Here is a 55,399-nt window from a genome sequence, read left to right on the forward strand (position 1 = left end):
GGGCAGGGCATCGGGCACGCGAGCGCGCTCGCATTGGCCGCCGAGGGCGCGCAGGTCTGGGCGACCGACATCAACGAGGCGCTGCTGTCCCGCTTCGCGGGCGTGGCCAACATCACCGCCGCAAAGCTCGACGTGCTCGACAAGGCCGCGATCGACGGCTTCGTGAAGACGCTCCCCGCGCTCGACATCCTCTTCAACTGCGCCGGCGTGGTGCACAACGGCGCCGCGCTGCAGGCCACGGACGAGGACCTGGACTTCGCCTTCCGCCTCAACGTGCGGGCCCAGCTGTGGACCATCCAGGCCGTGCTGCCGGGCATGCTGGCCGCTGGACGCGGCAGCATCATCAACATGGCCAGCGTGTGCTCCAGCATCAAGGGACTGCCGAACCGCTGCGTCTACGGCACCACCAAGGCGGCGGTGCTGGGGCTGACCAAGAGCGTCGCGGCCGACTACGTGGGCCAGGGCATCCGTTGCAACGCGGTGTGCCCGGGCACGGTAGACACCCCTTCGCTGGCCGACCGCATCAACGCCAACGCCGACCCGGTGGAGGCGCGCAAGGCCTTCATCGCGCGCCAGCCCATGGGCCGGCTGGCGCAGGCCGAGGAGATCGCGCCGCTGGTGGTGTTCCTCGCCAGCGACGAGTCGCAGTTCGTCACCGGCCAGGCTTATGCGGCCGACGGCGGCATCACCATATGAACCAGCTCGACTTCCGGGACCGGCATGCGGTCGTGACCGGTGGCGCCACCGGGCTGGGGCGCGGCATCGCGCGGCGGCTGATCGACTCGGGCGGCAGCGTCACGCTGTGGGACCGCGATGCCGAGGCGGCCGAGAAGACGGCCTGGACGCTGGGGCCGAAGGCCTTCGCGCTGAAGGTCGATGTCGCGCAGCAGACCTCGGTGGCCGAGGCGGTGGCGGCCACGCTCACGCAGGCGGGACGCATCGACGCGCTGGTCAACAGCGCCGGCATCACCGGGCCCAACGTCAAGCTGTGGGACTACCCGGTGGATGCCTGGCGCGAGGTGATGGAGGTCAACCTCAATGGCCTCTTCATCTGCTGCCGCGAAGTGGTGCCGCAGATGCGCAGGCAGGGCTACGGCCGCATCGTCAACATCGCCTCGGTCGCGGGCAAGGAAGGCAACCCCAACGCCAGTGCCTACAGCGCGAGCAAGGCGGCGGTGATCGCGCTCACCAAGTCGCTCGGCAAGGAACTGGCCGACACCGGCGTGCGCGTCAACTGCGTGACACCGGCCGCGGTGAAGACGGCCATCTTCGACCAGATGACGCCGGAGCACATCGCCTTCATGCTCTCGAAGATCCCGATGGGCCGCTTCGGCACGGTGGAGGAGGTCGCCGCGATGGTGGCCTGGCTTTGCACCGAAGATTGCTCCTTTTCCACCGGCGCCGTGTTCGACCTGTCCGGCGGCCGCTCCACCTACTAGTTTTCCCAGAAGAAAGGACCTCATGAAACTCGTTCGCTATGGCAACCCCGGCAAGGAGAAGCCCGGGCTGGTCGACGACAACGGGCAGCTGCGCGACCTGAGCGCGGTCGTCAAGGACATCGGCCCCGAGCAGCTCGGCGATGCCACGCTGGCCAAGCTGCGCAAGATCAAGCTCGACAAGCTGCCGCTGGTCAGGGGCAAGCCGCGCTTCGGCTGCCCGGTGGCGCAGGTTGGCAAGTTCATCGCGATCGGGCTCAACTACGCCGATCACGCAGCCGAGTCGGGCCTGCCGATCCCGGCCGAGCCCGTGGTCTTCATGAAGGCCAACAGTTGTGTGCAGGGCCCGAACGATCCCGTCATGCTGCCCAAGAATTCGGTCAAGAGCGACTGGGAGGTGGAGCTGGGCGTGGTGATCGGCGCGACCGCACGCTATGTTTCGCAGAAGAGCGCGCTGGAGTGCGTGGCCGGCTACTGCGTGATCAACGACGTGAGCGAGCGCGAGTACCAGATCGAGCGCGGCGGAACCTGGGACAAGGGCAAGGGCTGCGACACCTTCGGCCCCATCGGCCCCTGGCTGGTGACGCGCGACGAGGTGCCCAACCCGCAGAAGCTGTCGATGTGGCTGGACCTCAACGGCAAGCGCATGCAGACCGGCAACACCAGGACCATGATCTTCAACGTCGCCAAGATCGTGAGCTACGTGAGCCAGTTCATGACGCTGGTGCCCGGCGACGTGATCACCACAGGCACGCCGCCCGGCGTGGGGCTGGGCATGAAGCCGCCGCTCTACCTGAAGAAGGGCGACGTGATGACGCTGGGGATCGAGGGGCTGGGCGAGCAGCGGCAGGAAGTGATCGGCTTCAAGGCCTGATTTCCGAGTTCCCTCTCGCCTTTTGGGAGAGGGAGCAATAGCTGCCTACTTCGCCGTCGGCATCACGAACTCGGCGCCCTTGGGCGTGCTTTCCGGCCAGCGCTGCATGATCGATTTCTGCCGCGTGTAGAAGCGCACGCCTTCCTCGCCGTAGGCGTGCATGTCGCCGAACAGCGAGCGCTTCCAGCCGCCGAAGCCGTGCCAGGCCATGGGCACGGGGATCGGCACGTTGATGCCCACCATGCCCACCTCGATGCGCCGCGAGAACTCGCGTGCCACGTTGCCGTCGCGGGTGAAGCAGGCCACGCCGTTGCCGAACTCGTGGGCGTTGACGAGGTCCACCGCCTCCTTGAGGTCGTGCACGCGCACGCACGAGAGGACCGGGCCGAAGATCTCTTCCTTGTAGATGCGCATCTCGGGCGTGACATGGTCGAAGAGGGTGCCGCCCATCCAGAAGCCGTTGCCGCACCCTTCGCCAGCCTTCTTGCCGTCGAACTCGCGGCCGTCGTAAACCAGCTTGGCGCCTTCCTTCTCGCCCAGCGCGATGTAGCCGGTGATGCGCTCGTGCGCGGCACGCGTCACGATCGGGCCCATCTCGGCTTCGAGGTTCGAGCCGTCGAGCACCTTCAGGGTGCGGGCGCGCTCGGCCAGCATCGGCACCAGCTTGTCGGCCACGTCGCCCACCAGCACGGCGACGCTGATCGCCATGCAGCGTTCGCCGGCCGAGCCGTAGCCCGCGCCGATCAGCGCGTCCACCGCCTGCTCCAGGTCGGCATCGGGCATCACCACCATGTGGTTCTTGGCGCCGCCCAGCGCCTGTACGCGCTTGCCGAGGCGTGCGCCGGTCTCGTAGATGTAATTGGCGATCGGGGTGGAGCCGACGAAGCTGATCGCCTTCACGTCCGGGTGCTCCAGCAGCCCGTCGACTGCTTCCTTGTCGCCTTGCACCACGTTGAACACGCCATCGGGCAGGCCCGCCTCCTTCAGCAGCTCGGCGATGCGCAGCGACGGGCTGGGGTCAATCGGGCTGGGCTTGAGGATGAAGCTGTTGCCCGCCGCGATCGCGACCGGGAACATCCACATCGGCACCATCACCGGGAAGTTGAACGGCGTGATGCCCGCGACTACGCCCAGCGGCTGGCGCGTCGTCCAGTTGTCGATGCCGGTGGAGACCTGGTCGGTGTAGTCGCCCTTCAGCAGCTGCGGGATGCCGCAGGCGAATTCGACGATGTCGATGCCGCGCGCCACCTCGCCCTGCGCGTCGGTGAAGACCTTGCCGTGCTCGGCGGTGATCAGCCGGGCCAGCTCGTCGCGGTGCTTGTTGAGCAGTTCCAGGAACTTGAACATGACCCGTGCGCGCCGGATCGGCGGCGTGTCGGCCCAGGCCGGGAAGGCGGCGCGGGCAGCGGCGACGGCCGTATCCACGTCGGCGCGGCCGGCGAGCGAGACGCGGCCGGTCACGGCGCCGGTGGCGGGGTTGAAGACGTCCTGCGCACGCTCGGAGGCGCCGCCGGCGCGCTGGCCGCCGATGAAGTGCGCGATGGGCGTGGGGGTCGAAGGCTGCTTGGTCATGGCGGGTCTCCTGCGGTTGCTGCCGCGGTGCTGGGGTCTGGCGAGTCTAGGAAGCGCGATGCGCCCTGCCAAGGCGCCTGGACTGAATTGATTGTTCGCCATGGTGAACAATCCAACCATGAATGACAAAAATATCGAGCTGCTCTGGACCCATCTCCACTGGCTGACCGTGCTGGAGCAACAGGGCAGCTTCACGGCCGCCGCCGCCCGCCTGGGCGTGAGCAAGGCGGCGATGAGCCAGCGCATCGCCGAACTGGAGCGCGCGGCCGGCGTGGCGCTGGTACGCCGCACCACCCGCAGCGTGCGCCTGACCGAGGCCGGCCAGCGGCTGGTGGACGACACGCGCGCGCCCTTCGAGCAGATCGCCCACAGCTTCGCCGGCGTGCGCGACCTGGCGGGCGTGCCCCGCGGCCTCCTGCGGGTGACCGCGCCGGTGGCCTTCGCGCGCCAGCAACTGGTGCCGCGGGTGGCTGATTTCCTGCGCGCGAATACCGAGGTGCGGCTGGCGCTGGACCTGTCGGACCGGCTCAGCGCGCTGGCGGTGGAAGGCTTCGACCTCGCGATACGGCATGCGGCCTCGGTGCCCGATACGCACGTCGCCTGGCGGCTGTGCGCCACGCGCTCGGTGCTGGTCGCGAGCCGGGCGTACCTGCGCCGCCGCCCCGCGCCACAGACGCCACAGGCGCTGTCGCAACACGACTGCCTGCACTACCCGCGCGCGCAGGACCAGCCGGCGTGGACGCTGGAGTCATCGAGCGGCCACCGCGCGGTCGAACGCGTCACGATCCCGGTCGCCGGCCCCTTCGCCGCCAACAACAGCGAGGCCCTGCGCGATGCGGCGCTGGCCGGGCTGGGCATCGCGCTGGTGCCGGACTTCAGCGCCCAGGGCGCGCTGCAGGCCGGCAAGCTGGTGCAGGTGTTGCCGCAGTGGACGCCGGTGGGTGCTTTTGCCGAGCAGCTCTATGCGGTGCGGCCCTATGCGAGCCATGTGCCGCGGGCGGTGACGGTGTTCGTGGCGTGGTTGAGGGAGTCGTTGAAGGACGGGTTCGCTGCCTGAACTCGAAGGCGGGCATGAATCCGGCTCCGCGCAGTTCATCGGATGCTTCGCTGCGCCATGTCGTGACAGCGGCCCCGAGGGCGTTCAGAATGGTGGTCGCCCCTACACAAGGAGGAGCCGGCCCTACCGCCGGCGCCGCGCGACGCGCTGCGGCTTACATGCCGCGACGCGCTGGAGTCGCTCATGACGGAACCTAAAGTTGAGGAAACGCTGCCGCGCCCGCCGTCGCAGCCTTTCGAGCGGCAGGCGGAGACCTTGCTGCGCGAGCATTCCAACCTGCTGGATCTGACCAATGACGCCATGTTCGTGCGCGACATGGGGGCATCGATCACTTACTGGAATCGCGGCGCCGAGAAGATGTACGGATGGACGGCCGAAGAGGCGCTCGGGCGGTCCGCGCCCGAGCTGCTGAAGACCTCCTCCGCCGTGCCGCTGGAGCAGATCGAATCGCGGGTGCTGCGCACCGGGCGATGGGAAGGCGAGCTGGTGCATCACAGGCGCGACGGAACGCCGGTGGTCGTCGAGAGCCGCCTGGCACTTCAGCGAGACGCGCGGGGCGAGCCGGTGGCGGTCCTGGCGACCAATACCGACATCACGCAGCACAAGCGGGCCGAGGAGGCACGGCAGGACCTGGAGGAGCAATGGAGAGCTGCCTTCGAAGCCAATCCCACGATGTACTTCATCATCGATGCGGGCGGCGCGATCCTGTCGGTGAATCCCGTAGGCGCGGAGCAGCTGGGTTGGCGCGTGAGCCAGCTGATCGGCCAGCCGGTGATCGACCTGTTCCACGAAGCCGATCGGGACTTCGTCCAGGGAAACGCCGACGAGGCGTTCCGACAGCCCGGCCGCGTCATGCGCTGGAAGGCGCGCAAGGTCCGCAAGGACGGCACGGTGCTCTGGGTCCGGGAGTCTGCGAACGCAGTCCTGCTGCGCGGCGGCCCGGTGCTGCTCGCGGCCTGCGAGGACATCACCGAGCGCAAGCATGCCGAGGACGCGTTGCGCGAGAGCGAGGAGCGCTTTCGCACGCTGGTGATGTTCTCCTTCGACGTGTACTGGGAGAGCGACGCCCAGCATCGCTTCGCCCGCCAGGAGTATTCGGCCAGGTTCGACCGCGCGCCGGCGGCGGGCTCGGAGATCGGCAAGACGCGATGGGAGGTGCCCTATCTGGAGCCGGACGAGGAGGCCTGGCGCCAGCACCGCGCCGCGCTCGATGCCCATGTTCCATTCCGCGACTTCGAGCTCGCCCGGGCGACGTCCGACGGCGGCGTACGCCATGTGTCGGTATCGGGGCTGCCGATGTTCGACGACGCGGGGGGCTTCACGGGCTATCGGGGCGTCGGGCGGGACGTCACCGAGCGCAAGCGTGCCGAAGACACGCTGCGCGAGCACCTGGGTTTCCTGGAAAGCATGAACCGCGTCAACTGCGCGATGCAGGGGACCAACGACCTCGAGAAGATGATGAGCGATGTGCTCGATGCCGTCCTCGACATCTTTGCCTGCGACCGGGCGTGGCTCACCTATCCCTGCGATCCGGGAGCCGACTCCTGGCACGCGGTGATGGAGCAGACGCGGCCCGAGTTCCCCGGCGCTTTCAGCCTCGGCGCCGAGCTGCCCCTCGATGCGGATGTCGCAACGGTGTTCCGGACCGCGCGCAACGCGAGCGGCGCCGTTCCCTTCGGCGAAGGTTGCGAGCTCCAGGTGCCGGCACGGCTCGCGGAAAGTTTCAGCATCCGATCCGTGCTCGCCATGGCGCTGTACCCCAAGGGCGACCAGCCCTACCTCTTCGGGCTGCACCAGTGCTCGCGCCCGCGCACCTGGACGGCGCAGGAGAGGCGGCTGTTCGAGGAGATCGGCCATCGCCTTTCCGACGCGCTCACCAGTCTTCTCATGTTCCGCAGCCTGCGCGAAAGCGAGTACTTGACGCGGCAGGTTTTCGAGTGCGCCTCCGATGGCGTGGCCGTGATCGGCCGGGATTGCCGCTACCAACGGGTCAACGAGGTCTACGGCCGCAATTGGAAGATGCCGGCCGACGCCATCGTCGGCATGCATGTCGCCGATCTGCTCGGGACCGACCTCTTCGAGCGTGCCGTGAAGCCGAGCCTCGACCGCTGCTTTGCCGGCGAGCAGTTCACGTTCGCGGAATGGTGCACTACCGAACTGGGGCGCGTCTACCTGTCGGTGTCCTACTCGCCGCTGCAGCTCGGCTCGGAGGGCTTGGCGTCTGCGCTCGTGATCATGCGCGATCTCACGCATCACGTCCTGGCATCGGAAGCCCTGCGAGAGGCTCAGGCAGCGCTTGCGCGGGTCAACCGTGTCACCACGCTCGGCGTGCTCGCGGCTTCGATCGCCCACGAGGTCAACCAGCCGCTGGGAGCCATGGTCGCGAGCGCCGGGTCCTGCGCGCGCTGGCTCGCGGCCCGGCCACCCGAGCTCGAAAAGGCGCAGCGCTCGCTCGAACGCATCGCCCGGGACGGAAAGCGCGCGGGCGAGGTCATCGACCGCATCCGAGCGCTGGTCATGCGCCAGCCGCCGCGACGGGACCGCGTCGACCTCAACCAAGTCGTCCTCGACGTGATCGCATTCACGCGCGACCAGATGCGCCGCAATGACATCGCGATCCAGAGCACGCTTGCCGAGGGCCTGCCGCCCGTGTGGGGCGACAGGGTGCAGATCCAGCAAGTGGTGCTGAACCTGATCGTCAACGCCATCGAGGCCATGACCGCTCCCGGCGATCGCTCGCGACAGCTGGCCATCGGCGCGAGCGCAGCGGAGGGTGGGGTGTGCGTCGAGGTGCGCGACTCGGGCCCGGGCATCGCGCCTGACATTTCCGACAAGCTCTTCGAGCCCTTCCACACGTCCAAGGCGCAGGGCATCGGCATGGGGCTTTCGATCAGCCGGTCGATCATCGAGGCCCATGGCGGCCGGCTCTGGACCGAGCCGAACCTGCCGCGCGGCGCCGTGTTCCGGTTTTCGCTGCCGACGGGGCAACGGGAGCCGTAGTGGCCACCGAGCAGCCCGTCGTCTTCGTCGTCGATGACGACGTGGCGATGCGCGAGGCGCTGCAGGATCTCCTCGCCTCCGTCGGCATGGACGTGCGCGTTTTCGCCTCGACGCAGGAATTCATGCAGTCGCAGCGGCCGGACGCACCCGGCTGCCTGGTGCTCGACGTGCGGCTGCCCGGTGCGAGCGGCTTGACCTTCCAGGAAGAGCTCCCGCGAGCAGGCGTCGATCTGCCGGTGATCTTCATCACCGGCCACGGGGACATACCGATGACGGTGCGCGCCATGAAGGCGGGCGCCGTCGAGTTCCTGGGCAAGCCCTTCCGCGACCAGGAGCTGCTCGATGCGATCGACGCCGCGATCGAGCGGAACCGGGCGCAGCGCGGCGAGAGGGCGCTCGTCGCTCAGCTGCGGCAACGCTTCGCCACGCTCACCCAGCGGGAGCGCGAGATCATGGCGCTGGTGAGTGCCGGGCACGTGAACAAGCAGATCGCGGCCGACCTGGGCATCAGCGAAGCAACCGTGAAGGTCCACCGCGGGCAGATCATGCGCAAGATGCAGACGAGATCCCTGGCGCAGCTCGTGCGCATCGCCGACATGCTCGGCCTTGCCGATCCGAGACCCCAGTTAGGCCCCACTAGAGCCGGCGGCGGCGCCTAAACCAAAGTCGTAGAGCGCGCGACGCATGTGCAATGGTCTTGCGCGTGCGATCGGCCTAGTCTTGCGCCAATGCCCAACACCGAACAAGAAACCCGGGTACGCGACAAGCCGACCGTAGCGATCGTGGACGACGATGCGTCGGTTCGCGACACCACGAAGGACCTGCTCGACTCCGCCGGCGTGTCCTGCGCCACCTTCGACTCGGCCGAGAGTTTCCTGCAATCGAAGGGCACATGCGCCGTCCGTTGCCTGGTTGCCGACATGCGCATGCCGGGCATGTCGGGGCTCGACCTGTACCGCCACCTGGCCTCCTGCGGCGCCCGGATTCCCACGGTCCTGGTCACGGCCTACGCCGACGAACAGGCGTGCGTGCAGGCCCTGGAGACCGGCGTGACCTGCTTCCTCACAAAGCCCTTCCGTCCGGAAGACCTCCTCGCCTGCATCGAAACCGCCCTGCGCGAAAGCAATCCCGCGTGAGGTGCAGGACTTTCTCCTGGAGCCGCTTCACAGCCATGACCCACGACGACGCCGCCATGCACGCTGCCCCTGATTCCGGCGATGCCCAGTCCGCCTTCGAGCTGCGTTTTCCCTCCCTCAGCGGCACGGGCCGCGCCCTGTCCTTTCCCTGCGATTCCAGCGGCACGGTGCACATGGACAGCTTGAGCGCACGCGCGCTCAACAACTATCTTCTTGCGCGCGCACTGACGGGCCGCGACTACGGGTGGCCCAGCGTGCAGGCCTTGTGCCAGGCGCAAGGCTGAAGCGAAGGAGCAAGGCAATGAGCGATCGGCGTGCCGAAAACCCCCGCCGCAGAGTGTCGTCCCAGGGTCCGGCTCTCGCCGCGCCGCTCGCGGGCCAGGAATGCGCGGCGGAGGCCCGCAGCGCAGTGGCGGTCGTAGTCGGCGTCGCCTCGCCCGCGCTGGCGTGCAGCCTCGAATCGCTGGTGGACGGCACCGAAGGCCTGGTTTTCAGGGGCTCGGCGCCCACCACGGACCGCCTGCTCGCCTGCTGCATGGAGGCCGGGGACTGCATCGCGCTGGTGGATCCGGCGCTCGGTCCGCAGGGGCTGCGCGCATTCATGCAGTTGCTGCGCATGATGGCGGCCGGGGTGCGCGTCGTGGTCATCAGCGACATGCATTCGCCGCACATGCTGCGGGAGGCGATCCGCTGGGGCGCCAGCGGTTTCGTCGAAAGGGAGGCCCCGCCCGCCGAGATCCGCGCCGCACTGGTCGCGGCTGCCCGGTCGCAACGCTACCTTTCGCCGCGGATGGCGGAGGACCTGGCCGATTCTTTCGTACTGCGGGAGCTGACGCCCCGCGAGAGCAGGGCGCTGGCAGTCCTCACGCACGGCGACTGCAACAAGCTCATCAGTTCACTGCACCCGAACTGGCGCTGACGCCGGCGCACCGGCGACCGCATCCCGCCGCTGCGTCACGCGCCTGCGGGAGATCGACCGTTAACTATTTCATTCATTCGAGTCGGAGAGCATCTAACGCTTAGCCTACAAATACGCCTGGGGCACGATACTTGCGGTAATCAAAAAGACTGCAAGTTTCAGATGACCTTCGCCACGTTTTCGCTCATCTTCACGGGCGTGCTGCTGAATTCGGCAGCGCAATTGATGCTCAAGGCAGGTGCGCGGGCCCTGGGCCCCGTGGCGATCGGCAGCGGCAGCTCCTTGTTCGCGGCCGGCTGGAATGCCGCCACCCAGCCCTGGATCCTGGTGGGCCTGTGCTGCTACTTTGTCAGTGCGGGGCTCTGGGTCCTGGCCCTGACGCGGGTGGACGTGACCGTCGCCTACCCGATGCTCTCGATGGGCTACGTGATCGCGGCGCTCCTGGCCTGGCACTTCTTCGGCGAGGCGCTGACCGCCTCGCGGATCCTGGGCATCGCCATCATCCTGGTGGGTGTCGTGGTTCTGGGGCGTGGCTGAGATGACCGCGCCGCTGCCGCTCTATGTCGATCTCGATGGCACGCTGATCGCCACCGACTCCCTGCACGAGTCGCTGCTCAAGCTGGTACGGGTCTCTCCGCGCGCGCTGTTGTCGCTGCCGCTGTGGCTGCTGCGCGGGCGGGCCGCGCTCAAGCGCGAGGTGGCTCGGCGCACGCGCCTGGACGTCCGCACCCTGCCGTACCGGCCGGAGGTGCTCGATTTCGTACGCCGCGCCCGAGAATCGGGCCGGCGCACCATCCTGGCCACGGCCAGCGACGCGCGCATGGCGCGGCGTGTCGCCGACCACCTGGGCCTGTTCGACGCGGTGCTGGCCTCGGACGGCGAGCGCAACGTCAAGGGTGCGAACAAGCTGGCGGCCATTCTGCGCGACACGCGCGGCATGGGCTTCAGCTATGCCGGCGACCACGCCGCGGACCTGGAAGTCTGGCGCGGCTCGAAAGCCGCCGTGGTGGTCAGCCGCTCCGGCGCCCTGGCGCGGCGCGCGGCCGGACTCACGGAAGTGGAGGCGGTGATCAAGCCGCGCCGCGCGGGGCTTGGCCGCTATTTCCAGGGCCTGCGCCCTCACCAGTGGTTGAAGAACGTGCTGATCTTCCTGCCGCTGATGCCGGTGCTGCACGACCTCACGCAGGCGCTGATGGTCGACGCCGTGCTCGCCTTCCTCGCCTTCAGCCTGATGGCCTCGGGCATCTACGTGCTCAACGATCTGCTGGACCTGGAGTCGGACCGGCGCCACCACCGCAAGCGACGGCGGCCCTTCGCAGCCGGCGACATCTCGTCGGCCACCGGGCTCGCGATGTCGATCGGACTGGGCGTCGCGTCGCTGGCCTTGTCCGCGGCGCTGCTGCCCCCGTCCTTCGTGGCCGTGCTGCTGCTCTACGCGGCGCTGACCACCGCCTATTCGGTGTTCCTCAAGCGGCGCGCGGTGGTGGACGTGTTCTCGCTGGCCGCCCTCTACACGATCCGCGTGGCGGCCGGCACGCAGGCGACGGGCCAGCCGCTCTCCTTCTGGATTCTTTCCTTCTCGCTCTTCATCTTCCTCAGCCTCGCGCTGGCCAAGCGCTACGTGGAGCTCACCTCCGCCGCCGGCGATGCCGTCCAGCTCAAGCGCGACCGCGGCTACCAGCCGGGCGATGCGACCTTCGTGCTGTGTACCGGCGTCGCGGCCGGGCAGATGTCCGCCGTGCTGCTGAGCCTCTATCTGCAGGACCAGCAGCTGCTGGCGCGCTACCAGGAGCCGACCTGGCTGTGGATCCTCATCCCCGTGTTCCTGTTCTGGACCGTGCGCATCTGGCTCAAGGCGATCCGCGGCGCGCTGCACGAGGACCCGGTGGTCTTCGCGGCGCGCGACTGGGTCAGCCGCCTGGCGGTCGGCATCGGCGCGGCCGCGCTGTGGATGGCGCACTAGCGCCGGGCATCCGCTTCACCTTCTTCCCTGCATCGACATGAAGATCCTGATCGTGGTCGCGGCTGCGACCCTGCTTTCCTGCCTGCTGCTGATCGCGCTGTGGCGCCTGCAGCCGGGCATTCCGGGCCTGCCGCGCTCGGCCCAGTCCCAGCGCCTCGCGGGGGTGTGGCGGGCGTGGCTGATGTTGCTGTTGAGCGGGCTCGTCGTGAGCGCGCTGGTCACGCTCTCGGTCGGGGAGCCGCGGGAGAGCTCGCTCGGCTACCTGCGCTTCGTGCTGTCCTTCCACAACGGCGACGACTCGTGGATGCCGATGCTGCGCGCCTCGGCCTTCCTGCGCGAGCATCCGGACCAGCTGCTCTACCAGTCGGTCTTCTTCGGCCAGCACGTGAAGTTCCAGTATCCGCTGACCGCGCTGGTGCCTCTGGACCTGCCGCAGCGCCTGCTGGGCCTGGAGCCCGAGACGGTGGTGGTCATCTTCAAGATCCTGTCGCGGCTGAGCCTGATCGCGATCGCGGCGGTCTTCCTCCGGCTCTTCATGGGCGCAGTGCAGTGGCCGTCCAGGCCGGGCGAGCCGCCGGCGCTGCCGGCCATCTCGCGCGGCACGCTGGCGGCCCTGAGCCTCCTGAGCGTCGTGCTCTTCTACCCCCTCCTGCGCTCCGAATACCACGGCCAGATCCAGACCGCGATGACGCTCGCCGCCGGCCTGTCCCTGCTCGCCTGGCAGCGCGGGCAGCCGCACCTGTCCGGGCTGATGATGGCCCTGTGCTGCATCATCAAGCCGCAATGGATCATCGTGGTGCTGTGGGCGGCATTGCGGCGGCAGTGGAGCTTCGCGTGGACCGCGACCTGGATCACCGGCGCCTTCGGCCTGGTGGCGATCGCCTTCTACGGGCTGCCCAACGTGCTCGACTACATCCCGGTGGTGTCCTTCCTCGGCCAGCACGGCGAGAGCTATTTCATCAACCAGTCGGTCAACGGCCTGGTGAACCGGCTGCTGTTCAACGGCGTGAACCTGGAGGGCGCGGGGCGGATCTGGTCCGGCACGGACTTCCCGCCGTTCCATCCGACCGTGTACCTCGCAACCACGCTCTCCTCGGCGCTGATCCTCGGCCTGGCGCTGTTCTGGCGGGTGCGCAAGCAACCGACCGCTGTGGACCTGTCGCTTGTCATGCTCAGCCTGACGGTGGCCTCGCCGATCGCATGGGACCACCACTACGGCGTGCTGCTGCACATCTTCGCGGTGCTGTTCCCCGTCGCGCTGCGGCGCCAGCCCTTCGGCGCAGCGACGCCGGCGCTGCTGTGGCTGGCCTTCCTGCTGTCGAGCGAATCCTTCGTCGGCGTCACCAACCTGCTGGCCGGCACGACGTGGAACGTGCTGCAGTCCTACCAGTTCTTCGGGGCGATGCTGGTGCTGGGGCTGCTGTACCGGCTGTCCTGGCAGGAACAGCAATCGCGCGCCGGCATGGGCTTCGGGGTACTGGCCGGCCTGGGCCGGACGGCCTGACCCCCTGCGCCTCGCAAAGGCGCCGATAACCTTCCGCTTCTGTCGGGCTTTCATCGAGCCGGCGGCGAAAGGCCTGCAAAATAGCACGATCGTTCGTTTTATTGCCAGGCCCCTCATGCCCGCCCCCGGCTCCTCCAAACTTTCCCGCGCGCCCCAAAAAGGGCAGCAGACCAAGGCTGTCATCGTCGACGCGGCGTTGAACCTTGCCGCGCAGATCGGGCTCGAGGGCCTGTCCATCGGCGCGCTGGCCGAAGTCACCGGCATGAGCAAGTCGGGCGTGTTCGCCCATTTCGGCTCCCGCGAGGAACTGCAGATCTCGGTGGTGCGCGAGTACCACGCGCGCTTCGAGCAGGAGGTGTTCTATCCGGCCATGCAGGCCCCGCGCGGGCTGCCGCGGCTGCGCGCCCTGTTCGCCAACTGGATGAAACGCACCTCGGCCGAAATCGACTCCGGCTGCATCTACATCAGCGGCGCCGTCGAATTCGACGACCGGCCGGGGCCGGTGCGCGACGCGCTGGCCGAGTCGGTGAACACCTGGCTGGCCGCCATGCTGCGTGCCGTGCTGCAGGCGCAGGAGGAAGGCCAGCTGCAGGCCGATGCCGACGCCAAGCAGATCTCCTTCGAGATCCACGCGCTGATCCTGGCGCTGCACTACGAGGCGCGTTTCCTGCGCTCGCCCGAATCGCTGGCGCGTGCCAACGCGGGCTTCGACAACATCCTCGCGCGCTGCGCAACGCCCGAAGCGCTGGCCGCCTCCGCCTCGGCCTCTGAGTCGTCGCGCAGGCTCAAGCCCGTGCGCTGAGCGCGCGGCACCCGATCACATTTTTTTGAACGCTCTTCCTCTTTTTTTCCGGAGACTTTTCCATGCCCGCCTACACCCCGCCCCTTCGCGACATGCAGTTCGTGATGCACGAAGTGCTCAAGGTCACCGATGAATTCAAGGCGCTGCCCAAGCATGCGGAGGTCGACGCCGACACCATCAACGCGGTGCTGGAAGAGGGCGGCAAGTTCGCCGCCGAGGTGACTTTCCCGCTCAACATCACGGGCGACGAGGAGGGTTGCGTGCTCGACAAGACCACGCACGAGGTGAAGACGCCCAGGGGCTTCAAGGAGGCCTATGCCAAGTACGTCGAGGGCGGCTGGGCCGCGCTGTCGTGCGACCCGCAGTACGGTGGCCAGGGCCTGCCTTTCGTGGTCAACCAGTGCTTCTACGAAATGCTCAACTCGGCCAACCAGGCCTGGACCATGTACCCGGGTCTGTCGCATGGCGCATATGAGGCGCTGGTCGCACACGGCACGCAGGAGCAGAAGAAGACCTACCTGCCCAAGCTCACCAGCGGCGAATGGACCGGCACCATGTGCCTGACCGAGCCGCACTGCGGCACCGACCTCGGCCTGCTGCGCACCAAGGCCGAGCCGCAGCCCGACGGCACCTACAAGCTGACCGGCAACAAGATCTTCATCTCGGCCGGCGAGCACGACATGGCCGAGAACATCATCCACCTGGTGCTGGCCCGCCTGCCGGACGCGCCCAGGGGCAGCAAGGGCATCAGCCTGTTCGTGGTGCCCAAGTTCAACGTCAAGCCCGACGGCTCGCTCGGCAGCCGCAATGGCATCTACTGCGGCGGCCTGGAGCACAAGATGGGCATCCACGGCAACGCAACGGCGCAGATCGTGCTCGAAGGCGCCAGCGGCACGCTGGTGGGCGAGCCCAACAAGGGCCTGGCCGCGATGTTCGTGATGATGAACGCGGCGCGCCTGGGCGTGGGCAACCAGTCGCTGGGCCTGACCGAGGTGGCTTTCCAGAACGCGCTCGCCTATGCCAAGGACCGCATCCAGATGCGCTCGCTGTCGGGCGTGAAGGCGAAGGACAAGGAGGCCGACCCGATCATCGTGCACCCCGACGTGCGCAAGATGCTGATGACCGCCAAGGCCTATGCCGAGGGCGGCCGCGCGCTGGCCATCTTCTGCACGCTGCTGCTCGACAAGGAGCACCACCACCCCGACGAGAAGGTGCGCAAGGATGCGGGCGAGCTGGTCGCGCTGCTCACGCCGATCGTCAAGGCCTTCATCACCGACAACGGCCACATCTCGACCAATGCCTGCATGCAGGTCTTCGGCGGACATGGCTTCATCAAGGAATGGGGCATGGAGCAGTTCGTGCGGGACAACCGCATCAACATGATCTACGAGGGCACCAACACCATCCAGTCACTCGACCTGCTGGGTCGCAAGGTGCTGGGCAACAACGGAGCCACGCTCAAGAAGTTCGGCAAGCTGGTCGCGAAGCTGGTCGAGGAGGAGGGCGTGAACGAGAAGATGAGCGAGTTCATCACGCCTATCGCGGTGCTGGGGGAGCAACTCACCAAGTTCACCACCGAGTTGGGATTCCGCGGTTTCCAGAACCCCGACGAGGTGGGCGCCGCGGCGGTGGACTACCTGCGCGTCGCGGGCCACTTCGTGTTCGGCTACATGTTCGCGCTGCAGGCGCGCGTGGCGCTCGCCGCGATCGCGGCCGGCAACACCGACACGTTCTACCAGGCCAAGCTGCAGACCGCGCGCTTCTACTTCGCCAAGCTCTTCCCCGAGACCGCGACGCTCATGCGCACCGCGCGCGCCGGCGCCGCGCCGCTCATGAACACCGACGCCGCCCTGGCTTGATCGCGATGAGAAGCCTTCTTCTTGCAGCCATCGCCTTCGCGTCGGCCGGCGCGGCTTTCGCGCAGATGACGCCGGTCGGCGTCTGGCAGAGCATCGACGACAAAACCGGGGAGGCCAAGTCGCAGATCCGCATCGCCGAATCCGGCAGTGTGCTCAACGGCCGCATCGAGAAGCTGCTGCGCAAGGAAGCGAAGCAGGATGCCGTGTGCGACGAATGCACAGACGACCGCAAGGGCAAGCCGCTTGTGGGCCTCGAAATCATTCGCGGCGCGAAGAAGGCCGAGGGCAAGGAGGTCTGGGAAGACGGAAAGATCCTCGACCCCGAGAACGGCAGGAGCTACACGCTGCGGCTCACGCCCATCGAAGGCGGCAAGAAGCTCGAAGTGCGCGGCTCGGTGCTCGGCATCGGCCGCACGCAGACCTGGGTTCGCGTCCAGTAAGACATCTATTTGTTGGAAATTCCATGTCCAAGTTTCAAGTGAAGAAGGTCGCCGTGCTCGGCGCCGGCGTGATGGGCGCGCAGATTGCGGCGCATCTTGTCAATATGCGTGTGCCGGTGGTGCTGTTCGATTTGCCTGCCAAGGAAGGTCCCAAGAACGGGATCGTGAGTCGCGCAATCGACAACCTGAAGAAGCTCAAGCCTGCGCCGCTGGGCGACGCGTCCGACGCCGAGCTGATCGAGCAGGCCAACTACGAGGACGATCTCGCGAAACTCGGCGAATGTGACCTGGTGATCGAGGCCATCGCCGAGCGCATGGACTGGAAGCTCGATCTGTACAGGAAGATCGCGCCGCATGTGGCCAAGCATGCGATCCTGGCCTCGAACACCTCGGGCCTGTCGATCACCAAGCTGAGCGAAGCGCTGCCCGAGGCGCTCAAGCCGCGTTTCTGCGGCATCCACTTCTTCAATCCGCCGCGCTACATGTTCCTGGTCGAGCTGATCAATACGCCGACCACCGAGCCGCAGGTGCTGGACCAGCTCGAGGCCTTCGTCACCAGCGCACTCGGCAAGGGCGTGGTGCGCGCCAAGGACACGCCCAACTTCATTGCCAACCGCGTGGGCATCGCCGGCATGCTGGCCACACTGAAGGAGGTCGAGAAGTTCGGGCTCACGCCCGACGTGGTGGACGACCTCACCGGCAAGAAGCTGGGCCGCGCGAGCTCGGGCACCTTCCGCACCGCCGACGTGGTGGGCCTGGACACCATGGCCCATGTGGTGAAGACGCTGCAGGACAACCTGAGCGCAGAGGCCGATCCCTTCTACGCCAATTTCGCGACCCCGCCGGTGCTGGCCAAGCTGCTGGAGCTCGGCAACCTGGGCCAGAAGACCCGGGCCGGCTTCTACAAAAAGGCGGGTCGCGACATCCTGCGCTTCGACCTGGCCAAGGGCGACTACGTGCCTTCGGGCGAGAAGGCCGACGAGGTCTACGGCCGCATGCTCAAGAAGCCCGCGGCCCAGCGCCTGAAGCTGCTGCGGGAGAGCGAAGGCGCACAAGGCCGCTTCCTCTGGGCGATCCTGCGCGACAGCTTCCACTATGCGGCCGTGCACCTCGCGACCATTGCCGAGAGCGCGCGCGACGTGGACTTCGCGATGCGCTGGGGCTTCGGCATGAAGCAGGGCCCCTTCGAGCTCTGGCAGGAAGCGGGCTGGGCGCAGGTCGCCAAGTGGATCCAGGACGACATCGATGCCGGCGAGGCCCTGTCGAATGCGCCGCTGCCGAAGTGGGTGTTCGAGGGCCCGGTGGCCGAGGCCGGCGGCGTGCACACGCCCGAGGGCTCGTGGAGCGCCTCGGAGAGCCGGTTCGTGCCGCAGCGGCGCCTGCCGGTGCACGAACGCCAGCTTTTTCCCGAGAGCGTGCTGGGCAGCAACTCGCCCGACGCCAGCCAGGCCGGCACCACGATCCAGGACGAGGGCGATGTGCGCCTCTGGACGCTGGACGGCGAGGTGCTGATTGCGAGCATCCATTCGAAGATGCACGCCATCAGCCCGGACGTGGCTGACGCGCTGGCGGCCGGCGTCGAGCTGGCCGAGCGCGAGTACAAGGCGATGGTGATCTGGTCGCCCGACGAGATGTTCTCCGTCGGCGCCGACCTCCAGGCCATGCTGCCGGCCTTCGTGGTCGCCGGCATCGGCGCGGTCGAGGGGGCGGAGCAGGAGCTGCAGAACGTGATGCTCAAGATCCGCTACGCCGGCGTGCCGGTGGTCTCGGCGGTGCGCGGCATGGCGCTGGGCGGCGGCTGCGAGCTTGCCATCTATTCGGCGAAGCGCGTCGCGGCGATGGAGAGCTACATCGGCCTGGTCGAGGTGGGCGTAGGGCTGGTGCCCGGTGCCGGCGGCCTGACCTACATTGCGCGCCGTGCGGCCGAGAACGCGGCGGCTTCGACCGGCAGCGACCTGCTGCCCTTCCTGACCGAAGGCTTCACCGCCGCGGCCATGGCCAAGGTCGGCACCAGCGCGCTCGAATCGAAGAAGCTGGGCTATCTGCTCGACAGCGACGTGATCGTGCCCAACAAGGACGAACTGCTCCATGTCGCCCTGCAGCAGGCCGGGGCGATGGCCGACGCGGGCTGGCGCGCGCCGATGCGCCGGCGCTTCAAGGTCGCCGGACGCAGCGGTGCCGCCACCATCAAGGGCCAGCTGGTCAACATGCGCGACGGCGGCTTCATCAGCGCGCATGACTTCCACATCGCCGGGCTGATCGCGAACGTGGTCACCGGCGGCGATGTCGATGCCGGCAGCCTGGTGAGCGAGGAGTACCTGATGGCGCTGGAGCGCAAGGCCTTCTGCTCTTTGATTCTTCATCCCAAGACGCAGGAGCGGATCATGGGGATGCTCAATACCGGCAAGCCGCTGCGCAACTGAAGGAATTCCCATGAGCAAGCAACTCCAAGACGCCTACATCGTCTCCGCCACCCGCAGCCCCATCGGCCGCTCCCACCGCGGCTACTTCCGCAACACACGCCCCGACGACCTGCTCGCGACCACGCTGAAGGCGGCGCTTGCGGCGGTGCCGAACCTGGATCCGAAGGTCATCGAGGACATCGTCTGCGGCTGCGCGATTCCCGAGGCGCAGCAGGGGCTGAACGTGGCGCGCATCGGCGCCGTGCTGGCGGGTCTGCCCACCAGCGTCGGCGGCATCACGGTCAACCGCTTCTGCGCCTCCGGCCTGTCAGCGGTGCAGATGGCGGCCGACCGCATCCGCGTCGGCGAGGCCGAGGTGATGATCGCCGCGGGCGTCGAGAGCATGAGCATGGTGCCGATGATGGGCAACTCGCCATCGCTGTCGCCCTCGATCTTCGAGCGTGACGGCGATGTCGGCATCGCCTACGGCATGGGCCTGACCGCCGAGAAGGTGGCCCAGCAATGGAAGGTGAGCCGCGAGGCGCAGGACGCCTTTGCGCTGCAGTCCCACCAGCGCGCACTTGCGGCGCAACAGGCCGGCGAGTTTGCCGACGAGATCACGCCGATCGAGGTGACCGACCGCACGCCGGACCTGGACAGCGGCGAGACCGTCGCCAAGACCCGCATGGTGAACCTTGACGAGGGCCCGCGCCCCGACACCAGCCTCGAAGGCCTGGCCAAGCTGCGCACGGTATTCGCCGCGCGCGGCACCGTGACGGCCGGCAACAGTTCGCAGACCTCCGACGGCGCCGGTGCGCTGATCCTGGCGAGCGAGAAGGCCTGCCAGCAGTTCGACCTGAAGCCGCTGGCGCGCTTCGTCAGCTTTGCGAGCAAGGGCGTGCCGCCGCAGATCATGGGCATCGGCCCGATCGAGGCCATTCCCGCTGCGCTGCGCTACGCGGGCCTGACGCAGGACGCCATCGACTGGATCGAGCTCAACGAGGCTTTCGCCGCGCAGTCGCTGGCGGTGATCGACACCCTGGGCCTGGATCCGGCCAAGGTCAACCCGATGGGCGGCGCGATCGCGCTGGGCCATCCGCTGGGCGCGACCGGCGCCATCCGCTCGGCCACCGTGGTGCACGCGCTGCAGCGCAGGAAGCTCAAGTACGGCATGGTCACGATGTGCGTGGGCATGGGGCAGGGCGCCGCCGGCATCTTCGAGCGGGTCTGATCGCGCGAGCCACGCGGGCTGCCGCGGAAAGGAAGGAGATACGGCATGCAACCGAAGACCCTGACTCTCGAAGACGGCGCCCAGCTTGCGCTGCGCCGCTACGAAGCGGTCGGGCCGCAGCGCGCGAGCGTGGTGATCGGCGGCGCCATGGGCGTGCGCCAGGCCTTCTACGAGCCCTTCGCGGGCTGGCTGGCGCAGGAGGGCATCGACGTCTGGACCTTCGACTACCGCGGTTCGGGCGATTCGCGGCCAGGCGGCAGCAGGGCCTCGCTGCGCGGCTTCGAGGCCGACCTGTTCGACTGGGCGCGCGACTACGAAGCCGTGATCGACGCCGCCAAGGCCGCCAGGCCCGACCGCCCGCTCTACCTGCTGGGCCACAGCCTGGGCGCACAGCTGCCGGGCTTTCTTCAGCGGCCGCAACAGGTGGACGGGCTGGTCAGCATCGCCGCCGGCAGCGGCTACTGGCGCGAGAACGCGCCGCGGCTCAAGCGCAGCGTTCTCTATTTCTGGTTCGTGCTGGTGCCGCTGGCGACGCGGCTGTGCGGCTACTTCCCAGGCCGGCGGTTGCGCAAGGTGGGCGACCTGCCGCGCGGCGTGATCCTGCAATGGCGGCGGTGGTGCCTGAACCCGCGCTACAGCGTGGGCGCCGAGGGCGAGGCGGCCGCGCGCAGCTACGGGCGAGTGCGCTTCCCGGTGCTGGCGCTGTCGATCACCGACGACGAGCTGATGACGCTGGAAGGCACGCAAAGCCTGCTGAGCTTCTACGCGGGCGCGCCCAAGGCGATGCAGCGCATCGCGCCGGCCGACGTGCAGGCCCGGCGCATCGGGCACTTCGGGTTCTTTCGCGAGCAGTTCAGCCGCGACCTCTGGCCGCGTCTGGCGGACAGCCTGCACCGGCTCGCGACCTTGACCTCGTCGCCGGCGGCCAGCGTCCCGCAGACGACTGCCTGAGTCCTTCAGCCGGAGCACACTCCCGCCATGAGCACACACCCCCTGGACAAGGCGCTGGCGCTCGCGCACAGCGACATCCGCGCCGGCCTGTTCACCGGCGCCACCAGCATGGATTACTGGAACATGGTCGGGCCCTTCGGCGGCACGACCGCGGCGGTGATGCTGCAGTCGGTGCTGAAGCATCCCGAGCTGCTCGGCGCGCCGGTCGCGCTGACAGTGAACTACGCCGCGGCGCTGGAGGCCGGCGCCTTCGAGTTGCTGGCCGTGCCGGTGCGCACCAACCGCTCGACGCAGCACTGGACGATCCAGATGTCGCAGGCCGATGCCGAAGGCGAGCCGCAGGTCGTGAGCACGGGCACTGCGGTCACGGCCCTGCGGCGCGAGACCTGGGGCGCCAGCGACCTGCCGATGCCCGAGGTGCCGCCGCCGATGGAGGTCGAGCGCCTGAGCATCGGTCCGGCCAAGGTGGCCTGGATCGACCGCTACGAGATGCGCCCGATCAGCGGCGCGATCCCGAGCCGCTGGGACGGCAGCGGCGACCACAGCGAAACCCGCATGTGGCTGCGCGACGCGCCGCCCCGCCCGCTCGACTTCGCGGCGCTGGCCGCACTGTGCGACTGCTTCTATCCGCGTGTCTGGCTGCGGCGCGCCAGGCCGGTGCCGATCGGCACGGTGTCGATCACCACCTATTTCCATGTCGACGCTGCGCAGCTCGCCGAGGTGGGCGACGGCCACCTCCTCGGGCGCGCCACCGGCCAGCAGTTTCGCAACGGCTACTTCGACCAGGCCGCGCAGCTGTGGAGCGAGGCCGGCGCCCTGCTCGCCACCTCGAACCAGATCGTCTACTTCAAGGAGTGAGAGCCTCCGCGAGGCTCCATACTCCGTCCACTTCTTTGCAGCAAGGACCTTCCATGAGCGACATCCTCGTCCACACCGAAGCCGGCGTGATGACCCTGACCTTCAACCGGCTCGACAAGAAGAACTCCATCACCCGTGCGATGTACGCGGAGCTGGCCGACGCCTTCGAGAAGGCCGCCGAGGACAGCGCGGTGCGCGCCGTGCTGATCCAGGGCGACGCCACCATCTTCAGCGCCGGCAACGACATCGGCGACTTCCTGAACGCGCCGCCCTCGACGCCGGAGTCGCCGGTGTTCCGCTTCCTGCACGGTATCGCGACCTTCCCGAAGCCGCTGGTGGCGGCGGTGTGCGGTCCGGCGGTGGGCATCGGCACCACGATGCTCTTTCACTGCGACCTGGTCTATGCCGGCGACAACGCGGCCTTTTCGATGCCTTTCGTCAACCTGGGCCTGTGCCCGGAGGCTGCGTCCAGCCTGCTGGTGCCGCAGATGTTCGGCTACCACCGTGCGGCGGAGGCGCTGCTGCTGGGCGAGCCCTTCATGGCCGAGGCGGCGCTCGAGGTCGGGCTGGTCAACCGCATCGTGCCGCCCACCGAGGCGAATGCCATCGCCCAGGCCCAGGCGCACAAGCTGGCGACCAAGCCGCTGTCGGCTTTGATCGAGACGAAGCGGCTGATGAAGAAAGCACAGCAGCCCGCCGTGCTGGAACGCATGGGCGAGGAAGGCCAGAGCTTCGGCCGCATGCTGCGCGAGCCGGCGGCGAAGGAGGCGTTCACCGCGTTCATGGAGAAGCGCAAGCCCGACTTCTCGAAGGTCTGACAGCTCTATCGAAGGTGCAAGACGCGCTTGGATAGGCTGCGCGCCGCAAAGGCGCCTGCGGGTGTGCGGGGAGGCGTGCCACTGTGGCGGTCGTCGCTTCGCGCCGACTCCCCTGCGATGCTCGCGCAGCCGGCCTGCCGCGGAACTCGCGACGTTCACTTCGTTCACTCTGCTCGGACAGCCGCGGCAAGTCAGTTTACGAAGCACGCCTGTCCTTCGGCAGGCGTGCCGACCGGCTGCACTGCGCTTCTCGGCGCCACAGAGGCGCACCGCCCCGCACACCCGCAGGCACCTTTGCGAGAGACGGTGTGCCGGTATCCAAAGACCCCCAACCGCTGCGGCGTGGGGTCGGTATTCAGATCAACCCCGACGTGTCCCCGCGGAAGGTGGTCTGCGGACCGGGCGACTTGTGGGGCAAGCAGGCGGCCCTGAAGGCGATCGCCTTGCACCGTGCGGACATCGATGCTCGAATGCCCGCGCTGATGGCGCACCTGCTCGATGCGCAACTGCACATGCTGCGGGAGATCGAGCAGCGCGTGCAGACGATCGAGGCCGAACTGGCCATCGTGCAACGCGAGTCGCAAAGCGCACGGCAACTGCGCGCCGTCCCAGGGATCAGCTTGCTGGGTGCCACGGCCCTGGCGGCCACCTTGGGAGACGGCAGCGGCTGGCGCAACGGGCGCGAGTTTGCGTGCGCGCTGGGACTGACTCCGCACCACGAGGGCACCGGCGGCAAGGTGCGCATCGGGGCCATCAGCAAGCGCGGCGACCCTTACCTGCGCACTTTGCTCGTCAGCGGAGCGCGTGCAATGCTGAGCCAGGCCAACCCCACGCCCTGGATCGCGCAGATGCTCGCTAGGCGTCCGGCCAATGTCGTGGCCGTGGCGCTGGGGCACAAGCTGGCGCGCACGGCCTGGGCGCTGGTCGCCCACGGGCGCAGCTATGACACCCAGTCGCACTCGGTGCCACCACAACGCCAGACCGCGCAAGCGATGGCCACCCCATGACCGCGGCTCAGGCCGCAACGAGTGCGTGCGAGTGAGGTTAAGGAAATGATGGCAAAGCGGTTGGACCGTGGGTCGAAAGCTGATGCGCTCCTCGGGTACGCCTTGCGCAGAACCCGCCGGCGAGATGAGCTCCGACCTCGCGAATCACCGTCAGGGCCAGCAGCAGGCGCGAGCCTGTCTGCACCAAAAGGCCGGATATATAAGACCGCAGTCAATCCGCCACGTCAGCATTCCGACACCTGCTTGCCACACGGGAGGCGTCCATATAAGGAGCGCAGCCTTGGGGGCGGGCGCGCCTGCCGAAGGACAGGCCGCCTTCCGCGGCGCGCAGGCAGCATCACCACCGCTTGCGCATCCGACCCGCCCAGCAATCACTCCCTGACGATCGCCCGCGGCCTCCCGTTGTCATCGATCGCAACGTAGGTGAACGTGGCCTGCGTCACCTTGATGTACTCGCCCTGCGCCTTGAAGCGCTCGGCGAAGACCTCGACCGTGACCGTCACCGAGGTACGGCCGATCCGCACCAGCTTCGAGTAGAAGGACAGGATGTCCCCGAGCCGCACCGGCTGCTTGAAGACGAACTCGTTGACGGCGACGGTGGCCATGCGGCCCTTGGCGTAGCGCGCCGGAATGACCGAGCCCGCCAGGTCGCACTGGGCCATCACCCACCCGCCGAAGATGTCGCCGTTGGCATTGACGTCGGCCGGCAGCGGGATCACCTTCAGCACGAGTTCCATATCGGCGGGCAGGCTCTTGAGGGTGGCTGAGACGTTGGCAGGAACAGACATGGGCACAATCCGGGAAAAGCAACAGCCACGATTGTCTCCCCATGCGCCGTAGCGGCGAAGCCCTTCCCCCTGCCCATCACGCCTCGGCCAGCGAGCCGGCCCGGAGCGATCGCTCCGACTGGGCCACGCTGCGCCGGCTGTTTCCCTACCTCTGGCGCTACAAGTGGCGCGTCCTGGCCGCGCTGCTCTTCATGGTGGGAGCCAAGGTGGCCAACGTCGGCGTGCCGGTGCTGCTCAAGAACCTGGTCGACACCATGACGCCCAAGCCCGACATGGCGCAGGCGCTGCTGGTGGTGCCGATCGCGCTGCTGGTCGCCTACGGGCTGCTGCGCTTCTCGACCTCGCTATTCGGGGAACTGCGCGAGCTGGTCTTCGCCAAGGCGACCGAGGGCGCGGCGCGCAGCATCTCGCTGGAGGTGTTCCGGCACCTGCATGCGCTGTCGCTGCGCTTCCACCTGGAGCGGCAGACCGGCGGCATGACGCGCGACATCGAGCGCGGCACGCGCGGCGTGCATTCGCTGATCTCGATGTCGCTCTACAGCATCGTGCCCACCATCATCGAGCTGACGCTGGTGCTGACGATCCTGGGCGTGAAGTTCGACGCGCTCTTCGTCTGGATCACGGGTGTCGCGCTGGTGCTCTACATCGCGTTCACCGTCACGGTGACCGAGTGGCGCACCCAATTCCGCAGGACCATGAACGAGCTCGACTCGGTGGCGCAGAGCCGCGCCATCGATTCGCTGCTGAACTACGAGACGGTCAAGTACTTCAACAACGAGGAGTTCGAGGCGGGCCGCTACGACGCGAGTCTCGACCGCTACCGCCGCGCCGCCATCAAGAGCCAGAGGACGCTGAGCCTGCTCAACACCGGCCAGCAGCTGCTGATCGCGGTGAGCCTGGTGCTGATGCTGTGGCGCGCGACCGCGGGCGTGGTCGAGGGCCGGATGACGCTGGGCGACCTGGTCATGGTCAACGCCTTCATGATCCAGCTGTACATCCCGCTCAACTTCCTGGGCGTGATCTACCGCGAGATCAAGCAGAGCCTGACCGACCTCGACAAGATGTTCGTGCTGATGGAGAAGGAGCGCGAGGTGCGCGATGCGCCGGGCGCCCGGCCGCTTGCGGGGCGCGATGCCAGCGTGCGCTTCGAGGACGTGAGCTTTGCCTACGAGCCCGCTCGGCCGATCCTGAAGCATGTGAGCTTCGAGATCCCGGCCGGCAAGACGGTGGCGGTGGTCGGGCCCTCGGGCTCGGGCAAGTCCACGCTGGCGCGGCTGCTCTACCGCTTCTACGACGTCCAGCAGGGCCGCATCCTCATCGGCGGCGAGGACATCCGCGAGGTGACCCAGGCCAGCGTGCGCCAGGCCATCGGCATCGTGCCGCAGGACACGGTGCTCTTCAACGACACCATCGAATACAACATCGCCTACGGCCGTCCCGGCGCGAGCCATGCCGAGGTCGAGCAGGCGGCGCGGGCCGCGCGCATCCACGACTTCATCGCCGCGACGCCCAAGGGCTACGAGACGCCGGTCGGCGAGCGCGGCCTCAAGCTCTCCGGCGGCGAGAAGCAGCGGGTAGCGATCGCGCGCACGCTGCTGAAGGACCCGCCGATCCTGATCTTCGATGAGGCGACCTCGGCGCTGGACTCGGCCAACGAACGCGCGATCCAGGCCGAGCTCAAGAGCGCGGCGCAGAACAAGACCACTTTGGTGATCGCGCACCGGCTCTCGACCGTGGTCGACGCGCACGAGATCCTGGTGCTCGAAAGCGGCGTGATCGTCGAGCGCGGCACCCATGCGCAGCTGCTCGCCAGGGACGCGCGCTATGCCCAGATGTGGGCCCTGCAGCAGATCGAGGCTGCCGAGCCCGTTCTTTGATTCCCACTGTTTCCGGAGATCGGATGCCCGACAAGATTCCCCTCCTGGTGCTCAACAGCCTCTCGAGCGCGCACCAGGCACAGATTGCCGCCGTCTATGACATGACTTACGCGCCCACGGCGGCCGAGCGCGCGGCCGCCATCGCCGCGCACGGCGCCCGTTACCGCGCGGTGCTGACCATCGGCGTGCTCGGGCTCACGCCCGACGAGCTGGCAGCGATGCCGAAGGTCGAGCTGATCTGCGCGATGGGCGCAGGCTACGAGTGCCTGCCACTGGAGGCGGCGCGCTCGCGGGGCATCGCGCTCGCCAACGGTGCCGGCACCAACGACGACTGCGTGGCCGACCATGCCTTCGGCCTGCTGATCGGCATCGTGCGCGGCATCCGCATGCTCGACCGGAAGTGTCGCGAGGGCGTGTGGCGCGAGGCGATCCCGCAGCCGCCCAATGTCTCGGGCAAGCGCCTGGGCATCCTCGGCCTCGGCACCATCGGCCAGAAGATCGCCAAGCGCGCCGCCGGCTTCGACATGGAGGTCGGCTACCACAACCGCAAGCCGCGCGAGGGCGTGGCGCACCGCTACTTCGGCAGCCTGATGGCGCTGGCCGGCTGGGCGGACGTGCTGATGGTCGCCACGCCGGGCGGCCCGGGCACGCGGCACCTGGTCGATGCCGGCATCCTCGATGCGCTCGGGCCGCAGGGCTTCCTGGTCAACATCTCGCGCGGCAGCGTGGTCGACACCGAGGCGCTCGCCGCCGCGCTGCGCGAGGGGCGCATCGCCGGCGCCGGGCTCGACGTCTACGAAAGCGAGCCCATGCGCCCCGAGCCGTTGATCGGCCTGGACAACGTGCTGCTGACGCCGCACATGGCCGGCTGGTCGCCCGAGGCCACGCAGGCCTCGGTAGACCGCTTCATGGCGAATGCCGAAGGGCATTTCGCCGGTCGCGGTGTGGTGTCGCCGATCTGAAGGTCGGATGTGCCCGCCGCCAGGCGGGCCCGACCCGCGTTGGCATCCCTCTTGCTAATTGAGCGAACGATTAATTAAAGCCCCGGGTTAACCCCATCTCGGTGCACGAGGAGCACGGCTAATCTTCCGTTTTAATTAATTAGGTGATTAATTAGTTCAAAGCCCTGCCGGCTCTCTGGCCACGGGCATTCCCCTTGATTGGAGATTGAGATGCAGAAGTGGATGCGTATGTTCGGCGCGGCGGGCGTTCTCGGCCTGGCCGCAGGCGGCGCCTGGGCGCAAGACACGGTGAAGGTCGGTGTGATCCAGCCGCTGACCGGCTCGGTGGCCTACAACGGCCAGGCCTTCGTGAGCGGTGCCAAGCTGGCGGTGGAGCGGCGCAATGCCGCCGGCGGCGTGTTCGGGCGCAAGGTCGAGCTGGTGATCGAGGACGGCCAGTGCCGCCCGGCCAACTCGGTCAACGCGGCCGAGAAGCTGATCCAGCGCGACAAGGTCGTGGCGCTGGCAGGCGCCTTCTGCAGCTCGGCCACCGCGGCAGTGATGCCGGTGGCGGAGAAGTACAAGGTGCCGCTGTTGACCGGCGTGTCGTCGAAGGCCGACCTCACCGACAAGGGCATGCAGTACTTCTTCCGCTCGGCAGAGACCGACAGGCTCATGTCGAAGACCTTCAGCAAGATCCTGGCCGAGAAGCTGCAGCTCAAGACCGTCGCCTACATCGGCGTGAACGACGACTGGGGCCGTGGTGGGGTCGAGGACTTCTCCAAGGACCTCGGCGCGCTGGGCGTGAAGACCGTGATGAAGGAATACTTCGACCACGGCGCGACCGACTTCTACACGCTGCTCACCAAGCTCAAGGCCAGCAATGCCGACGGCGTGTTCGTCGCGGCGGAGACGCAGGATGGCTCGATCCTGGTCAAGCAGTTCAAGGAGTTCGGCCTCAAGACCAAGATCTTCGGCGTCGGCTCCTGGGCGACGGCGGACTTCGTCGGCCTGGCCGGCGAGGCTTCCGAGGGCATCTACGCCGCCGTTCCCTACGCGTCGAGCCTGCCGGGCGAGCGCAACAAGGCCTTCGTCGATCTCTACGCCACCAGCTACAAGGAGAAGCCGGGCAAGTACGGCGCGGCCGGCTACAACGCGCTCAACATCATGATGGAAGCGCTCGCGCGCGCCGGCAAGGCGGAGCCCGAGGCGGTGCGTGATGCGCTGCGCAAGACCGACTACGCCGCCCCCAACGGCCGCTACCGCTTCACCGAGAAGGGGGAGGGCTATGGCTTCGACGTGGTGCTGGTGCAGATCGTGAACAAGGAACCGCGCGTCGTCGCCCAGAGCGCGACCGAGAAGCCCTGAGGACCGGCATGGAGCAGCTGCCACAGTATCTCGTCAACGGCCTGGTGACGGGCTCCTTCTACGCCCTGTCGGCCCTGGGCCTGACGCTGATCCTCGGCCTCATGCGCGTCGTCAACTTCGCGCATGGCGAGCTGTACATGATGGGCGGCGTCATGGGCTGGTGGGCGACCACGCGGCTCGGCCTCGACTTCTTCACCGGGCTGCTGCTGGTGGCCGTCGCGATGGGCGCCTTCGGCTGGCTGGTGGACCGCCTGCTGATCGAGCGCATCCGCGACCAGGGCGAGGAGCCCGGCATCCTGCTGACCATCGGCCTGTCGATCTTCCTGGCCAACACCGCGCTGCTGATGGTCGGCACCGCGCCGTTGAAAGTGGAGGCCCCGATCGCCGCGGGACCGGTCTTCCTCGGCACGGTGGTGCTCACCAAGCTGCGCCTGTTCGCGGTCGCGGTGTGCGCGCTGCTGATCGTGGCCGCCTGGCTCACGATCCACAAGACCCGGCTCGGCCGCGCGATGCGCGCCACCTTCCAGGATCCGATGGCCGCGCGGCTGGTGGGCATCCGCACCTCCAGCGTCTACGCCAGCACCTTCGCCATGGGCACGGTGATCGCCTCGATGGCGGGCATGCTGCTCGGCTCGATCTACTCGGCGCAAGTGTCGGTGGGCGGGCTGGTGAGCATGAAGGCCTTCGTGGTCGTGATCCTCGGCGGCATGGGCAGCTTTGCCGGCGCCATCGCGGGCGGCCTGCTGCTCGGCGTGGCGGAGGCGCTGTGGGGCGGCTACGTCGCCACCGGCTGGGTCGACATCATCGGCTTCGCGCTGGTGATCCTGGCCCTGGTGTTCCGGCCCTACGGCCTCTTCTCCAAGCGGGTGGAGCGGGCATGAAATTCGAACGACGCTGTCTCTGGGCGCTGATGCTGCTCGCAGCCCTGGTGCCCTTGCTGGTGCGCGACCAGTACCTGCTGCACATCGCCATCATGGTGCTGTTCTACGCGGTGCTCGCCACCAGCCTCAACCTGGTGGTGGGCTACGTCGGGGAGTTCTCGCTCGGCCATACCGCCTTCCTCGGCACGGGTGCCTATGCGGCGGCCCTGCTGTCGACCGTCCACGGCTGGCCGATCTGGGCCACCATCCCGGTCGCGGGTGCACTGGCGGCGCTGATGGGTGTGATCATCGGCGGCATCACCTTGCGGCTGCAGGGGCCGTTCTTCGTGATCGTGACCCTGTCCTTCGCCGAGGTGCTGCGCCTCGTCGCGGACAACTGGATCGCCCTCACCAACGGGCCGATGGGCATCGCAGGCGTGCCGCAGCCGGCACTGCTGGCGGAGGCCGGCAACCTCGGGGCGAAGCAGTTCTACTACGCCGTCGCCTGGGTGCTGCTGGCGATCGCCCTGTACCTGTCGTACCGTTTCGTGAACTCGAATGCGGGGCGCGCCGCCGTCGCGATCCGCGAGAACCGCTACGTCGCGCAATCGATCGGCATCCGGCCGCTGACCTACTCGATGTTCGCGCTGGTGCTCGGCGCGTTCCTGTCGGGCATGGCCGGCGGCTTCTATGCGCACTACATCTCCTTCGTCGGCCCCGAGGTGTTCCGCTTCGCCTTCATGGTCAGCATGATCATCATGGTGCTGATCGGCGGCAAGGGCACGCTGGTGGGGCCGCTGATCGGTGCGCTGCTGGTGACCTTCCTGGAGGAGTACCTGCGGGAAGCGAAGGAGCTGCGCCTGTCCCTCTTCGGGCTGGCGGTGATCGCGATCGTGCTCTTCCTGCCGCGCGGCCTGATGGGCTTCATCACGCGGCGCCGGGAGACCCGTGCCGTGGCTGCCGCGCCCGCCGCCCCCGCGGCCGCGCCGCGTGCGACCCGGAGGCCTGCATGAACGCGGCGGGCACCCTGGAGGTCCGCGGCCTCAGCAAGTCCTTCGGCGGCATCCATGCCGTGAAGGACATCAGCTTCGATGTCCAGCCCGGCGAGATCGTCGGCCTGATCGGCCCCAACGGCGCGGGCAAGACCACCTGCTTCAACCTGATCACCGGCTTCTACTCGCCGAGCGAGGGCAGGGTGCACTTCCGCGGCAGCGACGTGACGGGCGAGAAGCCCTACCGCATGGCGCGCCTGGGCATCGTGCGCAGCTTCCAGAAGACCAACATCCTGAAGTCGTTGACGGTGTTCGAGAACGTGCTCGCCGGGCACTACCTCGAGGCGCGCCAGCCGCTCTGGCGCACCTTCTTCCCGGGCGCGCGCGTGCGCCGCACCGAGCATGCCGTGCGCGAGAGCGCGGAGCGGATCGTGCACACCATGGGGCTGGGGCAGCGCATGGACGTTCCGGCTTACATGCTGTCGTGCGGCGAGCTTCGCCTGCTCGAAGTGGCGCTGGCGCTGTCCGCCAAGCCCGAGATCCTGATGCTCGACGAGCCCGCGGCCGGCCTCAACAGCCAGGAAGCGAAGACCTTCGGCGAGATCCTGAAAAAGCTGCGCGGCCCTTTCGTGCAGTCGATCCTGATCGTGGAGCACAACATGGGCCTGGTGATGGGCGTGTGCGACCGCGTGGTGGTGATGCACTTCGGCGAGAAGCTGGCCGAGGGCGCGCCGGCCGAGGTGCAGAGCGACGCACGCGTGATCGAGGCCTATCTGGGCGGAGGAAGGAAGTCATGAGTGCCGTGATGGCAAACCCCACCCTGCAAGGCGCGCGCGCCGCGGGCGGCCACCTGCTCGAGCTGAAGGACGTGCATGTCAGCTATGGCAAGACCGCCGCGCTGCACGGCGTGAACCTCGCGGTGCGACCGGGCGAGGTGGTCGCGCTCATCGGCGCCAACGGCGCCGGCAAGAGCACCACGCTGCGCGCCATTTCCGGCCTGCTGCGCCCGACGCGCGGCGAGATCCTGTTCGATGGCCGCGGCATCGGCGGCATGCCGGCCGACCGGGTGGTCGCGCTGGGCATCGCCCAGTCGCCGGAAGAGCGCCACGTCTGGCCGGCGATGACCGTGTACGAGAACCTCTCGCTTGGCGCCTACCTGTGCAAGTCGGCCGCGGAGATCGAGCTGCGCATCGCCAAGGTGTATGCCCGCTTCCCGCGGCTGAAGGAACGTCACCGGCAGCTGGCCGGCACGCTCAGCGGCGGCGAGCAGCAGATGCTGGCCATCGGCCGCGCGCTGATGTCCGAGCCCCGGTTGCTGCTCCTCGACGAGCCCAGCCTGGGCCTGAGCCCGCGCATGGCCGAGGAGGTGTTCGACTTCGTGCGCGAGATCCATGCGCACGGCGTGACGGTGCTGCTGGTCGAGCAGAACGTGCACAACGCGCTGTCCGTCGCGTCGCGTGCGTATGTCTTCGAGACAGGACGCGTCGTCGCGGAGCGCGATGCGGCCGGGCTGCTGCAGGACCCGGAGCTGCTGAGCGCCTACCTCGGCGCGTGAGCCGCACGACCGCTCCGAAGGCGAAGGTATTCCAGTGAGTCGCATGGGCGCTGCCCTCGCCCTGCGGCCTTCATCGAACAACGATTCGTTCAAAAGCAATCCAACAGGAGATCTGGTATGAGCAAAGCAATGCGCGTGGGCATCGTCGGCGGCGGCATCGGCGGCGTCGCGCTGGCGCGGGCGCTGCGGCTGCGCGGCATCGAAGCCCACGTTTTCGAGCGCGCCCCCGCCTTCGGCGAGATCGGCGCGGGCGTGCAGATGACGCCCAATGCCGCCAAGGTGCTGAAGGCCCTGGGCGTGGGCGATGGGCTGGAGCGCATCGGCTTCCTGCCCGAGGCGATGGTCGGGCGCAACTGGAACGACGCTCGCGAGCTGTTCCGCACCCCGCTGCGCGAGGTGTGCCCGCGGCTCTTCGGCGCCGGCTTCTATCACGTGCACCGCGCCGACCTGCATGCGATCCTGTGCGAAGGCATCCCGGCGGACCGCGTGCGCTTCGACGTGCAGTGCACGGGCGTCGAGCAGCGCGGCGAGCGGGCGGTTGCACAGTTCTCGGACGGCACCCGCTTCGAGGCCGACCTGATCGTCGGCGCCGACGGCATCCATTCGGCGGTGCGCGATTCGCTGTGGGGCAGGGCGGATGCGCGCTTCACCGGCCACATGTGCTGGCGCGCGCTGGTGCCGGTGGAGCAGCATCCGCTGCCTTTCGTGAGCCCGGACGCCTCGTTCTGGATGGGGCCGAAGGCGCACATCGTGACCTACTACGTGAAGGGCGGCGCGGCCGTCAACATCGTGGCCGTCAACGAGAGCGCGAAATGGGTGGCCGAGTCGTGGACCGAGCCCAGCACGCGCGAGGAACTGCTGGCCGCCTATGCGGGCTGGCACCCGAACATCATCCGCCTCTTCGAGCGCACCGACACTTCGCAGATCTTCAAGTGGGGGCTGTTCGACCGCGACCCGATGACCGCCTGGTCGCAGGGGCGGGTCACGCTGCTGGGCGACGCGGCGCATCCGATGCTGCCTTTCCTGTCGCAGGGGGCGGCGATGGCGATCGAGGACGCCTACGTGCTGGCGGCCGCGCTGGCCCACCACGCCGGCGACTGCGCGGCCGCACTGCGCGCCTACGAGGCCGAGCGGCTCCCGCGCACCGCCCGCGTGCAGCTCGAGGCGCGCGAGCGGGGCCGCACCTATCACCTGTCCACACCCGAGGAGCAGCGCCAGCGCGACCTGGCCTTCCAGCAGCAGCAGGCGAAGAACCCGAACGCCGTGGGCATCAAGGCCGAGTGGGTCTACGAATACGACGCGACCCGCTGCGAGGAACGCTTCGACACCGTGGCCTCGGCGGCCTGAACCGGAGGATGAACATGAAGAGCTACCGCATCGGCCAGATCGTGCCGAGTTCCAACACCACGATGGAGACCGAGATCCCCGCCATGCTGCGCCTGCGCGAGCAGGTGCGGCCGGAACGCTTCACCTTCCATTCGGCACGCATGCGCATGAAGCAGGTCAACAAGGAGGAGCTCGCGGCCATGGACGCCGAGTCCGACCGCTGCGCGCTGGAGCTCAGCGACGCGCGCGTGGACGTGCTCGGCTATGCGTGTCTGGTCGCCATCATGGCGATGGGCCGCGGCTATCACCGCCAGTCGGAGACCCGCCTGCGCGCGGCCACTGCCGGCAACCAGGGCGAGGCGCCGGTGGTCACCAGCGCCGGCGCCCTGGTGGATGCGCTGCGCGTCATCGGTGCGCGCCGCATCGCGCTGGTCGCGCCGTACATGGTGCCGCTGACCAAGCTGGTGATCGACTACATCGAGCACGAAGGCTTCGAGGTGGCGGACTGGCGGGCGCTGGAGATCCCCGACAACCTGGAGGTCGGCCGCCACGATCCGGCGCGGCTGCCGGGCATCGTGGCCGGCATGAAGACCTCGGACGTGGATGCGATCGTGCTGTCTGCCTGCGTCCAGATGCCCTCGCTGCCGGCGATCGCGCGCGTCGAGGCGGCCACCGGCAAGCCGGTGGTCACGGCCGCCGTGGCCACGACCTACGCGATGCTCGGCGCGCTCGGCCTGGAGCCCGTGGTGCCCGGCGCAGGCGCGCTGCTTTCCGGCGCCTATGCGGGAGCGAAGCGATGAGCGACAGCCACTGTCTGTACGGCGCGCATGTGCACGCCAACGGCATCCGCCAGCACTACCTGCGCTACGGCGGCAACGTTGGCGAGCGCAAGTCGCGCGATGCGGTGATCCTGATCCCCGGCATCACCAGCCCCGCCGTGACCTGGGGCTTCGTGGCCGAGCGCTTCGGCCGCCACTTCGACACCTATGTGCTCGACGTGCGCGGCCGTGGGCTCAGCGAAGCCTCGGACACGCTCGACTACAGCCTCGATGCGCAGGCCGCCGACGTGATCGCGCTGGCCCAGGCGCTGGCGCTGCCACGCTTCGCGCTGGTCGGGCACTCGATGGGCGGACGCATCGCGATCCGCGCCGCCGGACGGCAGCCCGCAGGACTCACGCGCGTGGTCGCGGTCGATCCGCCGGTGTCCGGCCCCGGCCGGCGTGCGTACCCCGCGAAGCTGCCCTGGTACGTGGACTCGATCCGCCTCGCGCGCCGCGGCATCACGCTGGAACAGATGCGCGAGTTCTGCCCCACCTGGACCGAGGAGCAGCTGCGGCTGCGCGCGCAATGGCTGCACACCTGCGACGAGCGCGCCATCGTGACCAGCTTCGAGGCCTTCCAGACCGACGACATCCATGCCGACCTGCCGCGCATCGCGGTGCCCCTGCTGCTGATCACCGCCGAGCGCGGCGACGTGGTGCGGCCCGGCGACGTCGAGGAGATGCGTGCCCTCGCACCCCGACTGGCCGAGGTGCGCGTGCCCGACGCCGGCCACATGATTCCCTGGGACCGCGAGGCGAATTTCTATCGCGCCTTCGGCGACTTCCTGGGCCATTCGCTCGATTGAAAAGAGAGGAGAACTTCATGGCTGTCCGCGACACCGACCTGATCCGCGCCTGGACCCAGGTCCTCACCCTTTCGAAACTGAAGGCCGGCGACGCCGTCACCGTCCTCACCAGCGAGCACACGCACCCGCAGACGCTGCGCTGCGCGATCACCGCCGCGACGATGCTCGGCGCCTGCGTCAGCCGGCTGGACCTGCCGCCCGTCAATGCCGAGAAGTCGTTGAGCCGCGACCCCCTGGCCTACCTCGGCACCACGCCGCTCACCGGCAACCGCGCTGCGATCGCGGCGCTCAAGGCCAGCGATCTGGTGCTCGACCTGATGACCCTGCTGTTCTCCCCGGAGCAGCACGAGATCCTGCAAGGCGGCACGAAGATCCTGCTGGCCGTCGAGCCGCCGGAGGTGTTGCTGCGCATGGTGCCCACGCTGGAGGACTTCGAGCGCGTGCAGGCCGCCGTCGCGCTGCTCAAGGGCCGCAAGACGATGCGAGTGAGCTCAGCGGCCGGCACCGACCTTCACCTGCCGCTGGGCGAATACCCGATCACCGCCGAGTACGGCTTCGTCGACCAGCCCGGCCGCTGGGACCACTGGCCCAGCGGCTTCGCCTTCACCTGGCCGAACGAAGGCGGCGCCCAGGGCCGCATCGTGCTGGCCAAGGGCGACGTGCTGCTGCCGATGAAGTCCTATGTGGGCGAGCCGATCGAGCTGACGGTGAGGGACGGTTTCGTCACCCGCATCGATGGCGCAGTGGAGGCGGAGATGCTGCGCGAGTACATCGAGTCCTTCGGCGACCCCGAGGCGTACGCCATCTCGCACATCGGCTGGGGGCTGCAGAAGCGCGCCTACTGGTCGACGCTCGGCCTCTACGATCGCGAGGCCACGCTGGGCATGGACGCGCGCGCGGTCAGCGGCAACTTCCTGTTCTCGCTCGGCCCCAACAACGAGGCGGGCGGCAGCCGGACCACGGCCTGCCACATCGACATCCCGATGCGCCGCTGCAACGTCTTCGTCGACGAACTGCAGGTGGTGCGCGAGGGCCAGGTGGTCGAGGAACTGATGACGCCGCAGCCGGCACGGAAAGAGCGGGCCCATGCCTGAAGAGACAGAGGTCTACCGCCGCCAGGGCTTCGGCGCCGGCCTGGGCGTGCAGCCGCCGCTCGCCCTCCTGATCGTCGACTTCGTCAACGGCTTCGCCGACCCGGCCGTGTTCGGCGGCGGCAACATCCCGCAGGCGATCGAGCACACGGTCCCGCTGCTGGCCCTCGCGCGCGAGCGGGGCTGGCCGGTGGCGCACAGCCGCATCGTCTATGCCGACGACGATGGCGATGCCAACGTCTTCAGCGACAAGGTGCCCGGCATGCTGACGCTGAAGGAAGCCTCTCCCGGCAGCGCGATCGTCGACGCGCTCGCGCCGCATGCGGGCGAGCTGGTGGTGCGCAAGAACGTCCCGTCCGCCTTCTTCGGCACCACGCTCGCGCCCTGGCTCGTCCAGCGCGGCGTGCGTACGCTGCTGGTCGCGGGCTGCGTGACCAGCGGCTGCGTGCGCGCCAGCGTGGTCGATGCCATGTGCTGGGGCTTTCGGCCGCTGGTGCTGGCCGACTGCGTGGGCGACCGCGCCATCGGGCCGCACGAGGCCAGCCTGTTCGACATGCAGCAGAAGTACGCCGACGTGATGACGTCGGCCGAACTGCGCGAGCGCCTGCCTCCCGCTCGTTGAAGGCGCTCAGCGCGCCTCGAAGCCGCCGACCACGAAGCGCGTGACCTGGTCGATCAGCGAGTCCGTATCGTCCGGGTCGTACATGCCCTTGGGCGCCATCTCCTCCATGCGGTGCGTGTCGGAGAAGGCGTAGAGGTAGGTGCCGATCATCAGCGTCACCCGCCAGTAGGCGTCCAGCTCCCCGAGCTTGGGCAGGGCCTCCCGCAACACCTCGACGTAACGCCGCGTCGAGCCGCCGTAGGCATCGGTGCGCAGCTTGTACGAGATCTCCGGCGGCTCGGTGTGCAGCCGTGCCTGCAGCCGCAGGAAGGAGCGCCCCTGCGGCGTGCCGCGCAGCTGCAGCGTGGGCAGCAGGAACGCCCGGACGATGTCGCGCACGCGCGGCTTGCCGCCCTTGCCGAGCGCATCCAGGTTGTCCATGCGCTGCTGCGAGATGACCTGGCCGCGGCGCAGGAACACCGCCTCGTACAAGCCGTACTTGGAGCCGAAGTAATAGCTGATCAGGGCCTGCGTGACCTTGGCCTCGTTGGCGACTTCGCGCAATGTGGTGCCGGCGTAGCCGAGGTTCGCGAACAGCGCTTCTGCCGCGTCCAGGATCTCCTCGCGCACGCCGCTCGCGCCGCCGGGGCGGCCCGGTCCCTTCTGCTTGCTGCGGTGCTTGCGTGGGACCGTTGCGTCGCTCGCAGCGTGGGGCGACTGGCTCGGAGAATCCATAAATTAATCGCTCGTTTAATAGTTGGAGTGTAGTGTGCAGCCGCGCATTGTTCGAGGCACGAGGGACTGCCCGGACATAATCGCCGCTCATGGAAACCAAGTGGCTTGAAGACTTCGTCAGCCTTGCAGAGACACGCAGCTTCAGCCGTTCGGCCCAGTTGCGCCATGTGACTCAGCCGGCCTTCTCGCGCCGCATCCAGGCGCTCGAAGGCTGGGCCGGCACCGACCTGGTCGACCGCAGCTCCTACCCCACGCGCCTCACGCCCGCGGGCCAGACGCTCTACGGCCAGGCCATCGAGATGCTGCAGGCCCTGCAGAGCACGCGCGCCATGCTGCGCGGCCATTCGGCGGCGGCGCAGGACGTGATCGAGGTCGCGGTGCCGCACACGCTGGCCTTCACCTTCTTCCCCGCCTGGGTCACCAGCCTGCGCGAGCAGTTCGGGCCGCTGAAGAGCCGGCTCATCGCGCTCAACGTGCACGACGCCGTGCTGCGCCTGGTCGAGGGCAGCTGCGACCTGTTGATCGCCTACCACCATCCCTCGCAGCCGCTGCCCCTGGACGCCACCCGCTACGAGATGGTGAGCCTCGGCCAGGAGGTGGTCGCGCCCTGGGTCAAGCCCGACGCGGATGGCGCGCCGCGCTACCGCCTTCCGGGCCGCCCGGGCCAGCCGCTGCCGTACCTGGGTTATGCCCCCGGCGCCTACCTGGGCCGCGTCGTCGACCAACTGCTGAAGGAATCGCACACGGCGATCCATCTCGACCGGGTCTACGAGACCGACATGGCCGAAGGCCTCAAGGTGATGGCGCTCGAAGGCCACGGCATCGCCTTCCTGCCGCAGAGCGCGGTGCGCAAGGAGGTGCGGGCGCGCACCCTGGTGAGCGCGCTGCCGCCCGAGATCGAGAAGCTCGAGGCCACCATGGAGATCCGCGCCTACCGCGAACGCCCGGCCGCTTCCGCCCCTGGCTCCGCCAAGCCCGGAACGCGTGCCGGCAAGGGGGAAGGTGTCGCCACCCGCGCCAACAAGGGGACGGCCGACGCGCTGTGGGCGTACCTCGTCGGCACCCAGCCCGCTGCTTGAGGGGAGGCAAGCCGGGTCGATGTTGTGCAGTGCACAAACTATGACGCGCCGGCATGCCGACTGCTGGAATGAGCATTTGCCTTCGGCCCCACCGGCCTTCTAAAGTCTGGCCCGACGTTTTGCTGCGCCAGAGGTCTGGAAAGCACGCGCCGGGCGCGTGCTTTTTTTCGGGCACAAAGGCTGCTTTGTGCCATCCCATGAAGCGCTCTGCAACACGGTGCACCGGTTCGGAACTGCGGCACAGTCCGCGCGATTGCGGACGGTGCGCCGCGCACCGGGTTGGCCCGGGTGTGGCGCAGAATGCGGGTGTCTAGAATTTGTATCCTCTCAGTCACAGGAGTTTTCCATATGAAGAAGCAAGTATTGGCACTGGCCGTGATGGCGCTCGCAGCCGGCAGCGCACTCGCGCAGGCCAATGACACGCTGGCCAAGATCAAGGCCAGCGGCACCGTCACGATGGGGGTGCGCGATTCCTCCGGTGCACTGGCTTACACCATCGGCGACGGCAAGTACGTCGGCTTCCACACCGAGATGGCCCGCAAGATCCTGAGCGACGTCCAGAAGCAGCTGGGCCTGCCCAAGCTGGAGGTCAAGGAGCAACTGGTCACCTCGCAGAACCGCATTCCCCTGGTGCAGAACGGCACTGTCGATCTCGAATGCGGCTCGACCACCAACAACGCCACCCGCCAGAAGGACGTGGACTTCGCGGTCACCACTTTCGTCGAGGAAGTGCGCATCGCCGTCAAGGCCGACTCCGGCATCACCAAGGTCGCCGACCTCAACGGCAAGAGCGTGGCCACCACGACCGGCACGACCTCCGTGCAGACCCTGCGCAAGAACGAGCGCGCCCAGGGCATCGACTTCAAGGAAGTCATGGGCAAGGACCACGCCGACAGCTTCCTGCTGCTCGAATCCGGCCGTGCCGACGCCTTCGTGATGGATGGCCAGATCCTGGCCGGCAACATCTCCAAGTCCAAGAACCCGGCCGGCTTCAAGATCGTCGGCGAGCCGCTGTCGGTCGAGCCGATCGCCTGCATGGTGCGCAAGGGCGACAAGGCCTTCCTCGACGCCGTCAACAAGAGCATCGAGGCCCAGATCAAGGACGGTTCGCTGGCCAAGCTGTACGACAAGTGGTTCATGCAGCCGATCCCGCCGACCAACACCAAGGTCGGCCTGCCGCTGTCGGACGCCACCAAGGCCGCGTGGGCCGCGCCCAACAGCAAGCCGATGGAAGAGTACGTCAAGAAGTGATGCACATGGGCTGATCGAAAACGCCCGCCCTTTGCGGCGGGCGTTTGTTTTCAGGTTTTCTTTCTTCTTCAAGCAACAACGACGAGGAGGTCCCGATGGGAAGTTGGGATTGGCAGGTCTTCCTGCAGGACCCGGGGGGCAGTGATCCGACGTATTGGCAATGGCTGCTCTCGGCCTGGGGCTGGACGGTATCCGTGGCCCTGTCGGCCCTGGTGGTGGCGCTGGTCCTCGGCTCCATCGTAGGCGTGATCCGCACGCTGCCCGACAGCCCGTTCTGGGTGCGGCTGGGCAATGCGTGGGTCGAGCTGTTCCGCAATATCCCGCTGCTGGTGCAGATCTTCCTCTGGTACCACGTGGTGCCGGCGCTGTTCCCCGTCATGCGCGACGTGCCGCCCTTCGTCCTGGTGGTGCTGGCGCTGGGCTTCTTCACCTCCTCACGGATCGCGGAGCAGCTGCGCTCCGGCATCCAGGCGCTGCCGCGCGGCCAGCGCTACGCCGGGATGGCGGTGGGCTTCACCACGCCGCAGTACTACCGCTACGTGCTGCTGCCGATGGCCTACCGCATCATCATTCCGCCGCTGACCAGCGAGTCGATGAACATCTTCAAGAACTCGTCGGTGGCCTTCGCCGTGTCGATCGCGGAGATGACGCAGTTCGCGATGCAGGCCGGCGAAGAGACCGCGCGGCCGATGGAGATGTACCTGGCCGTCACCGTGCTCTACATCATCTCGGCCTTTGCGATCAACCGGATCATGTCCTCGATCGAGAAGCGCACGTGCGTGCCCGGCTTCATCGTGCAGGCCGGCGGGGGAGGGCACTGACATGTTGGCCAACCTCGACTTCTCCTTCTACAACTGGGACGTCATCAGCGGATTCCTGCTGAAGGGCCTGTACTTCAGCGTCTTCCTCACGGTGGTTGCGACGCTCGGCGGCATTCTCTTCGGCACGCTGCTTGCCATGATGCGGCTGTCCGGCAAGAAGTGGCTGGACATGCCCGCTGCCATCTACGTCAACGGCATGCGCAGCATTCCGCTGGTGATGGTGATCCTGTGGTTCTTCCTGCTGGTGCCCTTCATCATCGGCCGGCCGATCGGCGCCGAGGTCTCGGCCATCATCACCTTCGTGGCCTTCGAGGCCGCCTACTTCAGCGAGATCATGCGCGCTGGCATCCAGTCGATCCCGCGCGGCCAGGTCTACGCAGCCCAGGCGGTGGGGATGACCTACAAGCAGAACATGACGCTGGTGATCCTGCCGCAGGCCTTCCGCAACATGTTGCCGGTGCTGCTGACGCAGACAATCATCCTGTTCCAGGACACCTCGCTGGTGTACGCCATCGGCGCGTACGACCTGCTGAAGGGCTTCGAGACGGCCGGCAAGAATTTCGGCCGCCCCATCGAGTCCTACCTGCTGGCGGCGGTGGTGTACTTCGTCATCTGCTATGCGCTGTCGTACCTGGTCAAGCGTCTTCACAAGAAGATCGCCATCATCCGCTGAACATCGAAAGGCAAAGTCATGGCCGACAAAATGATTGAAATCAAGAACGTCTCGAAGTGGTACGGCCCGGTCCAGGTGCTCAACGACTGCTCCGTCAGCATCGCCAAGGGCGATGTGGTGGTGGTGTGCGGCCCGTCGGGCTCGGGCAAGTCCACGCTGATCAAGACGGTGAACGCGCTCGAGCCCTTCCAGAAGGGCGAGATCACGGTCAACGGCATTCCGCTGCACGACCCCAAGACCAACCTGCCGAAGCTGCGCTCCAAGGTGGGCATGGTGTTCCAGCACTTCGAGCTGTTCCCGCACCTGTCGGTGACGGAGAACCTCACGATCGCGCAGATCAAGGTGCTGGGCCGCTCGCAGGACGAGGCCAGGACCCGCGGCCTCAAGATGCTTGACCGCGTGGGCCTGATGGCGCACAAGGACAAGTACCCCGGCCAGCTTTCCGGCGGCCAGCAGCAGCGCGTGGCGATTGCGCGCGCGCTGAGCATGGACCCGATCGTGATGCTGTTCGACGAGCCGACCTCGGCGCTCGACCCGGAGATGGTGGGCGAGGTGCTGGACGTGATGGTGGCGCTCGCCAAGGAAGGCATGACCATGATGGTGGTCACGCACGAGATGGGCTTCGCGCGCAAGGTGGCGAGCCGGGTGATCTTCATCGACGTGGGCGGGCGCATCCTCGAAGACTGCTCGAAGGACGAGTTCTTCGCGCATCCGGAGAACCGGCAGGCGCGGACCCGGGACTTTCTCAACAAGATCCTGCAGCACTGAGCGCTGCGTGCCCCCGAACGAAGAGCCCTGCGATGCGGGCTCTTTGCATTGTTGGGGGGCGTTGTCCCATGGGGAGGGCGCCCGGCATGCGGTGCGGGCCGGGCGACCCCACTGCGGCGGCCCCTTCGGGGCTTCCCTGCGGTGCTCGCCTTTCGCGGGGTCTCGCTCGAACTCGCTTCGCTCAGACAATCGCGAGCGCTGATCCGCGAAAGGCTGCGCTCCTCGGCGCCGCAGAGGGGCCGACCGACCCGCACCGCATACCGGGCTTGGGATGTGCGGGCGTTGCGTGCGCCTCGGAGGTTTCTGGGCCCTATCCCAGCCTATCCACGGAGGCGTGCGGTATGCCCTGGGCCGGCCGTTGAGGCACCGCCGAGCAGCGCAGCGACAGGCGGATCAGGGCTCGCGACTGTTTGAGCCGAAGGCGAGTTTGAGCGAGACCCCGCCTGGCGCGAGCAGCGCAGGGAAGCCCGAAGGGCCGGTGACGTCGGCCGGCCCAGGGCATACCGCACGCCTCCGCCCCCAGCGGTGGAACGCGCCTTACTGCGTCACTTCTTCCGAGCAGCAATCGCCTGCTCAGCCTTCGTCACCAGCTCGGCACCAATCTGCGGCTTCCACTTGGCATACACAGGCCGCGTCGCCTTCACGAAGGCCTCGCGCTCTGCCGGCGTGAGCTGCGTCACCGTCACCCCCATCCCCGCGATGTCCTTCAGCACCGGCTTGTCGGCTTCCACCAGGCCCTTGCGCGCCAGTTCGATCTCCTGCTTGCCCGCATCGATGGCGGCCTGGCGCACGATCGCCTGGTCGGCCGGAGTCCACGAGGCCCAGATGTCCTTGTTGACCACGAACACCAGCGGGTCCGCCATGTAGCCCCAGGTCGTCACGTACTTCTGCCCCACGGTGTGCATCTTGAGGATCGTGAAGAGGAACAGCGGGTTCTCCTGCCCGTCGACCGCGCCGCTGGCCAGCGCCGGCTGCGCATCGGCCCAGCTCATCTGCGTCGGGTTGGCACCCAGCGCGCTGAACATGTCGGAGAAGATGGGCGAGCCCACCACGCGGATCTTCATTCCCTTCAGGTCTTCAGGCGACTTGATCGCGCGCTTGGAGTTGGTGATCTCGCGGTAGCCGTTCTCGCCCCACGCCAGCGGCACCACGCCCGACTTGTCCAGCGTCTTGAAGATCTCCTTGCCGACCTCGCCCTGCGTCAGCGCATCGACGGCCGCGTAGTCCGGCATCAGGAACGGCAGCGAGAACAGGTTGAGCTGCTTGACCTGCGGCGACCAGTTGATGGTCGACCCCACCGCCATGTCGATCACGCCCTGGCGCAGCGCGCTGAACTCGCGCGTCTGGTCGCCCTGGATCAGCGAGACGCCGGGGTAGAGCTTGATGTTGATGCGGCCCTGCGTGCGCTCCTTCACCAGGTCGGCCCAGATCTTGCCGGCCTGGCCCCACGGCGTGGGCGGCCCGAGCACCAGCGACATCTTGTATTCGGCCTTGTAGCCTTGCGCCGGCGCGGAAACGGAGAAGCTGCCCAGCGTGGCAGCGACGGCCAGCAGGCCGAGCAGGGAACGGCGGAATTTCATGGGGGTGTCTCCTTCATGTGAACAACAAAAAATCGTGTTTCCTGGTTGGCTGTCACGGCCCGACTAGTAACCCAGCGCATGCGGCAACCACAGCGCCAGCTGCGGCCAGATGATCACCGCCACCATCACCAGGAACATCGCGAACAGCATCCAGCCGACCCAGCGAACGGTCTCTTCCATGCGCACCCCGGCGATGCGGCAGGACACCATCAGGTTGACCGCCAGCGGCGGCGTGAACTGCCCCAGCGCCACCTTCAGCGTAAGGATCACGCCGAACCACACCGGGTCCCACTTGTAGTGCTGGACGATCGGCCACAGCAGCGGCACGAAGATCAGGAAGATCGAGACGCCGTCGAGGAACATGCCCACCGTGATCAGCAGCAGGATCAGCAGCGACAGCACGCCGTACTCGCCCAGGCCCGAGTTCACGATCGCGCGCGTCACCGGATCGATCACGCCCAGCGTCGACAACGAGTAGGCGAAGATCCCCGCCAGCGAGACCACCAGCAGGATCACCGCCGACAGCTCGCCCGACTCGCGCAGGATCACGAACAGGTCGCGCACGCGGATCGTGCGATGCACCGCCATGCCGATGAAGAGCCCGTAGAACACCGCCACCACCGCCGCCTCGGTGGGCGTGAACCAGCCCGCGCGCATGCCGCCGAGGATCAGCACCGGCGCGGCCAGGCCCCAGATCGCATCGCGCAGGCTCTTCCAGAAGGGTGGCCGCAGCAGCGTGGCCTCCAGCGCGCCCATACGGTGGTGGCGGGCCATCCACACGGCAGGCACGATGAGCGCCAGGCCCGCCAGCAGGCCCGGCACCATGCCGGCGGCGAACAGCGCCGGCACCGAGGCGCCCGGCACCAGCACCGAGTAGACGATGAAGGCCACCGAGGGCGGGATCAGGATGTCGGTGGCGGCGGCGGCGCCGACCACGCTGGCCGAGTAGGCGGCGGGGTAGCCCGCGCGCGACATCGCGCCGATCATCACCGCGCCGACCGCCGCCGCGTTCGCGGGGCCCGAGCCCGAGATGCCACCCAGGAACATCGCCACCACGATCGCCACCAGCGGCAGCATGCCGGGTCCGCGCCCGACGATCGCGATCGCAAAGTTGACCAGGCGCAGCGCCACGCCCGAGCGGTCGAAGATCGAGCCCACCAGCACGAACATCGGTATCGCCAGCAGCGGGTACTTGCCCAGCCCGGCATAGAAGTTCTGCGGCACCGCCAGCAGCCCGAACCACTGGGCATCGGCGTTCGCCAACCCGATGGCGACGGCGCCCGCGAGGCCCAGCGCCGCGCCGATCGGCACGCCCACCAGCATCATCAGGATGAAGGCGGCGAAGAGCAGCGCCGGGATCATCCGCGTGCGTCCTCGCCGCGCTGCTCGCGGCTGCGCCGGATGAACAGGCCCACCGCGCGCAGCCCGATCGCGAAGCAGACGATCGGCAGCCAGATCGAGTACCACCACTGCGGCACGCCGATGCCGGGCGAGGTCTCCTCGTAGCGGTAGTCGTCCCACACCACGCGTACGCTCAGCGCCGCGATCAGGAAGAAGAGCGCCGCCACCATCAGCGCGCCGAACTGCGAGAGCCGCTTGCGCCGGCCCATGGAGCCGCTCTCGGCGAAGTACTCGATGCGGATGTGCCGGTCGCGCGCCACCGCGGCCGAACCCGCGACCATCGCCAGCAGGATCATGAGGAACACCGAGAACTCCTCGGTCCAGGCGAAGGAGGAATCGGTGAAGTAGCGCACCAGCACGTTGGCGAAGGTGATGCAGGCCAGCAGGCCCATGATGATCACCGTGGCCCAGTCCTCGATGGCCAGCGGCACGCGCGTGGGCTCGTCGGCGGCTTCGATCTCGGGGGGGAGAGGGGTGGCGGCGTCCAGCAAGGGGCCGGACTCGGGGGGAGAGGACATCAGGGAAACGGCGCAGCGGCCGGGATTCGGCAACCTCCGATCGTAACGATCGATAACGGTTTCCCTATGGGGGCTTTCCTTAGCCGCGATCCGTGCTCGGTTCCGGCCGCTCGGTGTCGGGGTCTGCAGCCCGGCCGACGTGCACCCGAAGCTCTCCGAGCCCTTCAACCGCACCGGTCATCGTCTGCCCGGCTTGGACGGGCCCCACGCCGGCAGGCGTTCCCGTGTAGACGAGGTCGCCCGGATGCAGCTCGAACCAGCCGGACAGGTGCGCGATGGTCTCCGCCACGTTCCAGATCAACTGGCTGATGTCGCTGTCCTGGCGTGTCTGGCCGTCCACGTCGACGCTGATGCGCGCACGCCCGGGGTGCCCGATGGCGGCGGCGGGGCTGATTTCGCCGAGCAGGGCCGAGCCGTCGAAGGACTTTCCGATTTCCCATGGCCTGCCTTGCTCGCGCATCCGGATCTGGAGATCGCGCCGGGTCATGTCGAGCCCCACCGCATAGCCGAAGACGTGATCGAGCGCCTCGCGGACCCGGATATTGCTGCCGCGCCTTCCGATGGCGACGACGAGCTCGATCTCGTGCTGGAAGTCAACGGTACGGCCGGGATAGGGGATCTCGGCCGTCGTGCCTTCGCGGACGGGGACGATGGCGTCCGTGGGCTTGCAGAAGAAGAAGGGCGGCTCGCGATCGGAGAAGCCCATCTCGCGGGCATGCGCCGCGTAGTTTCTTCCAACGCAGTAGACACGGCGCACCGGAAAGAGCAGGCCGCTGCCTGCAACCGGCACGGCCGTCGCGGGCGGTGGGGGCAGCACATAGGCGCTCATTCGAGCGCTCCCGCCGCGCGGCGCGCGTCTGCACCGGGCACCGCTTCGCGGCGGTGCATCGTTGCGCGAGCCAGCAGCGCGACCGCGACAGCGGCCGTCCACGCGGGGAGCGCGGCCACGGCGAAGAGGGACTCCAGGGCCACTCCGGTCCCGACCAGCATGCCGCCCACCACCGGCCCGACGATCGACCCCGCCCGTCCCACGCCCAGTGCCCAACCCACGCCGGTCGAGCGGATCTCGGTGGGATAGAGCCCGGATGCCAGCGCGTTGATGCTGATCTGCGCACCGATCACGCAGAAGCCGGCGACAAAGACCATCGCCATCAGCGCCGGGAACTCCGCCTGCGTCATGCGGCCGATGGCGAACGTCGCCAGGCCTGCGGCGACGTACGCGGCGAGGAGCACCCGGTAGGGGCCCAGCCGATCGATCAGCCGCGCGAACATCAACGCGCCCGCAATGCCGCCGAGATTGAGCAGGGCGGTGGACACGATGGCCTTGTCCAGCGGCACACCGGCCTGCCGCAGCAGGGCAGGCAGCCAGTTGACCAGGAAGTACAGCACCAGGAGGTTCATGAAGAACACCGCCCACAGCAGCAGGGTCTGCGCCGTGCGCTGGCCGCCGAAGAGCTGCATGACGCTCATGCCTTGCTGCGGCTGCGCTTCGCTCCTCTTGAAATGCACTTGCGCGGCGCGCTCCGCACCCAGGATCGGGACCAGCAGCGCTCGCAGCGCGGCGTCAGGCGTGCGCCGCGCCGCCAGCAGCCGGATCGATTCGGGCAGCCACACGAAGAGCGCAGGCAGCAGCAGCAAAGGCAGCGCGCCGCCCAGCCAGAAGGTCGATTCCCATCCGAGCGAGGGGATCATTCGCGCCGCCAGGAAACCGCCCAACACGGCGCCCAGCGGAAAGCCGCAGAACATCAGGCTGATCAGCGTCGCGCGCGAACGCGCCGGGGCGTACTCGGCGGTCAGCGCAATGATGTTGGGCATCGCGCCGCCCAGGCCGAGGCCCGTCAGCAGCCGCAGGATCAGCAGCGTCGTGAGCGAATCCGCCCAGGGCGTCAGCAGGGTGAACAGGCCGAAGATCGCCGTCGTCGCCATGATCACGCGGCGGCGCCCGAAGCGATCTGCTGCCGGGCCGAAGACCAGCGCGCCGAGCATCAGGCCGGCCAGGCCGGCGCCGAACACCGGGCCGAAGGACGAGACCGGCAGGCCCCATTGGGCGGCCAGCACCGGCGCCACGAAGGCAACGACCTGGGTGTCGAAGCCGTCCAGCATCGCGATCAATGCGCAGAGGAAGACGATACGTTTCTGGGCTCGGCCGAAGGGCGCCTGGTCGATCGCCGTCGCAGCGTCGACAGAGGGAGTCGCGGGCATCTTGTTCTCCGTGTATGTGTCGGGACGGGCGGTGATCAGTCCTGGTGCGGCGCCTTGCCCTCGACCATGTGGAAGGTGCGGCCGATGGGCTCCTCCCAGATCAGGTTGCGGTCCATCGCACGCGCCGGCATGTCCTGGATGACGTACTGGATGGCCGGCTCGCTGCCGGTGTTGATGTGCTCGTGGCTGGCCATCGGCGGGCAGCCGAAGGTGTCGCCGCGCTTCCAGTCGAAGCGCTGGCCGTCCAGCACCGAATAGCCCTCGCCCTGGATGATGTGATAAAGGGCGTAGGAGTTGTGCCGGTGGGCGACGATGTGCTCGCCGGGGCCGAAGATCTGGATGCCGAGAAAGATCGACGGGAACACGCCGCCCGCCTCGCCGGTGTCGCTGTTGACCAGCGCGATGAAGCGGCGGTCGGCGCGGCGCAGCGGGTCGCGCAGCACCTGCTCCAGACGAGGCTCGAGATCGTTCCAGCGCCAGATGGCCGCGCGCAGGTTCTTCTTGACGAGGAAAGGGTAGTACTCGTCATCGGTCATGAACCGTGCCCACTCGGTGCGATCCACGGTCGACGTGGTCTGCGGGGCGTTGTCTTCTGTGTCGAGTTGTGCGCTCATGAATGTGTCTCCTGGGGGTGGTTGAAGAAAATGCTCAATCGGGCAGGCGTCCGCGCAGATGCCAGTCGAAGAAGACCAGGCTTCTTCTCCAGGCCTCGGCGGAGGCGACGGGCCGGAAGACGGCAGGACGGAACCATTCGTCGAACGCGTGGGGTGCGCCGGCATAGGTGTGGATCTCGTGGTGCCGCTGGGCATCGCGCAGCTGCGCCGCGAAGTCGGCCAGTTCCTCCTTGCCGATTAGCCTGTCCATGTCGCCGAAATGCCCGAGCAGCGGTGCTTGCAGGCGCGCCGCCACGCCGATGGGGTCCTGCGCTTTCGGGCGCGGACGACGCAGCTGCCCGTAGTACGCGACCGCGCAGGCAGGTCCGTCCGCCTCGCTTGCCGCGAGCACGGCGTAGCTCCCGCCGATGCAGAAGCCCAGCACGCCTGCGTGCCGGCGGTCGATGCCGCACTCGCCGAGCCAGTCGAGCACATGGCGAACGTCGGCCAGCACGCGATGGTCATCGACGGCCGCCACGGCGGCATCGATGCGCTCGGGCGTGGACAGGTCCGGCTGCGACGCGCCGCGGCTGAAGTAGTCGACGACGGCGACCAGGTAGCCGGCGCGGGCGAGCTGGTCGGCACGCTCCGCGACGTACGCGTTCAGCCCGGCGATGGCGGGGAGCAGCACCACCGCATGGGTCGCGTCCGCATGGTCCGGCCGGCGAACGTGGACCGTGAATCTCTCGAATGCGTCTTCCTGCAGGAGGACGTGCTGTTGCAGGGGAGTGGGGCTCATGGTCTCGGTTGCGGTTTCGTTGCGGCAAGTATTCGTTCCAGGCCCCTCGCCACGCAATGCGAATGGTTTAGTCTGTACTATTCGCTGGATGAATAAGCAGGCGATCGACCTCAACCGTCTTCGTGTCTTCCGGGCCATCTGGGAATGCCGCAACGTCTCGCGCGCGGCCGAGGCGCTGGGTGTCTCGCAGCCCACCGTCAGCCATGCCTTGCGCGATCTGCGTGCGCATTTCGGCGACCGCATCTTCGTGCGCTGCCCCGGCGGCGTCATGCCCACGCCCTTGGCCGAGACCATCGCGCGCCGCATCAGCCAAGCCCTGGCCCTGCTCGAGCAGGGGCTCGACATCCGCGGCGAATTCGACCCCGCGTCGAGCCGACGCGAGTTCACGATCGTGATGACGGACATCGCCGAGGCGATCATCCTTCCACGCATCCTCGGCCTGTGCCGGCACGAGGCGCCTGCGGTCGGCTTTCGTGCCATCCAGCTGCCCACCGAATCCGTCGTCGGCGCGCTGCGCGACGGCGCTGCTGACGTGGCCATCGGCTTCAGCCCCGCCCTGCGGGCGAGCCTGCTTCACAAGTCCTTTTTTCGCAGCGAGTACGTGTGCATCGCCAGCGCCACGCACCCGCGGATCCGAGGGCGGATGAAGCTGCAGGACTTCACGCGCGAGCGCCATGCCGTGGCCCAGGCCCAGGGCACCGGGCACCATGCCGTCGAGGCCGCGCTGCAGCGCATGGGGCTGCTCGATGCCATCGGTGCGCGCGTGCCGCACTTCCTCGCCCTGCCGACCATCGTTGCGGCTAGCGACATGATCGCCACCATCCCCCGGCCGCTGGCAGAGCTGATGCTTCCCGTGGCGGCAGTACGCATGCATCCGCTGCCGATCCGGCTGCCGAAGCTGCTGATCGAACAGTTCTGGCACGAGCGCTTCCATGACGATGCGGCGTCGCGCTGGCTGCGGGCGCTGCTGCCGCGGGCGATGCAGGAAGTGTTCGCGACCGGCCCGCAGGGCTTCAAGCAGGCCGTTGACTGACCCGACTCTTTATCGGTAGACCAGGCCCGACAGGCGCCACGCGAGCTGCTGGCGGACCATCGGCAGGCGCGAAAGCGTGCGCAGCAGAAGGTTGCGCGCCGCGCGCAGGGCGGGCCGTGCCGTCGCCATGCGCGTGAGGCGATCGGCCAGCGCGATCACATGGCCCGCAACGGGGCGCCGCATCGTGCCGTAGTCATCGAGCGCGGCTTCGTTGCCGGCCAGTGCCTGGCTCAGTGCTTCTGCGAGGGTGATCGCATCGACGATGCCGACATTCATGCCCTGCCCGCCGGCCGGGCTGTGCACGTGGGCGGCATCGCCGGCCAGCAGCACGCGCCCGGCGCGGTAGGCATCGGCCAGCCGGTGATGAACCCTGAAGCGCGAACCCCAGAGCACCTCGTGGACCACCGCCCGCTCGCTCGCCGGGCCGCGCGCGTCCAGCAGGGCTTGCAGGTAGCCGGCGTCGGGGTGCTCCGGCGCATCCGCCACGGTCGCGACGATGCGGTGCGCACCGCCCGGCAGCGGCGCCACGACCACCATGCCTGCGGGCGAGAAATAGAGGATGACCTCATCGTGAGGCACGCCGCCCGTCAGGCGCACATCGGCCAGGAGGAAGGACTCGCCGTAGCTGCCGCCGGTAAAGCCGATGCCGGCGCGTTCGCGTACCGTGCTGTGCATCCCGTCGGTGCCAACCACGTAGCGCGCCCGCACTTGCCGGCCGTCGTCGAGCGTGGCGGTGGCGCCGGTGGCGTCCTGGCGCACGTCTGTCAGCACGCGCGGGCGCAGCACCTGGCCGCCGAGCTCGCGCAACCGGTCGAGCAGCACGCTTTCGGTGACCGCCTGCGAAACCATCAGCGTGTAGGGATAGCGCGTCGGCAGCTGGTCGAAGCCGATCGGCACCAGCACGCGGTCGCGGTCGCGGATCGTGAAGCGCTGCGCCTGCACGCCGCGCTCGACCAGCCGGGCCGCGACCTGCAGCGACTCGAGGGCTTCCAGCGTGTAGGCATGGACCACCGCGGCGCGCGAGGTATTGGCGCCCTCGGCCTGACGGTCGATCAGCATGAAGCTCACGCCGCGGGCGGCGAGCGCGGTCGCCAGCGTGAGGCCGGCGGGGCCTGCGCCGACGACCAGCACGTCGGTGTCGAAGGAGGAAGACGAGGGGATGCGCGGGTCGGACATGAGGTTCTCCTAAGAAGTCAACAAGTGTTGGGCAACAAGTGTTGGCAATTTTGAACCAGGGCTTGTCAGTTTGTCAACAGCTGTTGGCCTATACTTGTTGACATGGCTGAATCCGACCCCGTCCTCCCTCCTGCCCGGCGCTCCGACGCGACCAAGGCGACCATCCTCGCGGCCGCGCGTGCCCAGTTCGCGGCCGTGGGCTACCAGGCCACCACCATCCGCGCGGTGGCGAACGCGGCCGCGATCGATCCCGCGATGGTGATGCGCTACTTCGGCAACAAGGAAGGGCTGTTCGCCGCCGCGGCAGATTTCGACCTGCGCCTCCCGGACCTGGCCGGCGTGCCGCGCGATGCGCTGGGCGCCGCGCTGGTGTCGCACTTCCTGGATCGGTGGGAGGATGACGAGACGCTCATGGCGCTGCTGCGCACCGCGTCGACCAACGAGGCGGCGGCGGCGCGCATGCAGGCGCTGTTCTCGTCGCAGATGGCACCCCTGATCGCCCGCCTGAGCGGCGACGCGCGCGCCGGCGCCGCCGCGCGCGCCGGTTTGATCGCCACCCAGGTGCTGGGCTTCGCCCTGTGCCGCTACGTGCTGAAACTGCCGCCGGTGGTCGCGCTCAAGCGCCCGGAGATCGTGCGCCGCGTCGGGGCGACCGTGCAGTCCTATCTGTTCGACGCCTGAGGCCGCGTCGGGTCAGGGCGAGTCGAAGTAGCCGCGCGCCCGGTCCAGGTGCTCGCGGCATTCCCGCACCATGCGCTCGATCAGCTCGGCACAGGTCGGCACGTCGTCGATCAGCCCGATGCACTGCCCGGCCGAGATCACGCCGCCGTTGACTTCGCCGGCCTCCAGCGCCGCACGCCCGCGCACGCCGGCCACCAGCGGACGGATGTCCTCGAACTGGCAGCCGCCGGGGCGGTTCTCGGTGGCCACCACCTCTTCCGAGATGGCGTTGCGGAACACCCGCGCCGTGTTCTTCATCGTGCGGAACATCAGCTTGGTGTCGCGCTCCGAGGCCGCCACCAACGCCTGTTTGATGTTGTAGTGGATCGGCGCCTCCTGCGTAACGCAGAAGCGCGTGCCCATGTTCACGCCCTCGGCGCCCAGCGCCAGCGCCGCCGCCATGCCGCGCCCGTCGGCAATGCCGCCCGAGGCGATGATCGGGATGCGCAGCGCGCGTGCCGCGATCGGCAGCAGCACCAGGCCCGGCACGTCGTCCTCGCCCGGATGGCCCGCGCATTCGAAGCCGTCGATCGAGACCGCGTCCACGCCGTTGCGCTCGGCCGAGAGCGCATGGCGCACCGTGGTGCACTTGTGCACGATCTTCACGCCCTGCGCCTTGAACTGGTCGATGAAGTCGCGCGGGCTGTTGCCGGCCGTCTCGACGATGCGGATGCCGCCGTCGAGGATGGCCTGCACGTACTGCGCATAGGGCGGCGGCTTCACGGCCGGCAGGATCGTGAGGTTCACGCCGAAGGGCCGGTCCGTCATCGTCCGCGTGCGGGCGATCTCGTCGCGCAGCGCCTCGGGCGTCTGCTGGGTCAGCGCTGTCAGGATGCCCAGGCCGCCGGCGTTGGACACGGCTGCCGCCAACTCGGCGCGGCCCACCCATTGCATGCCGCCCTGGATGATGGGGTAGCGGATGCCGAAAAGCTCGGTGATGCGGGTCTTCATCGTGCGGGCCTCACTCCAGCTTGGCGCCGGACTGCTTGATCAGCCGCTCCCACACCGGCCGCTCCTTCTTGTACTCGGCGGCGAAGGCTTCCGGCGAGCTGTCCTTCAGCTCGAAGCCCATGGCCGCCACCTTCTGCTGCACATCGGGCTGCCGCGTAGCCTTGCGGATCTCGTCGGCCAGACGCTTGACGATGGGGCCGGGCGTCTTCGCCGGCACGGCGATGGCCAGCCAGCCGGTGAGCCGATAGGCCTCGTCCTTCAGCCCCTGCTCGGCCAGCGTGGGCACGTTGGGCAGCGAGGAGAGGCGGCGCTCGCCGGTCACGCCGATGGCCTTGAGCTTGCCGGCCTCGATCTGCGGCTTGGCCTGCAGCGAGCTGGCGTAGGCCATCTGGATCTGGCCGCCGATCAGGTCCGCGATCATCGGCGCCTCACCCTTGTAGGCGACGTGGTTCATGTCGGCGTTCTGCGTCGCGCTCATGTGCGCGCCGGCCAGGTGCGGGTAGGCGCCCAGCCCGTAGGAGCCGTAGGCCAGCTTGCCCTTGTTGGCCGCCACGTACTTCAGGAGCTCGGGGCCATTGCTGGCCGGCACGCTGGGATGGGTCACCAGCACCAGCGGGCCCATCGCCACCTGATAGACCAGGGTCAGGTCGCGCTCCGGGTGGTAGGGCAGCTTCTCGTACAGGAACTGGTTGGTCAGCAGCGCGTTCGAGAGCGACATCACGATGGTGTAGCCGTCGGGCGTGGCCTTGGCCACCGCGTCGGTGCCGATGATGCCGGCCGCGCCGGGCTTGTTGTCGATGACCACCGGCTGGCCCATGCTGGCCGCGAGCTTCTCGCCGATGACGCGCGCCAGCACGTCGGTGCCGCCGCCGGCGGCGAAGGGCACGACCATCTTGATCGGCTTGGCGGGGTAGGTCTGGGCGAGCGCGGGCGCGCCGGCGCACAGGGCGATGGCCGAGGCCGCGGCGGCGAGGCATCGGCGGCGGGTGAAGTCGTGGATGGGCATGGTTGTCTCTGTTTGGAATGAAAAGATCGGGCGGGCGGCAGCTACTGCACCACCACCTGCACCTTGAGCGGCAGGCGTCCGAGCGAGTCCTGCAGCCGCACCCGCAGCGCCTGGACGGCCGGCCCGGTCGCAGAGGCGTCGATGGTCACCGTGAGCGCCTTCTCTCCCTGGGCCTGCACCGTCGGCCGCGCGGCGCCGGGCAGATCGAGGTCGGCCCAGGCCTCCTCGACCAGCGCCTCGGCCACGTGGCACGCGGCCAGTGCGCGCAGGTCGGGCTTGAAGATCTTGCCGACGTTGGTCATCGGCATCTGCTCGATCACCACCACCGACCTGGGCTTGGCCGGCGCCTCGTCCACGCGCTCCGCGGTGAAGGCCAGCAGCTCGGCCTCGGTCGCCTTCGCGCCCGGCACCAGCGTGGCGAAGGCCACCGGCAGCTCGCCCGCGTAGGCATCGGGCGCGCCCACGGCGGCGCACAGCTGCACCGCGGGATGCGCGCCCAGCGCGTCCTCGATGGTCTTGGGGTCGATGTTGTGGCCGCTGCGGATGATCAGGTCCTTGGAGCGCCCGCTGAGGTTGAGGCGCTCCTCTGCGTCGATCCAGCCCAGGTCGCCGGTGGCCAGCCAGCCATCGGCGGTGAAGGTCTTCGCGTTGTCGGCCGGATCGACGAAGCCCGAGAACAGGTTGGGCGACTTGAACAGCACCATGCCCTGCTCGCCTGGCGGAAGCTCCTGGTCGCTGGCATTGCCGTGCGCATCCAGCGCCACGATGCGGATCTGCGTCCAGGGCAGGCGCAAGCCCACGCAACCCGGCGGCCCGATCACGCCGGGCGGCGTGATGGTGGAGATGCCGGCCATCTCGGTCATGCCCAGGCTCTCGTGCACGTGCAGGCCGAACAGGCGCTCGAAGCGCGCCGCCAGCTCGGGCGGCAGCACCGCGGCGCCGGTGCGGCAGTAGCGGATGGAGGAGATGTCGGCGCCGTCCAGCGGCACATTGGCCAGCGCCGCGAGCACGGTGGGCACGGCCGACAACGAGGTCGGCCGGTGCTTCTCGACCAGCTTCCAGTAGTTCGCCATCACCTGCCGGTTGCGCAGCAGGGTGGTGGTGGGAATGATCACCTCCACCCCGGCCGAGAGCGAGGCCAGCGACGCCGGCAGCACGCCCGCCACGTGGAACAGCGGGTAGCCGTTGATCGTGATGTCGTGCGGCCCCTGGCCCGTCATCTTCACGCTGGCGAAGGC

General features: G+C 68.2%; 54 protein-coding genes (2 of these 54 running past the window's edge). 40 read left to right on the top strand and 14 right to left on the bottom strand.

What is annotated here, in order from left to right:
- The 3 genes in view from E5P3_RS04795 to E5P3_RS04805 are tightly spaced (at most 22 nt apart) and all read left to right on the top strand, a layout consistent with a single transcriptional unit that may run on beyond the window.
- A protein-coding gene (locus E5P3_RS04795; RefSeq protein WP_162584926.1) for an SDR family oxidoreductase crosses the window boundary here: on the top strand, positions 1–696 show its 3' portion. The gene continues 39 nt to the left of window position 1, outside the view; 696 of the gene's 735 nt are visible here — the last part of the coding sequence; its start codon lies off the left edge, out of view; its stop codon occupies positions 694–696.
- Positions 693–1,439: an SDR family NAD(P)-dependent oxidoreductase gene (locus tag E5P3_RS04800; RefSeq protein WP_162584927.1), complete on the top strand. Its 747-nt coding sequence runs from the start codon at positions 693–695 to the stop codon at positions 1,437–1,439. The genes E5P3_RS04795 and E5P3_RS04800 overlap by 4 nt, the downstream gene beginning before the upstream one ends.
- Before the next feature lie 22 nt (positions 1,440–1,461).
- Positions 1,462–2,310, top strand: coding sequence for a fumarylacetoacetate hydrolase family protein (locus tag E5P3_RS04805; protein WP_162584928.1), 849 nt, complete (start codon positions 1,462–1,464; stop codon positions 2,308–2,310).
- 45 nt (positions 2,311–2,355) lie between these two features.
- Here E5P3_RS04805 and E5P3_RS04810 read toward each other — a convergent pair whose 3' ends face one another.
- The gene (locus tag E5P3_RS04810; RefSeq protein WP_162584929.1) at positions 2,356–3,882 is read right to left on the bottom strand and encodes a CoA-acylating methylmalonate-semialdehyde dehydrogenase; all 1,527 of its coding nucleotides are present in this window, start codon (positions 3,880–3,882) and stop codon (positions 2,356–2,358) included.
- 118 nt (positions 3,883–4,000) lie between these two features.
- Between E5P3_RS04810 and E5P3_RS04815 the strand changes: the two genes are divergently transcribed.
- From E5P3_RS04815 to E5P3_RS04900, 18 genes are all read left to right on the top strand, one after another.
- Complete coding sequence (locus tag E5P3_RS04815) at positions 4,001–4,939, top strand: LysR family transcriptional regulator (RefSeq protein WP_162584930.1); 939 nt, start codon at positions 4,001–4,003, stop codon at positions 4,937–4,939.
- Positions 4,940–5,122: 183 nt separating this feature from the next.
- Positions 5,123–7,939 (top strand): PAS domain S-box protein, encoded by a 2,817-nt coding sequence (locus E5P3_RS04820; RefSeq protein WP_162584931.1) that lies wholly within the window; start codon positions 5,123–5,125, stop codon positions 7,937–7,939.
- The gene (locus E5P3_RS04825) at positions 7,939–8,598 is read left to right on the top strand and encodes a response regulator transcription factor (RefSeq protein WP_162584932.1); all 660 of its coding nucleotides are present in this window, start codon (positions 7,939–7,941) and stop codon (positions 8,596–8,598) included. Before E5P3_RS04820 ends, E5P3_RS04825 begins: the two co-directional genes overlap by 1 nt.
- A gap of 69 nt (positions 8,599–8,667) precedes the next feature.
- A complete protein-coding gene (locus E5P3_RS04830) occupies positions 8,668–9,075 on the top strand; it encodes a response regulator transcription factor (protein ID WP_162584933.1) in 408 nt (135 codons plus the stop codon).
- A 35-nt stretch (positions 9,076–9,110) separates the two neighbouring features.
- Positions 9,111–9,359, top strand: coding sequence for a hypothetical protein (locus E5P3_RS04835; RefSeq protein ID WP_232072984.1), 249 nt, complete (start codon positions 9,111–9,113; stop codon positions 9,357–9,359).
- Between the two features lie 17 nt (positions 9,360–9,376).
- On the top strand, positions 9,377–9,994 hold the full coding sequence (locus E5P3_RS04840; RefSeq protein ID WP_162584934.1) for a response regulator transcription factor: 618 nt from the start codon (positions 9,377–9,379) through the stop codon (positions 9,992–9,994).
- Between the two features lie 162 nt (positions 9,995–10,156).
- Positions 10,157–10,531, top strand: a complete 375-nt coding sequence (locus E5P3_RS04845; protein WP_162584935.1) for a DMT family transporter — start codon at positions 10,157–10,159, stop codon at positions 10,529–10,531.
- 1 nt (position 10,532) lies between these two features.
- A complete protein-coding gene (locus tag E5P3_RS04850; RefSeq protein WP_162589539.1) occupies positions 10,533–11,957 on the top strand; it encodes a UbiA family prenyltransferase in 1,425 nt (474 codons plus the stop codon).
- A 37-nt stretch (positions 11,958–11,994) separates the two neighbouring features.
- Positions 11,995–13,461 (top strand): glycosyltransferase family 87 protein, encoded by a 1,467-nt coding sequence (locus tag E5P3_RS04855; protein ID WP_162584936.1) that lies wholly within the window; start codon positions 11,995–11,997, stop codon positions 13,459–13,461.
- A gap of 115 nt (positions 13,462–13,576) precedes the next feature.
- Complete coding sequence (locus E5P3_RS04860) at positions 13,577–14,263, top strand: TetR/AcrR family transcriptional regulator (RefSeq protein ID WP_162584937.1); 687 nt, start codon at positions 13,577–13,579, stop codon at positions 14,261–14,263.
- A 62-nt stretch (positions 14,264–14,325) separates the two neighbouring features.
- Positions 14,326–16,122: an acyl-CoA dehydrogenase C-terminal domain-containing protein gene (locus E5P3_RS04865; RefSeq protein ID WP_162584938.1), complete on the top strand. Its 1,797-nt coding sequence runs from the start codon at positions 14,326–14,328 to the stop codon at positions 16,120–16,122.
- A 5-nt stretch (positions 16,123–16,127) separates the two neighbouring features.
- Positions 16,128–16,562, top strand: a complete 435-nt coding sequence (locus E5P3_RS04870; RefSeq protein WP_162584939.1) for a DUF2147 domain-containing protein — start codon at positions 16,128–16,130, stop codon at positions 16,560–16,562.
- A gap of 23 nt (positions 16,563–16,585) precedes the next feature.
- A complete protein-coding gene (locus E5P3_RS04875; RefSeq protein ID WP_162584940.1) occupies positions 16,586–18,985 on the top strand; it encodes a 3-hydroxyacyl-CoA dehydrogenase/enoyl-CoA hydratase family protein in 2,400 nt (799 codons plus the stop codon).
- A 10-nt stretch (positions 18,986–18,995) separates the two neighbouring features.
- Positions 18,996–20,195, top strand: a complete 1,200-nt coding sequence (locus E5P3_RS04880) for an acetyl-CoA C-acyltransferase (RefSeq protein WP_162584941.1) — start codon at positions 18,996–18,998, stop codon at positions 20,193–20,195.
- A gap of 45 nt (positions 20,196–20,240) precedes the next feature.
- On the top strand, positions 20,241–21,146 hold the full coding sequence (locus E5P3_RS04885) for an alpha/beta hydrolase family protein (RefSeq protein ID WP_162584942.1): 906 nt from the start codon (positions 20,241–20,243) through the stop codon (positions 21,144–21,146).
- A gap of 27 nt (positions 21,147–21,173) precedes the next feature.
- Positions 21,174–22,004: an acyl-CoA thioesterase gene (locus tag E5P3_RS04890; RefSeq protein ID WP_162584943.1), complete on the top strand. Its 831-nt coding sequence runs from the start codon at positions 21,174–21,176 to the stop codon at positions 22,002–22,004.
- A gap of 53 nt (positions 22,005–22,057) precedes the next feature.
- Positions 22,058–22,822 carry an enoyl-CoA hydratase gene (locus E5P3_RS04895; RefSeq protein WP_162584944.1) on the top strand — a complete coding sequence of 255 codons (765 nt, stop codon included), beginning with the start codon at positions 22,058–22,060 and terminating at the stop codon, positions 22,820–22,822.
- A 371-nt stretch (positions 22,823–23,193) separates the two neighbouring features.
- Positions 23,194–23,829: a transposase gene (locus E5P3_RS04900; RefSeq protein ID WP_162584945.1), complete on the top strand. Its 636-nt coding sequence runs from the start codon at positions 23,194–23,196 to the stop codon at positions 23,827–23,829.
- A gap of 371 nt (positions 23,830–24,200) precedes the next feature.
- Here E5P3_RS04900 and E5P3_RS04905 read toward each other — a convergent pair whose 3' ends face one another.
- Positions 24,201–24,617 carry an acyl-CoA thioesterase gene (locus E5P3_RS04905; protein WP_162584946.1) on the bottom strand — a complete coding sequence of 139 codons (417 nt, stop codon included), beginning with the start codon at positions 24,615–24,617 and terminating at the stop codon, positions 24,201–24,203.
- A 41-nt stretch (positions 24,618–24,658) separates the two neighbouring features.
- On the opposite strand from E5P3_RS04905, the gene E5P3_RS04910 reads away from it, so the two are divergent.
- The 12 genes from E5P3_RS04910 to E5P3_RS04965 all read left to right on the top strand — a co-directional run bounded on the left by E5P3_RS04910 (position 24,659) and on the right by E5P3_RS04965 (position 36,876).
- Positions 24,659–26,494, top strand: a complete 1,836-nt coding sequence (locus E5P3_RS04910; RefSeq protein ID WP_162584947.1) for an ABCB family ABC transporter ATP-binding protein/permease — start codon at positions 24,659–24,661, stop codon at positions 26,492–26,494.
- 23 nt (positions 26,495–26,517) lie between these two features.
- Positions 26,518–27,456: a 2-hydroxyacid dehydrogenase gene (locus tag E5P3_RS04915; protein WP_162584948.1), complete on the top strand. Its 939-nt coding sequence runs from the start codon at positions 26,518–26,520 to the stop codon at positions 27,454–27,456.
- A 210-nt stretch (positions 27,457–27,666) separates the two neighbouring features.
- The gene (locus E5P3_RS04920; protein WP_162584949.1) at positions 27,667–28,803 is read left to right on the top strand and encodes an ABC transporter substrate-binding protein; all 1,137 of its coding nucleotides are present in this window, start codon (positions 27,667–27,669) and stop codon (positions 28,801–28,803) included.
- Positions 28,804–28,811: 8 nt separating this feature from the next.
- Positions 28,812–29,684 carry a branched-chain amino acid ABC transporter permease gene (locus E5P3_RS04925; protein ID WP_162584950.1) on the top strand — a complete coding sequence of 291 codons (873 nt, stop codon included), beginning with the start codon at positions 28,812–28,814 and terminating at the stop codon, positions 29,682–29,684.
- Complete coding sequence (locus tag E5P3_RS04930) at positions 29,681–30,676, top strand: branched-chain amino acid ABC transporter permease (protein WP_162584951.1); 996 nt, start codon at positions 29,681–29,683, stop codon at positions 30,674–30,676. The genes E5P3_RS04925 and E5P3_RS04930 overlap by 4 nt, the downstream gene beginning before the upstream one ends.
- Positions 30,673–31,452, top strand: a complete 780-nt coding sequence (locus tag E5P3_RS04935; protein WP_162584952.1) for an ABC transporter ATP-binding protein — start codon at positions 30,673–30,675, stop codon at positions 31,450–31,452. Before E5P3_RS04930 ends, E5P3_RS04935 begins: the two co-directional genes overlap by 4 nt.
- A gap of 8 nt (positions 31,453–31,460) precedes the next feature.
- On the top strand, positions 31,461–32,210 hold the full coding sequence (locus E5P3_RS04940; protein WP_232072986.1) for an ABC transporter ATP-binding protein: 750 nt from the start codon (positions 31,461–31,463) through the stop codon (positions 32,208–32,210).
- A gap of 117 nt (positions 32,211–32,327) precedes the next feature.
- A complete protein-coding gene (locus E5P3_RS04945; RefSeq protein WP_162584954.1) occupies positions 32,328–33,557 on the top strand; it encodes an FAD-dependent monooxygenase in 1,230 nt (409 codons plus the stop codon).
- Positions 33,558–33,571: 14 nt separating this feature from the next.
- The gene (locus E5P3_RS04950; RefSeq protein ID WP_162584955.1) at positions 33,572–34,336 is read left to right on the top strand and encodes a maleate cis-trans isomerase family protein; all 765 of its coding nucleotides are present in this window, start codon (positions 33,572–33,574) and stop codon (positions 34,334–34,336) included.
- The gene (locus tag E5P3_RS04955; protein WP_162584956.1) at positions 34,333–35,163 is read left to right on the top strand and encodes an alpha/beta fold hydrolase; all 831 of its coding nucleotides are present in this window, start codon (positions 34,333–34,335) and stop codon (positions 35,161–35,163) included. Before E5P3_RS04950 ends, E5P3_RS04955 begins: the two co-directional genes overlap by 4 nt.
- 17 nt (positions 35,164–35,180) lie before the next feature.
- A complete protein-coding gene (locus tag E5P3_RS04960; RefSeq protein ID WP_162584957.1) occupies positions 35,181–36,257 on the top strand; it encodes a 2,5-dihydroxypyridine 5,6-dioxygenase in 1,077 nt (358 codons plus the stop codon).
- On the top strand, positions 36,250–36,876 hold the full coding sequence (locus E5P3_RS04965; RefSeq protein WP_162584958.1) for an N-carbamoylsarcosine amidohydrolase: 627 nt from the start codon (positions 36,250–36,252) through the stop codon (positions 36,874–36,876). Before E5P3_RS04960 ends, E5P3_RS04965 begins: the two co-directional genes overlap by 8 nt.
- Positions 36,877–36,882: 6 nt before the next feature.
- On the opposite strand, the gene E5P3_RS04970 is transcribed toward E5P3_RS04965, so the two are convergent.
- A complete protein-coding gene (locus tag E5P3_RS04970) occupies positions 36,883–37,590 on the bottom strand; it encodes a TetR/AcrR family transcriptional regulator (protein WP_162584959.1) in 708 nt (235 codons plus the stop codon).
- 89 nt (positions 37,591–37,679) lie between these two features.
- Between E5P3_RS04970 and E5P3_RS04975 the strand changes: the two genes are divergently transcribed.
- The 5 genes from E5P3_RS04975 to E5P3_RS04995 all read left to right on the top strand — a co-directional run bounded on the left by E5P3_RS04975 (position 37,680) and on the right by E5P3_RS04995 (position 42,182).
- Positions 37,680–38,669 (top strand): LysR substrate-binding domain-containing protein, encoded by a 990-nt coding sequence (locus E5P3_RS04975; RefSeq protein ID WP_162584960.1) that lies wholly within the window; start codon positions 37,680–37,682, stop codon positions 38,667–38,669.
- Positions 38,670–39,017: 348 nt separating this feature from the next.
- The gene (locus E5P3_RS04980; protein ID WP_162584961.1) at positions 39,018–39,920 is read left to right on the top strand and encodes an amino acid ABC transporter substrate-binding protein; all 903 of its coding nucleotides are present in this window, start codon (positions 39,018–39,020) and stop codon (positions 39,918–39,920) included.
- 95 nt (positions 39,921–40,015) lie between these two features.
- Complete coding sequence (locus tag E5P3_RS04985; RefSeq protein WP_162584962.1) at positions 40,016–40,741, top strand: amino acid ABC transporter permease; 726 nt, start codon at positions 40,016–40,018, stop codon at positions 40,739–40,741.
- A gap of 1 nt (position 40,742) precedes the next feature.
- Positions 40,743–41,414, top strand: coding sequence for an amino acid ABC transporter permease (locus tag E5P3_RS04990; RefSeq protein WP_162584963.1), 672 nt, complete (start codon positions 40,743–40,745; stop codon positions 41,412–41,414).
- A gap of 30 nt (positions 41,415–41,444) precedes the next feature.
- Entirely contained in the window at positions 41,445–42,182 is a 738-nt protein-coding gene (locus tag E5P3_RS04995) for an amino acid ABC transporter ATP-binding protein (RefSeq protein WP_162583561.1), read from the top strand.
- Positions 42,183–42,727: 545 nt separating this feature from the next.
- Here the strand turns inward: E5P3_RS04995 and E5P3_RS05000 are convergent.
- The 7 genes from E5P3_RS05000 to E5P3_RS05030 form a co-directional block, all read right to left on the bottom strand.
- Positions 42,728–43,762 (bottom strand): DctP family TRAP transporter solute-binding subunit, encoded by a 1,035-nt coding sequence (locus E5P3_RS05000; RefSeq protein WP_162584964.1) that lies wholly within the window; start codon positions 43,760–43,762, stop codon positions 42,728–42,730.
- 63 nt (positions 43,763–43,825) lie between these two features.
- Complete coding sequence (locus E5P3_RS05005) at positions 43,826–45,124, bottom strand: TRAP transporter large permease (RefSeq protein ID WP_162584965.1); 1,299 nt, start codon at positions 45,122–45,124, stop codon at positions 43,826–43,828.
- Positions 45,121–45,681, bottom strand: a complete 561-nt coding sequence (locus tag E5P3_RS05010; protein WP_162584966.1) for a TRAP transporter small permease — start codon at positions 45,679–45,681, stop codon at positions 45,121–45,123. Before E5P3_RS05010 ends, E5P3_RS05005 begins: the two co-directional genes overlap by 4 nt.
- A 79-nt stretch (positions 45,682–45,760) precedes the next feature.
- Complete coding sequence (locus E5P3_RS05015; protein WP_162584967.1) at positions 45,761–46,510, bottom strand: fumarylacetoacetate hydrolase family protein; 750 nt, start codon at positions 46,508–46,510, stop codon at positions 45,761–45,763.
- A complete protein-coding gene (locus E5P3_RS05020) occupies positions 46,507–47,883 on the bottom strand; it encodes an MFS transporter (protein WP_162584968.1) in 1,377 nt (458 codons plus the stop codon). The genes E5P3_RS05015 and E5P3_RS05020 overlap by 4 nt, the downstream gene beginning before the upstream one ends.
- A gap of 35 nt (positions 47,884–47,918) precedes the next feature.
- Positions 47,919–48,497 (bottom strand): cupin domain-containing protein, encoded by a 579-nt coding sequence (locus E5P3_RS05025; protein ID WP_162584969.1) that lies wholly within the window; start codon positions 48,495–48,497, stop codon positions 47,919–47,921.
- Positions 48,498–48,531: 34 nt separating this feature from the next.
- Positions 48,532–49,275 (bottom strand): dienelactone hydrolase family protein, encoded by a 744-nt coding sequence (locus E5P3_RS05030; RefSeq protein WP_162584970.1) that lies wholly within the window; start codon positions 49,273–49,275, stop codon positions 48,532–48,534.
- 88 nt (positions 49,276–49,363) lie between these two features.
- On the opposite strand from E5P3_RS05030, the gene E5P3_RS05035 reads away from it, so the two are divergent.
- A complete protein-coding gene (locus tag E5P3_RS05035; RefSeq protein WP_162584971.1) occupies positions 49,364–50,308 on the top strand; it encodes a LysR family transcriptional regulator in 945 nt (314 codons plus the stop codon).
- Positions 50,309–50,317: 9 nt separating this feature from the next.
- Here the strand turns inward: E5P3_RS05035 and E5P3_RS05040 are convergent, their stop codons facing one another.
- Positions 50,318–51,484, bottom strand: coding sequence for an FAD-dependent oxidoreductase (locus tag E5P3_RS05040; protein ID WP_162584972.1), 1,167 nt, complete (start codon positions 51,482–51,484; stop codon positions 50,318–50,320).
- Between the two features lie 102 nt (positions 51,485–51,586).
- Here E5P3_RS05040 and E5P3_RS05045 point away from each other — a divergent pair, with 102 nt between their 5' ends.
- Complete coding sequence (locus tag E5P3_RS05045; RefSeq protein ID WP_162584973.1) at positions 51,587–52,165, top strand: TetR/AcrR family transcriptional regulator; 579 nt, start codon at positions 51,587–51,589, stop codon at positions 52,163–52,165.
- Positions 52,166–52,177: 12 nt separating this feature from the next.
- Here E5P3_RS05045 and E5P3_RS05050 read toward each other — a convergent pair whose 3' ends face one another.
- The 3 genes in view from E5P3_RS05050 to E5P3_RS05060 are tightly spaced (at most 41 nt apart) and all read right to left on the bottom strand, a layout consistent with a single transcriptional unit that may run on beyond the window.
- A complete protein-coding gene (locus tag E5P3_RS05050) occupies positions 52,178–53,155 on the bottom strand; it encodes an NAD(P)H-dependent flavin oxidoreductase (RefSeq protein WP_162584974.1) in 978 nt (325 codons plus the stop codon).
- 10 nt (positions 53,156–53,165) lie between these two features.
- A complete protein-coding gene (locus tag E5P3_RS05055; protein ID WP_162584975.1) occupies positions 53,166–54,161 on the bottom strand; it encodes a Bug family tripartite tricarboxylate transporter substrate binding protein in 996 nt (331 codons plus the stop codon).
- Positions 54,162–54,202: 41 nt separating this feature from the next.
- A protein-coding gene (locus E5P3_RS05060) for an acyl-CoA synthetase (RefSeq protein WP_162584976.1) crosses the window boundary here: on the bottom strand, positions 54,203–55,399 show its 3' portion. The gene runs 744 nt beyond the window's last position; only the last 1,197 of its 1,941 coding nucleotides appear in the window; its start codon lies beyond the right edge, outside the window; it ends in the stop codon at positions 54,203–54,205.

Origin of the sequence: Variovorax sp. RA8, assembly GCF_901827175.1 — a bacterium.
Classification (GTDB): Bacteria; Pseudomonadota; Gammaproteobacteria; order Burkholderiales; family Burkholderiaceae_C; genus Variovorax.

What these genes read in the sequence shown, in the direction of transcription:
- E5P3_RS04800 (WP_162584927.1), top strand. Translation starts at nt 693, where the DNA reads ATGAACCAGCTCGACTTCCGGGACCGGCATGCGGTCGTGACCGGTGGC.
- E5P3_RS04805 (WP_162584928.1), top strand. Translation starts at nt 1,462, where the DNA reads ATGAAACTCGTTCGCTATGGCAACCCCGGCAAGGAGAAGCCCGGGCTG.
- E5P3_RS04810 (WP_162584929.1), bottom strand. Translation starts at nt 3,882, where the DNA reads ATGACCAAGCAGCCTTCGACCCCCACGCCCATCGCGCACTTCATCGGC.
- E5P3_RS04815 (WP_162584930.1), top strand. Translation starts at nt 4,001, where the DNA reads ATGAATGACAAAAATATCGAGCTGCTCTGGACCCATCTCCACTGGCTG.
- E5P3_RS04820 (WP_162584931.1), top strand. Translation starts at nt 5,123, where the DNA reads ATGACGGAACCTAAAGTTGAGGAAACGCTGCCGCGCCCGCCGTCGCAG.
- E5P3_RS04830 (WP_162584933.1), top strand. Translation starts at nt 8,668, where the DNA reads ATGCCCAACACCGAACAAGAAACCCGGGTACGCGACAAGCCGACCGTA.
- E5P3_RS04835 (WP_232072984.1), top strand. Translation starts at nt 9,111, where the DNA reads ATGACCCACGACGACGCCGCCATGCACGCTGCCCCTGATTCCGGCGAT.
- E5P3_RS04840 (WP_162584934.1), top strand. Translation starts at nt 9,377, where the DNA reads ATGAGCGATCGGCGTGCCGAAAACCCCCGCCGCAGAGTGTCGTCCCAG.
- E5P3_RS04845 (WP_162584935.1), top strand. Translation starts at nt 10,157, where the DNA reads ATGACCTTCGCCACGTTTTCGCTCATCTTCACGGGCGTGCTGCTGAAT.
- E5P3_RS04850 (WP_162589539.1), top strand. Translation starts at nt 10,533, where the DNA reads ATGACCGCGCCGCTGCCGCTCTATGTCGATCTCGATGGCACGCTGATC.
- E5P3_RS04855 (WP_162584936.1), top strand. Translation starts at nt 11,995, where the DNA reads ATGAAGATCCTGATCGTGGTCGCGGCTGCGACCCTGCTTTCCTGCCTG.
- E5P3_RS04860 (WP_162584937.1), top strand. Translation starts at nt 13,577, where the DNA reads ATGCCCGCCCCCGGCTCCTCCAAACTTTCCCGCGCGCCCCAAAAAGGG.
- E5P3_RS04865 (WP_162584938.1), top strand. Translation starts at nt 14,326, where the DNA reads ATGCCCGCCTACACCCCGCCCCTTCGCGACATGCAGTTCGTGATGCAC.
- E5P3_RS04870 (WP_162584939.1), top strand. Translation starts at nt 16,128, where the DNA reads ATGAGAAGCCTTCTTCTTGCAGCCATCGCCTTCGCGTCGGCCGGCGCG.
- E5P3_RS04875 (WP_162584940.1), top strand. Translation starts at nt 16,586, where the DNA reads ATGTCCAAGTTTCAAGTGAAGAAGGTCGCCGTGCTCGGCGCCGGCGTG.
- E5P3_RS04880 (WP_162584941.1), top strand. Translation starts at nt 18,996, where the DNA reads ATGAGCAAGCAACTCCAAGACGCCTACATCGTCTCCGCCACCCGCAGC.
- E5P3_RS04885 (WP_162584942.1), top strand. Translation starts at nt 20,241, where the DNA reads ATGCAACCGAAGACCCTGACTCTCGAAGACGGCGCCCAGCTTGCGCTG.
- E5P3_RS04890 (WP_162584943.1), top strand. Translation starts at nt 21,174, where the DNA reads ATGAGCACACACCCCCTGGACAAGGCGCTGGCGCTCGCGCACAGCGAC.
- E5P3_RS04895 (WP_162584944.1), top strand. Translation starts at nt 22,058, where the DNA reads ATGAGCGACATCCTCGTCCACACCGAAGCCGGCGTGATGACCCTGACC.
- E5P3_RS04905 (WP_162584946.1), bottom strand. Translation starts at nt 24,617, where the DNA reads ATGTCTGTTCCTGCCAACGTCTCAGCCACCCTCAAGAGCCTGCCCGCC.
- E5P3_RS04910 (WP_162584947.1), top strand. Translation starts at nt 24,659, where the DNA reads ATGCGCCGTAGCGGCGAAGCCCTTCCCCCTGCCCATCACGCCTCGGCC.
- E5P3_RS04915 (WP_162584948.1), top strand. Translation starts at nt 26,518, where the DNA reads ATGCCCGACAAGATTCCCCTCCTGGTGCTCAACAGCCTCTCGAGCGCG.
- E5P3_RS04920 (WP_162584949.1), top strand. Translation starts at nt 27,667, where the DNA reads ATGCAGAAGTGGATGCGTATGTTCGGCGCGGCGGGCGTTCTCGGCCTG.
- E5P3_RS04925 (WP_162584950.1), top strand. Translation starts at nt 28,812, where the DNA reads ATGGAGCAGCTGCCACAGTATCTCGTCAACGGCCTGGTGACGGGCTCC.
- E5P3_RS04930 (WP_162584951.1), top strand. Translation starts at nt 29,681, where the DNA reads ATGAAATTCGAACGACGCTGTCTCTGGGCGCTGATGCTGCTCGCAGCC.
- E5P3_RS04935 (WP_162584952.1), top strand. Translation starts at nt 30,673, where the DNA reads ATGAACGCGGCGGGCACCCTGGAGGTCCGCGGCCTCAGCAAGTCCTTC.
- E5P3_RS04940 (WP_232072986.1), top strand. Translation starts at nt 31,461, where the DNA reads ATGGCAAACCCCACCCTGCAAGGCGCGCGCGCCGCGGGCGGCCACCTG.
- E5P3_RS04945 (WP_162584954.1), top strand. Translation starts at nt 32,328, where the DNA reads ATGAGCAAAGCAATGCGCGTGGGCATCGTCGGCGGCGGCATCGGCGGC.
- E5P3_RS04950 (WP_162584955.1), top strand. Translation starts at nt 33,572, where the DNA reads ATGAAGAGCTACCGCATCGGCCAGATCGTGCCGAGTTCCAACACCACG.
- E5P3_RS04955 (WP_162584956.1), top strand. Translation starts at nt 34,333, where the DNA reads ATGAGCGACAGCCACTGTCTGTACGGCGCGCATGTGCACGCCAACGGC.
- E5P3_RS04960 (WP_162584957.1), top strand. Translation starts at nt 35,181, where the DNA reads ATGGCTGTCCGCGACACCGACCTGATCCGCGCCTGGACCCAGGTCCTC.
- E5P3_RS04965 (WP_162584958.1), top strand. Translation starts at nt 36,250, where the DNA reads ATGCCTGAAGAGACAGAGGTCTACCGCCGCCAGGGCTTCGGCGCCGGC.
- E5P3_RS04970 (WP_162584959.1), bottom strand. Translation starts at nt 37,590, where the DNA reads ATGGATTCTCCGAGCCAGTCGCCCCACGCTGCGAGCGACGCAACGGTC.
- E5P3_RS04975 (WP_162584960.1), top strand. Translation starts at nt 37,680, where the DNA reads ATGGAAACCAAGTGGCTTGAAGACTTCGTCAGCCTTGCAGAGACACGC.
- E5P3_RS04980 (WP_162584961.1), top strand. Translation starts at nt 39,018, where the DNA reads ATGAAGAAGCAAGTATTGGCACTGGCCGTGATGGCGCTCGCAGCCGGC.
- E5P3_RS04985 (WP_162584962.1), top strand. Translation starts at nt 40,016, where the DNA reads ATGGGAAGTTGGGATTGGCAGGTCTTCCTGCAGGACCCGGGGGGCAGT.
- E5P3_RS04990 (WP_162584963.1), top strand. Translation starts at nt 40,743, where the DNA reads ATGTTGGCCAACCTCGACTTCTCCTTCTACAACTGGGACGTCATCAGC.
- E5P3_RS04995 (WP_162583561.1), top strand. Translation starts at nt 41,445, where the DNA reads ATGATTGAAATCAAGAACGTCTCGAAGTGGTACGGCCCGGTCCAGGTG.
- E5P3_RS05000 (WP_162584964.1), bottom strand. Translation starts at nt 43,762, where the DNA reads ATGAAATTCCGCCGTTCCCTGCTCGGCCTGCTGGCCGTCGCTGCCACG.
- E5P3_RS05005 (WP_162584965.1), bottom strand. Translation starts at nt 45,124, where the DNA reads ATGATCCCGGCGCTGCTCTTCGCCGCCTTCATCCTGATGATGCTGGTG.
- E5P3_RS05010 (WP_162584966.1), bottom strand. Translation starts at nt 45,681, where the DNA reads ATGTCCTCTCCCCCCGAGTCCGGCCCCTTGCTGGACGCCGCCACCCCT.
- E5P3_RS05015 (WP_162584967.1), bottom strand. Translation starts at nt 46,510, where the DNA reads ATGAGCGCCTATGTGCTGCCCCCACCGCCCGCGACGGCCGTGCCGGTT.
- E5P3_RS05020 (WP_162584968.1), bottom strand. Translation starts at nt 47,883, where the DNA reads ATGCCCGCGACTCCCTCTGTCGACGCTGCGACGGCGATCGACCAGGCG.
- E5P3_RS05025 (WP_162584969.1), bottom strand. Translation starts at nt 48,497, where the DNA reads ATGAGCGCACAACTCGACACAGAAGACAACGCCCCGCAGACCACGTCG.
- E5P3_RS05030 (WP_162584970.1), bottom strand. Translation starts at nt 49,275, where the DNA reads ATGAGCCCCACTCCCCTGCAACAGCACGTCCTCCTGCAGGAAGACGCA.
- E5P3_RS05035 (WP_162584971.1), top strand. Translation starts at nt 49,364, where the DNA reads ATGAATAAGCAGGCGATCGACCTCAACCGTCTTCGTGTCTTCCGGGCC.
- E5P3_RS05040 (WP_162584972.1), bottom strand. Translation starts at nt 51,484, where the DNA reads ATGTCCGACCCGCGCATCCCCTCGTCTTCCTCCTTCGACACCGACGTG.
- E5P3_RS05045 (WP_162584973.1), top strand. Translation starts at nt 51,587, where the DNA reads ATGGCTGAATCCGACCCCGTCCTCCCTCCTGCCCGGCGCTCCGACGCG.
- E5P3_RS05050 (WP_162584974.1), bottom strand. Translation starts at nt 53,155, where the DNA reads ATGAAGACCCGCATCACCGAGCTTTTCGGCATCCGCTACCCCATCATC.
- E5P3_RS05055 (WP_162584975.1), bottom strand. Translation starts at nt 54,161, where the DNA reads ATGCCCATCCACGACTTCACCCGCCGCCGATGCCTCGCCGCCGCGGCC.